Below are 50,088 nucleotides of genomic sequence, written 5' to 3'. Positions count from 1 at the left end.
AGCCGGAAAATTCAAGGCCACCAGCCAGTTGCGGATTGTCCGCGACGATCGTGAAACTCTGGCCGGCCGGGGCGGGGAGCTGTTGAAAGCGGGCGACGTCGGCCTTGAACGGCGTCGCGCAGCCAGAAAGCGCAGCCAGCGCCAGAGCGGGGGCCGCGAACATGCCGAACTTCTTGAAACGGGTCATTTTTCTGCGTCCTGTACCAGGCATGAAGCCTAATCAACTATGTGCGCGTTGCGATAGCAAAACGCAACTGAACATCATTTGAACGCACGAAGTAACCGAACGGGCGCAAAGCATGTTCTGTCAATTGAAGGACGTCGCCGACCCGCCAGACCCGTCAGCGCATCAGGCCCATCGCATCATAGGCCGCACGCAGCGTCGGCTCCGCCGCCGCCGCCGCCTTTGCCGCGCCCTTGTCCAGGATCGCGTCCAGCATCGCGTCGTCGGTCCGCAATTGCAGGAAGCGTTCGCGAATCGGGCGCAGCGTTTCGACCAGCACTTCGCCCAGCACCGGCTTGAACGCGCCAAAGCCCTTGCCGGCAAATTCGGCGCAGACCGCATCGGTCGTGCGGCCCGTCATCGTCGCCAATATGCCGACCAGATTGGTCGCTTCGGGACGCCCCGCCAGCCCTTCGGCAGTTTCAGGCAGCATGTCCTGATCGCTCTTGGCCTTCTTCACCTTGGCCATGATGGCGTCGTCATCGTCGGTCAGGTTGATGCGGCTGAGATCGCTGGGGTCGGATTTGGACATTTTCGCCGTCCCGTCGCGCAACGACATGATTCGCGCCGATTCCTTGGGGATGATCGGCGCGGGCAGGGTAAAGACGTCCCTGCCGAAATCCGTGTTGAACTTGGTCGCGATGTCGCGGCACAGTTCCAGATGCTGCTTCTGGTCCTCGCCCACCGGCACATGGCTGGCCTGATAAAGCAGAATGTCGGCGGCTTGCAGCACCGGATAGACGAACAGGCCGACCGACGCGCCTTCGCGGTCCTTGCCTGCCTTGTCCTTGAACTGGGTCATGCGGTTCAGCCAGCCGATCCGTGCGGTGCCGTTCAGCAACCAGCACAGTTCGGCATGGGCGGGCACGCGGGCCTGGTTGAACAGGACGGATCGGTCGGGGTCGATCCCGGCGGCGACCAGCGCGGCGGCCATGTCGCGCACGTTGCGGATGCGCTGTTCGCGCCCCTCATGCACGGTGATCGAATGCATGTCGGCCAGGAAGAAGAAGCACTGGCTCTCCGAATCCATCTCGTCCTGCATCTTCACCCAGTTGCGGATCGCGCCCAGATAATTGCCAAGGTGCAGATTGCCGGTGGGCTGGATGCCGGAAAGGACGCGCATGGATCGATTAACTCGCTTTGGGCGCACGGCGCAGGGCGCCACGCAATTCGCTGATACTATAGGCCCGGACGATCAGGGCCGCCGCCCCATAGACCAGACCGCCAATGCCGCACAACAGGCCAAGCGCGATGATGCGCTGCGTCACGCTGCCCGCCATATAGGGATCGACCAGCGGATTGAGCAGCAGCAGCGCCGCGCCCATGATCGCGCTGGCCAGGATGATGCGCAGCGCCTTGCCCCGGAAACGGGCATCCATGCGCAACTGGTCGCGGCGGTGGAGCAGCCAGTAGAGGACCAGCACATTGACCCAGGCGGCGATCGCGGTGGAAATCGCCACGCCGACATGACCGAAGGGCCAGATGAGGGTCAGATTGCCGACCAGATTGAACAGCATGGAAAACACCGCGACCCGCACCGGCGTTTTCGTGTCCTGCCGTGCGTAGAAGCCGGGCGTCAGCACCTTGATCAGGACATAGGCGGGGACGCCCAGGGCAAAGGCGGCAAGAGCGCCCGCCGCGCCGATCGTGTCGTTGGCCGTGAACGCGCCATGTTGCAGCAGTCCGCGAATGAGCGGCGTCGCCGACAGGCACAGCGCGACGGCGGCGGGCAGGGCCAGGAACAGCGCCAGTTCCATCGCCCGATTCTGGGTACGGCTGGCCGCCTGCTCATTGCCAGACCCGATCTGGCGCGAAAGCGCGGGCAGGATGGCGGTGCCGACCCCGATGCCGATGAGGCCGAGCGGCAGCTGGTTCAGCCGGTCGGCATAATAAAGATAGCTGACCGCGCCCTGTGGCAGGAAGCGGGCGGCAAGGCTGGTCGAGATCAGCAGATTGAACTGGATCGCCCCAGCGCCCAGCGCCGCCGGGCCGATCAACGACAGCAACCGGCGCACCTGGGGTGAGAGGCGCGGGCGCTGAAGCCGCAGCACCACACCCGCCCGGCGACAGGCCCAGGTCAGCCATAAAAGTTGCAGCACCCCCGACACCGTGACTGCAATCGCCTGCGTATGCGCGGTCTCGATCGGGGTAGCGCCGCGAAAGAACAGCACGGCGCCGATCATGCACAGGTTCAGCAGCACGGGCGCGGCGGCATTCACCCAGAAACGGTCGAGCGAATTCAATATGCCGCCCAGCAACGACACCAGGCTGATCAGCGCCAGATAGGGGAAGGTGATGCGGGTCAGCGTCACGGCCAGGTCGAACTTGGCCGGGCCGCCATCGGGAAAACCGCCGGTCATCGCCCAGACCACCGGCGCGGCCAGCACCATCATGAGGCCGGTGAACAGGACCAGCACCGGGAACAGGATCGACAATATCTGACCGGCAAAGGCGACAGCCGCCGCCTTGCCGCTGCCCGGCGCGTCCCTGTCCCCTTCCGCCATCGTCCGGTTGAACATCGGCACGAATACGGCGGCAAAGGCGCCTTCGGCAAACAGGGCGCGAAACAGGTTGGGCAGGCGCCAGGCGATCAGAAAAGCGTCCGACGCCAGCCCCGCGCCCAGAAAGCGCGCGACCAGCATGTCGCGCACCATCCCCAATATCCGGCTGATCAGCGTCAGCCCGCCGATGGTGGAGGTGGCTCTCAGCAGGCCCATGACAATATCTCCTCCACCCGTTCGCCCCCGATCGAGCGGGGGGGCAGGCTCTGAGCCTGTCGAAGGGCCGTCCTTTCTTGCGCAAAGACGGACAAGGCGTCGACAGGCTCAGCCCGAACGGAGGATGAGTTCATACAGGCTCAGGCGTGGCCAGCAGGCTCGCCTGCGGTCGTTTCCATCTGCTGCGCCTGTTGCAGGTACAGTGCGCCAAAGTCGATCGGGTCGAGCAGCAGCGGCGGGAAGCCGCCGTCGCGGATCGCATCGGCCAGCACGCGACGGGCGAAGGGGAAGATAAGGCGCGGCGCTTCGGCCAGCATGAAGGGCTGAACCTGGTCTTCGGGCACATTGCGCATGCCGAACAGCGCGGCATAAAGCAGTTCGACGGCAAAGGCGGTGCCCTGCGGTGCGACGGCCTTGACCTCGATCTTCAGCGACACTTCCAGCACCTCGTCACCCACCTTGTCGGCGCCGATGTTGAACTGGACGTCGATCTGCGGCTGGTCCTGCCATTGGTAGCAAGCGGGCGCGTTCGGATTCTCGAAAGAGAGATCCTTCACATATTGGCTGATCAGCGCGATCTGCGGTGCGGTATCGGCGCCATTCATCTGGCTGTTCACGGTGAAATTGGTGTCGACTTCGTCGGCCATTGTCTGTCCTGGCTTTCCCTGTTGTCCGGTGGGCGGCAAGCCCCCCTGTGCGATGACCCGCGCGCTTAGCAGGGGCGGAAGGGCAGGGCAATGCCGCGCCGTGCAACCCCCTATTTGAAGTTGTGCGCAAACATGCCTATGTTGTTCGGAACATTGTTCCCACACAAAGGGTATAGCCTTCCGTGTATGTGATTGTCATCCTCGCCATGATCGCCGGTTTTCTGGCGCTGCGGCTCTATTCCGTGCTCGGCAAGCGTACCGGGCATGAGCAGGAGCCTGCGCTGCGCCCGGCGGAGGACCGCGCCAAGGTGACGGTGCTGCAACCGCGCCCCGCCACCGAGATGTCGGGCGATTCGGTGCGTCTGGCCGATGGATTGATCGCGCCGGGGGCCGAAATGGGCGTCCGTGCGCTGATCGCCGCCGACCGCAGCTTCGACGTGCCGCAATTTGTCGATGGCGCAAAGAGCGCCTATCGCATGGTGCTGGAAGCCTTCTGGCGCGGCGATCGGGATGAAATCGCCTGGTTGTGCGACGACGATGTGCGTGCCTCGTTCGAGGAGGCGATCGCCGCCCGCGAGGCGGAGGGTCATGTCCTCGACAACCGGCTGGTCCGTATCGAAAAAGCCCGGATCGTCGAGGCGTCGGTCGATGGCCGGATCGCGCAGGTTGCGCTTCAATTCGAAGCGGACATCGCCGCGATCACCCGCGACAAGGACGGCAATGTCGTTGCCGGATCGATGACCGACGCGATCGGCACCAACGACATCTGGACCTTCACCCGCGACATTCGCAGCGCCGATCCCAACTGGAAGCTCAGCGAAACCGACGAGGCGTGATCGCAGCATGAATTTTCGGCATAGGGCGGGCGCGCTGATGGCGGCGCTGGCACTGTCCGCCTGCGCGGGCGGCATGATCCCGCCCTCCGCCGGCGGCCCCGCTCCGTCGCGTCCCGTGCCGTCGGGTACGGCCACGCGCCCTGCGCCTGCTGTCCCGCGTCCGACCTTGCCGGTCGAAATGCCTGCCGATCCGGCGATGGACAGCAGCACCGCCGCGGGCCTTGGCGTCACGCGCGGCCCTGACATCGCCAGCCTGATCCCGTCGGGCGAACGATCGCGGCTGGCGCTCGAGGCCTTCCGCATATCCTGCCCCACGCTGATGCGCCGCACCGACCAGAGCGGCCTGACCAAGGGGTCCGACTGGAACAATAGCTGCGCGGCGGCGGCAAGCTGGCCCGAAGCATCGGCCAGCGAATTTTTCTCCCGCTATTTCGAAGCGGTGCAGGTGGGCACCGGCACCGCCTTCGTCACTGGCTATTATGAGCCGGAAATCGCGGGATCGCGCACCCGTCAACCTGGCTATGAGGTTCCGATCTATCGCCGCCCGACCGACCTGATCGACGTCGATCTCGGCCAGTTCAGTGACGCTCTGAAAGGCCGCACGATCCGCGGCAAGGTGTCCGGCACCAAATTCATCCCCTATGACGAACGCGCCCAGATCGTGGCGGGCTCGCTTGCCGGACGCGGGCTGGAACTGGCCTGGGCGGCTGATCCGGTCGAGTTTTTCTTCCTTCAGGTGCAGGGCAGCGGGCGTCTCAACCTGCCCGACGGCAGCGTCATGCGGATCGGCTATGACGGGCAGAATGGCCGCGACTATAGCGGCATCGGCAAGCTGATGAAGGATCGCGGCCTGATCCAGGTGGGGTCGATGCAGGACATCATGGCCTATCTGCGCGCCAACCCGGTCGAGGGCGCGGCGATCATGAATGAAAACAAGAGTTTCGTCTTTTTCCGCGAACTGACCGGCGCTGGACCGATCGGCGCTCTTGGCGTGCCGGTGACGGCGGAGGCGACGGTGGCCGCCGATCCCAAATTCATTCCGCTGGGCGCGCCGGTGCTGCTTTCGCTTGATCGGGCCGAACCCAATGGCGTGTGGATCGCGCAGGATACTGGCGGCGCGATCAAGGGAGCCAATCGCTTCGACAGTTTCTGGGGCGCAGGCGCGCGGGCGCGGGGCATTGCCGGTGGCATGTCGGCGCGCGGCAGCGCGTTGGTCCTGCTGCCGATCGGTTCGGCGGCGCGCCTCGCAAGGCCCTGACCGGTCGTCCGATGGCGCGGCGGCACCTGTCCCCTGATGAAGCCGCGCTCTGGACCGCGCTGACCCGATCGGTCCGGCCGATCCGGCCGCATGGCCGCGTGATGCCAGCGCTCCCGACGCAGCCAGTGGCCGTCACGCCCAAAACAGGGTTAACGCCGCCGCTGCGGCAGACGCCGACCCCGACCCCCGTCGCGGTGCGTACCCCGGCCGCCGTGCTCGATACCGGCTGGGAAAAGCGTATTCGCGGCGGCACGATCAGCCCGGACATGAGCATCGACCTGCATGGCCACAGCCTGTCGGCGGCGCATGTCCGGCTAAATCAGGCGATTGCATCGGCGCTGGCGCGCGACGCCCGCGTCCTGCTTGTCGTCACCGGCAAGCCGCCCAAAAACGCAGCGGATGGCGCTTCGCGGCGCGGGGCCATCCGTGGCGAAATCGGTCATTGGATCGAAACCAGCCCCTATGCCGACCGTATCGCCAGCGTGCGCGTCGCTCATCCGCGTCATGGCGGCGACGGTGCGCTCTACCTTGTTTTGCGGCGCAAAAAATAACGCCATCCCCCGCTTTCGCTGATCTTTTCTTAACCACTGTCCTTCATATCCGGCGGATCATGATCCTGTTCGGGGTCGCTTGCGGGGGTAAGGAGGCAGATGCACGGCGTAACGTTGAAAAGCCGCGCCGCTGCCTTTGCCTGCGCCGCGGGCGCGCTGGTGTTCATCCTGTCGCTGGTGCTGGGCTATACGCCCGGCGCGCAGGATGACATCGTCCAGATCGGCCGCGCGCTGATCATCGCCATTCTGTGCGGTACGATGAGCTGGGCCTCGGCGCGCCGCACCATCGCCACCACCGCGACGGCCATCGACGCCGCCACCGAACGTCTGCTGGCCGCCGCCCATGGCGATCTCCAGTCGTCCGTGCCAAGGGAGATCGGGGTGGAATTGCCGGATCTGTCGGTCGCGCTGGAAAGTCTGTTCAGTCAGGTCCGCACCAATCTCGACCACGTCCAGGCGCTTGCCCTGTTCGATCAGGTGACCGGGCTGGCCAATCGCACCAGCTTCTGCCGCCAGGTCGAACGCCTGCTGGCCGAGCGGGAGGAGGGGGGCACGGCCGCCCTGTTCTTCATCGACCTGGACGGGTTCAAGGGCGTCAACGACACGCTGGGCCATGCCGCGGGCGACCAGTTGCTCGCGCGTGTTGCGGGCCGCCTGCGCGAAGTGGTGATGGCGCAGATCGGCGCAGGGATGGGGGACGCGGTCATCGGTCGCCTGGCCGGTGACGAATTCACGATGTTCTTCCCGACCCTGTCGGGCCACAACGCCGCCGCGCGCATCGCCCGCGCCATCCAGTTCGCGCTGGGTGAGCGCTTTGACCTTGGCAGCCAACATGTCGATCTGGGCGCGTCGATCGGCATCGCCTGCTATCCCGACCATGGCGATACGCTCTCCACCCTGCTGCGCGCCGCCGACATCGCCATGTATCATGCCAAGCATGAAGGGCGTGGCCGCGCGGAAATGTACAGCGACGCGCTGGCGCTGGAGGCGTCCGACCGCGCCGATCTGGAGCGTGACCTGCTTCTGGCGCTGGAGCGCGACGAATTTCTGCTGGAATTCCAGCCGCAGATCGACATTCAGACGGGCCGCGCCGTGGCCGCCGAAGCCCTGGTGCGCTGGGCGCATCCAGAGCGCGACATCGTCATGCCCGGCGTGTTCGTGCCGGTGGCGGAGGAAAGCGGCACCATCGTCGCGCTGGGGGACTGGGTGATGAGCCGGGTCTGCGAGACGGCCGCCCGCTGGTCGCGCGCAGGCATTCATCAGCGGATCGCCATCAATATTTCCACCCGCGAACTGGGTCAGGCCGATTTTTTCCTGCGCCTGCGCCACGCCATCGCCACGCATCAGGTGCCCAACGGCATGCTGGAACTGGAAATCACCGAATCGCTCGCGATGGACATGGAAGCGCGGGTGCTCGACCAACTTGCCGCCCTGCGCCGCGATGGGCTGCGTATCGCGATCGACGATTTCGGCACCGGCTATTCCAACCTGTCGCGATTGAAGGAATTGCCGGTCGACCGGGTGAAGATCGACCGCAGCCTGGTGCGCGACATTGCCACATCATCCGAAGCGCGGACCATCTGTTCGGCGGTCGTCGGCCTGATTCAAGGGCTGGGCATGGAAGTTGTGGTCGAAGGCATAGAGAATCAGGCGCAGATGGACATGCTGCGCGTCATCGGCTGCACCCTGTTCCAGGGCTATCATCTGGCGATGCCGACCGGCGAGCAGGATTATCTGGGCCGCTACACCGGGAACCCCGCCATGCTGGAACGCGACGCGGGTTAAGCGCCCACCGGCTGACCCAGCGCCCGCTCCACGATCAGCCGGTAAATCTCGACCAGATCGCGCAGATCCTGCACCGCGACGGCCTCGTCCAGCTTGTGCATGGTCGCATTGTTCAGGCCAAACTCCACCACCGGGCACAGGCGCGAGAGGAAGCGCGCGTCGGACGTGCCCCCCGTGGTGGACAGTTCCGCCTCCAGGCCTGTTACCTGCCGGATTGCGCCCGACACCAGGTTGGACAATGTGCCCGGTGCGGTCAGAAAGGGTTCGCCGCTGATCTTGGCCATCACCGTGCCGCCCTCGACTGCCGCGATCGCACTGATCCGTTCGACGAGCGAAGCGCCGCTATGCTGGTCGTTGAAGCGGATAGAGATGCGCGCGTTCGCCGCGCCGGGAATGACATTGGTGGTCGGGTTGCCAACCTCCATGTCGGTAATCTCTATATTGCTGGGCTGGAACCAGTCGGTCCCTTCGTCCAGCACCAGCGCATCGATCGCGGCCAGGATGCGGACCAGACGGGGCACGGGATTGTCGGCCAGATGCGGATACGCGACATGGCCCTGGGTTCCGGCCACGCTGATCCACATATTCACCGACCCGCGCCGCCCGATCTTGACCACATCGCCCAGCCGGGCCGACGATGTCGGTTCACCCACGACGCACAGGTCCGGGCGCAGTTCGCGCGCGGCCATCCGCTCCATCAGCGCCAGCGTGCCATAGACGGCCGGGCCTTCCTCATCCCCGGTGATGATCAGGCTGATCGTGCCGGGCAGGTCGTCGGACAGGGTGCCCAGCGCGGCGACGAAGGCAGCGATCGATCCCTTCATGTCCACCGCGCCGCGTCCGTAGAGCAGGTCGCCGCGAATCTCCGGCGCGAACGGATCGCTGGTCCAGCCGGGACCGGGTGGCACCACGTCCAGATGTCCGGCAAAGGCGAAGTGCGGCCCTGCGCCGGTAGTGCGCCATGCCAGCAGATTTTCGACCGGCCCGTCGGGCGCTTCGCCGACCACGAACCGATCCACGGTAAAGCCCAAAGGCAGCAGCATGTCCTCAAGCGCGGCGAACACCGCCCCGGTCGCTGGCGTTACGGATGGACAGGCAAGCAGCTGCCGGGCAAGCGCCACCACGTCATCATTGGCTCTGGTCATGGTCATGCCCGTGCGTTAGCGAAAGCCATGCCGCTTGACCAGCAGCAGCAGGAGAAGAGGCCGTGCCACGGATCGATCCAGAAATAGTCGCGCTGACGAACACCACCGGCTATCCGCCGCCGCATGATCAGGCCGTGGCGCATCGATGGGTGCGCCGGCTGGGACCGGCGCTTGGCCTTACCGATTTTGGTGTCAGCCATGTCATGTTGAAGCCCGGCGGCGCTTCGTCCCAGCGCCACTGGCATGAGGATGAGGATGAATTTGTCGTCATGCTGGCGGGCGAGGCGGTACTGGTGGAGAATGACGCCCGCACACTCATGCGGTCGGGCGACATGGCGGTCTTTCCCAAGGGCGAGCCCAACGGCCATCATCTGCTGAACGAAAGCGACGATGATTGCGCGTTTCTCGCCTTTGGTCGTCCGCCATCGGGGGATTGCCATTATCCCGACATAGACCTGTTGTGGACGGATGGCGGCTATCGGCGCAAGGACAGGAGCAGCTTTTGACGATCGCACTGGATCGCCGCGCGCTGATGGGCGGCATGGGAGCGCTGCTGGTCGCGGCCAAGTCTCCGCCCCTCGCGCCGCCGACGCTGGTGAAGCCGCCCCGCCTGCGGCCCGGTGACACGGTCGGGCTGATCGAACCTGCGGGCTTTACCGATGACGGGTTCGACCTTGATCTGGTGCGCGAAACCATCGTCGCCATGGGGCTGAAGCCCAAGGATTCGCCCCATCTGGCGCAGCGCCATGGCTATCTGGCGGGCAAGGATGCGGATCGGGCGGCGGATATCAACGCCTTCTACGCCGATCCGTCGGTCAAGGCGCTGTTCGCGGTGCGCGGCGGCTGGGGCTGCGCGCGCCTGCTGCCCTATCTGGATTTCGCGACGATCCGCGCCCACCCCAAGCTGCTGGTCGGCTTTTCGGACATCACCGCGCTGCATCTGGCTTTCGCGGCGAAGGCGGGCTTTGCGACCATTCATGGTCCTAATGCCGCGAGCAGCTGGGGCAAATTATCCTGGGACGCTTTTCGTGCCGTGGCGTTCGACGCGGAAACCCCGACCTTCGCCAATCCGCCGGGGACGGAGGACCGGCTGGTCCAGCGCAGCGGGCGTATCCGCACCTTTCGCCCCGGCGTGGCGCGCGGGCGGTTGCTGGGCGGCAATCTTACCGTGCTGGCGGCGCTGATGGGCACTGGCTGGCTGCCCGACTTTACCGGCGCGATCCTGTTTATCGAGGATATTGACGAAGCCCCCTACCGAATCGACCGGATGCTGACCCAGTTGGCGCTGGGCGGGGTGTTGGGAAAGCTGGCGGGCGTCATATTCGGCCAGTGCAGCAGCTGCACCGCCGCTGGCCCCTCCTATGGCGGCTTCACGCTGTCAGAAGTGCTGCAACAGCATCTGGAGCCACTCGGCGTCCCGGCGTTTCAGGGCGCGCTGTTTGGCCATGTCGCCAACCAGTTCAGCCTGCCGGAAGGGGTGCAGGCGGAAATGGACGCTGGCGCAGGTACGATCAGGTTGCTGGAGGCGGCGGTCACCTGAAGCATGATCATTTCAGGGTAAACTCCAACCTCCGTTCGTTTCGAGCGAAGTCGAGAAACCTGTGCGCGACGTTTCTCGACTTCGCTCGAAACGAACGGATGATGGGTGCTCATCGGATTTCCCCAATCACGCAATCGCCAGCACGCTGGTCAGCACGATCCGCACCAGTTCCGCCTGTCCGCGCGCGCCGGTCTTGGCATAGATTTTCTTGCTGTAATTGCGCGCGGTTTCCACCGTGATGCCCAGATTTGCCGCCGCTTCGCTGATGGGAATGCCCTGCGCGATCGCCCAGGCAAGGCGCGCCTCGCTTGGCAACAGGCCGAACAGTTCCACCAATTGTTCGCACCGGTCCGCCTGAGACCAGCGATCGCCGCTCAGATAGGCGATCGCCACCGGGGTCGATCCCGCCGATACCGACCGTCCCCGGATGGGCGAGACCAATATGTCCATCCATGGATCGCGGCTGAGGTTGATCGCGCGCGGCCGACTGTCCGGGTCGTCGGCCATCTGCTTGACCAGCGCGGTCAGTTCCCGGTCGATCAGCGGCGATTCCGGGGTCAGCCGGTCATAGCGCCCGCGCCGCAACACGCTGGTACGCTGGAATAATTGTTCGACATGGGCCGTCATGTCGATAATGCGGCAGCGCGCATCGAGCGTCAGCCAGCCGAAGTTGAGCCGCCCGAACGCTTCGGTCGTCAGCGTCGATCGCAATTTCTCCCGCTCCAGCGCAACGAAGGATCGCAACGCGATACGCAGATGCGGCGCCAGCCCGGTCAGCAGCGCGCTGACCGCCGATCCGATCGAGGCTCCTCCCGCGCAGGCCAGCCAGCCATCTACGCCGCTCGGCTCGGTTACGCGGATCGACCGCATATCCGTTATCCCCTGCGGCAGCACCGGGTCGCGGGGCAGGGCGCGATCGACCGGGGCGCTCTGTTCCAGCAATTCGGCCAGCGTATAGGCCCGCCCTTCGCGCATGTGGCGATAGGGGAAGGGGTCGCGGCCATATTTTTCGATGAACAGGCTGTGCAAATGGGTCGGCGGCGGCGGTCCGGCATGCAATTCGACGATCGCATCCTCATCCACCGGGCGAAAGACCAGCGTCGTATAGATGGCGCCGGTGCGCATTCGCAGTTTTTCAAGAAAGTCATGCCACAGCGGTTGCTGGAACATCCCTTCGTGCAGGGCCGCCAATAATCCGCCATCGTCCAGCCGCATGGGCCATGTTCATACATCCTCCCATATGGGAGGTCCAGTCCTTTGGCTTTGCTGCCATAGGGGACGCACAATCAAGCCGAGGACCGCATGGTAGACGCAAAAACCCTGACCCATCTGGAGCGACTCGAAGCCGAGAGCATCCACATCCTGCGGGAAGTGGTGTCGGAGGCGGAAAAGCCGGTCATGCTCTATTCCGTCGGCAAGGATTCAGCCGTGATGCTGCATCTGGCGCGCAAGGCCTTCTATCCTTCGCCGCCGCCCTTTCCGCTGCTGCATGTCGACACGACCTGGAAGTTTCAGGAAATGTACAAGCTGCGCGACCGGATGGCGCAGGAAAGCGGCATGGAATTGCTGGTCTATCAGAATCAGGAAGCCAAGGACCGGGGAATCAACCCGTTCGACCATGGCGCGCTCCACACCGATATGTGGAAAACCGAAGGGCTGAAGCAGGCGCTCAACCTCTACGGTTTCGACGCAGCCTTTGGCGGCGCGCGCCGCGATGAAGAAAAGAGCCGTGCCAAGGAGCGCATCTTCTCGTTCCGCACCGCTTCCCACGGCTGGGATCCCAAGAATCAGCGGCCGGAACTGTGGAACCTCTACAATGCCCGCAAGGCGAAGGGTGAGAGCATTCGCGTCTTCCCCATCTCCAACTGGACCGAGCTCGACATCTGGCAATATATCCATCTGAACGACATTCCGATCGTTCCGCTCTATTTCTCGGCCAAGCGCCCGACGGTGGAGCGCGACGGCATGTTGCTGATGGTCGATGATGACCGCTTCCCGCTCGAACCGGGCGAAGTGCCGGTCGAACGCTCGATCCGCTTCCGCACCCTGGGCTGCTATCCGCTGACCGGCGCGGTGGAGAGCGAGGCTGCGACCCTGCCTGAAGTCATTCAGGAAATGCTGCTGACCACGACGTCGGAACGGCAAGGGCGCGCGATCGACAAGGACGCCGGCGGCGCTGGCATGGAGAAGAAGAAGCAGGAGGGGTACTTTTGATGTCGGGCATCATCACCAACGATTCAGTCTATCAGACCGACGCCCTTATTGCCGAGGATATCGACGCCTATCTGGATGTGCATCAGCACAAGACGATGCTGCGCTTCATCACCTGCGGGTCGGTGGATGACGGCAAGTCGACGCTGATCGGCCGCCTGCTCTATGACAGCAAGATGATCTTCGAGGATCAGCTTGCCGCGCTGGAGGCCGACTCCAAGCGCGTCGGCACGCAGGGGCAGGAGATCGACTTCGCCCTCCTCGTCGACGGCCTTGCCGCCGAGCGGGAACAGGGCATCACGATCGACGTCGCCTATCGCTTCTTCGCTACCGAAAAGCGCAAGTTCATCGTCGCCGATACGCCCGGCCACGAACAATATACCCGCAACATGGTGACCGGCGCGTCCACCGCGGACCTGGCCGTCATCCTGATCGACGCGCGCAAGGGCATATTGACGCAAACCCGTCGCCACAGCTACCTCGCCCATCTGATCGGCATCCGCAACATCGTGCTGGCCGTCAACAAGATGGATCTGGTCGACTATGATCAGGCGGTGTTTGACAAGATCGTCGCCGATTACACCGAATTTGCGAACAGCATCGGCATCACCGCCTTCACGCCGATGCCGATTTCCGGTTTCAAGGGCGATAATATCACCGGCCCGTCGGAAAACACGCCCTGGTACACCGGCCCGGCGCTGATCGAGCATCTCGAAACCGTCGAGGTCAACAGCGCGGTCGACGCCGACAAGCCCTTCCGCATGCCGGTACAGTGGGTCAACCGCCCGAACCTCGACTTCCGTGGCTTTTCCGGCCTGATCGCCACCGGCACGGTCAAGCCCGGCGACGCCATCCGCGTCCTGCCGTCGGGCAAGACCTCGACCGTCAGCCGCATCGTCACGATGGATGGCGATCTGGATCAGGCCGTCGCTGGCCAGTCGGTCACGCTCTGCTTCGCCGATGAAATCGACTGCTCGCGCGGCGATGTCATCGCGCTCGCCGACAATCCGCCGCAGGCCGCCGATCAGTTCGAGGCGACGATCGTGTGGATGGCCGATGAGGAGATGCTGCCCAGCCGCTCCTACTGGCTCAAGATCGGCACCCAGATGGTCACCGCGACCATCCAGCAGCCCAAATATCAGGTCAACGTCAACACGATGGAGCATCTGGCGGCCAAGACGCTGGATCTCAACGCCATCGGCGTCGCCAACCTGTCTACCGACAAGCAGATCGTGTTCGAACCCTATGCCCAGAACCGGACGCTGGGCGGCTTCATCCTGATCGACAAGATCAGCAACGCCACGGTCGCCGCGGGCATGCTGCACTTCTCGCTTCGCCGGGCGCAGAATGTCCATTGGCAGGCCACCGACGTCAGCCGTGAATTCCACGCCGGGTTGAAGAATCAGAAGCCGGCGGTGCTGTGGTTCACCGGCCTGTCGGGTGCGGGCAAATCGACCATCGCCAACCTTGTCGAAAAGAAGCTGGCACGGATGAACCGCCATACCTTCCTGCTCGACGGCGACAATGTCCGCCACGGCCTTAACAAGGATCTGGGCTTCACCGACGCCGACCGGGTGGAAAATATCCGCCGCGTGGGCGAGGTCGCCAAGCTGATGACCGATGCGGGGTTGATCGTCATCACCGCCTTCATCTCGCCCTTCCGTTCGGAACGCGACATGGTGCGCCAGATGATGCAGCCGGGCGAATTTATCGAGGTGCATATCGACACGCCGCTGGCCGATGCCGAAGCGCGCGACGTCAAGGGGCTCTACAAAAAGGCAAGATCGGGTGAGCTTAAAAACTTCACCGGCATCGACAGTCCCTATGAAACCCCGCTCGACCCGGAAATTCGCGTCGATACAGTGGCAATGACGGCCGAAGAAGCCGCTGACGCCATCGTCGCGAGGCTGATCCCATGAGCGGCGGCATGACTGACGCGGAACTCGCGGTCCATCTCGCCGAAACCGCCGGGCGCATCCTGCTGGAGGTGCGCTCCAGCGGGCTTTTCAGCCCCAAGGCGCTGGGCAAGGCGGGTGACCAGACCGCCAACCAGTTCCTGTGCCACGCCCTGCGCGAGGTGCGGCCTGAGGACGGCCTGTTGTCCGAAGAGGAAAAGGACAATGAGGATCGGCTGAGCCAGTCGCGTGTCTGGATCGTCGATCCGGTCGATGGCACCCGCGAATATGGCGAAGCGCGCGCCGACTGGGCGGTGCATGTGGGTCTGGCGATCGACGGCAAGCCGGCGATCGGCGCGGTCGCGCTGCCGGGGCTGGATGGCGGCGCCGTCATTCGCACCGACCAGCCGCGCGTGGTGCCGCCCGCCCCTGCGCAACTGCGCATGGTGGTCAGTCGCACCCGTCCCGCCGCCGAAGCGGTGGCGGTTGCGGAGAAACTGGGCGCGGAACTGGTGCCGATGGGCAGTGCCGGGGCGAAGGCCATGGCGATCATCCTGGGGCAGGCGGACATCTACCTGCATTCGGGCGGGCAATATGAATGGGACAGCATGGCCCCGGCCGCCGTCGCGCTTGCCCACGGCCTGCATGCCAGCCGCATCGACGGCAGCCCGCTGATCTACAACCAGCGCGACGTGTATATGCCCGACCTGCTGATCTGCCGGAAGGAACATGCAGAACAGGTGCTCAAGCTGATCACCGAGGTGCAGGCCGCAGCGTCGAACTGACGGGAACAAGGGGTGGGCCAGCGCCAGCGTGCGCAGGCCCACCCCGCTAACCGGCCACCTTCTCCGCCGCTTCCATTACCCGCAGCACATTGCCGCCGATCAGCTTGGCCACGTCCGCGTCGCTCCACCCGCGCCGCATCAGTTCGGCCAGCAATGCCGGATAGGTCTCGACCCCGCCCAAGCCTTCAGGCAAATCACCCACTCCATCGAAATCGCTGCCGATGCCGACATGGTCGTGTCCAGCGATCTTGACGATATGCTCGATATGATCGGCCACCTGTCCGATCGTCGCTACCGGCTCCGGGTGCGCTGCTTCCCATGCCGCCAGCGCCTTTTCCGCGCCCTTGGGATCGCCGATATACAGCCCGCCAAAGGGCGGCGCATTATAGCGGGCAATCTCCGCGCTGCGGTCCGCGCCCCAGACGCGGCGGGCTTCGGACACATATTGGGCGGCGAAATTGACCATCACGACCCCGCCATTGGCCGCAACCTGCGTCAGCACCGCGTCCGATACATTGCGCGGCGTGTCGCACAGCGAGCGGGCGTTGGAGTGGGAAAAGATGACTGGGGCCTTCGTCACCCGCAATGCGTCCAGCATCGTTGCCTCGCTGACATGGCTCAGATCCACCAGCATGCCCAGGCGATTGAGTTCGCGCACCACATCCTCGCCGAACGCGGTCAGTCCGTCATGCTTCGGATTGTCGGTCGCGCTGTCGGCCCAGTCGATCGTGCGACTATGGGTCAGCGTCAGATAGGCCGCGCCCAGCCCGCGATAGGCGCGCAGTACCGCCAGGCTGCCGTCGATCTGCCCGCCACCCTCGACCCCGATCAGCGATCCGATCCGCCCGGCCTTGTGCGCGGCCCGCATCTGCGCTGCGGTCGTCACCAGCGCAAAGTCGCGCGGATAGCGTTCGGCCAGACTATGCACCATGCCGATCTGGTCCAGCGTATCCTTGACTTGGCGGTCCTGCGGCAGGTCCGCCGATACCCAGACCGACCAGAACTGCCCGCCAACGCCGCCAGCTTTCAGCCGCTTGATGTCGGTATGATATTGCTTCGGATCGAGTTGCGTCAGGTCCATCGTCCAGCGCGCGTCCTTCGCCTTTTCCGCCAGGGCTTCGGGCCAGTCATTATGGCCGTCGATCAGCGGCGTGGCTTTGAGGACGCGGGCGATCCGCGCCGCATAGGGATCGGGCGCGGCCTGCGCGGGCAGGGCGGCGAACAGCAGCGGCAGCGCCGCAAGACGAAGGTATTTCATGGAGGGCGAGGGTAGGCCTGCGTTTCCCCAAGTCAATCGCCGGCTGGCTATCCGAAGAATGTCCGCCCGGTGCGTTGGCGTTGCGCCGGGGCGGTGAAGATCGCGCCCGCCGATACGCGGCTGCCGCGCACCACCAGCAGCACCTGATCCTGCGCCTCCAGTCGCACTTCCTCACCGGGATGCTGGATGCTCTTGCCATTGGCATGGTCGATCTGGACGATAAAGAACGCGCCCCGGCCGCGTCGTTCCGCCTCTCCCACGGTCACGCCGGTCATCGCGCCCTTGTCCGGCACGACGACCATTTCCAGTTCCAGCCCGAATTCGTGCAGGCCGCGCTTCATCTGCCCCATTTCGGTCGAATCGGCGATGAACCCGGCGGTCGATGGATAGAGGATCATCTCGGCGATCCGCTCCGCGCCGAATGGGTGGGCAGCACGACCTTGTCCGCGCCTGCGTGTAGCAGCTTGCTTTCCGTGGTTGGCGCCTCGCCCCGCGCAATGATCTCCAGGTCCGGATTGATGTTGCGGGCGGACAGGGTGATGAACACATTGGCGGCGTCATCGGGCAGGACGGTGGCCAATATCTTTGCCCGGTCGATGCGGACCGCGCGCAGCGCGCTTTCCTCCGTCGCCTCGCCGCGATGGCACAGATAGCCCAGCGTCTGCGCCTCGGCGATCTTGCCACCGTCGCGCTCCAATATGACAAAGGGCGTGCCCGCCGCGTGCAGTTCCTTGGCCAGTTGCACGCCGATCCGACCAAAGCCGCAAATCACTACATGGCCATTCAGCCGTTCGATCAAAGTCTGCATGCGATCCAGTCCCAGCAATCGGCGTAGTTGAATGGCCGCGAACATCTGCACCAGCGCGCCGGTCAGCACGATCATGCCGGTGCAGCCCAGCACCATCGTGGCGATCGTCACGACGCGCAGATAGGGTGTGGCGATCGGCCGGACTTCCCCATAACCCACTGAAAATATGGTCAAAGTTACCATATAGGCGGCGTCCGCGATCGGCCATCCCGCCGCGACATAGGCCGACACCGCCGCAACAAAGACGATGGCGACGAAGATCAGCGTCCCCACTAGCAACCGCGCCGGTGAGGCAAAGAGGCTGGCGGCGTCGCTGCCCGTCCGGTCCTGTGCCATCGTTTCCGCTCCCCCCGAAGCCGGCAATGTGGTGGCGCTTTTGCGCGATCCTGTCGAGTCCGGTGATGACCGCATGGACGGATGCCGTTAGAGGGGGAGGCGATGACGATCGACCCGCTGCTCCTGCTGCAAGCCTATGCCATCGGCGTATTCCCCATGTCGGACGATCGGGAGGCAGAGGAAGTTTATTGGGTCGAACCCAAGCGCCGGGCGATTTTGCCGCTCGATGCTTTTCATATGTCGCACTCGCTGTCGAAAACGCTCCGTCGAGACCAGTTTCGCGTCACGGCCAATCGCGATTTCGCCGGGATCGTGGCGTTATGCGCGCAGGCCGCGCCGGATCGGCCATCGACCTGGATCAATGGTCCGATCGAACAATCCTACCGCCAACTCCACGCGCACGGCTTTGCCCATTCCATCGAGGTGTGGGAGGGGGAGGAGCTGGTCGGCGGGCTTTACGGGGTATCGCTGGGCCGCGCCTTCTTCGGCGAATCGATGGTGTCGCGCCGCACCGATGCCTCAAAGGTCGCGTTGGCCTGGCTGGTTGCGCGGCTGCGCTTTGCGGGCTTTACCCTGCTCGACTGCCAGTTCATGACCGAACATCTCCGCTCACTCGGCGCGGTGGAGATCGCCCAGCGTGATTATCTTCAGTTGCTGGGGGCGGCGGTCGGTGGGGTGCCGCTGGGGGCGGGATCGGGCGTGCTGTCGGCAGGCGCGGGTGTCGCTGCGGAACTGGCGTTCGCGCCGTTGGCACGGGATGCGGTGACTGGTTCGCCCTTGCCGCCAATCTTGACCGATGCGGGGCCGCTTTCAGGCCATGCCATCGCGCAGCTTCTGACCCACACATCATAGACCGGGTGCTGCACGACGTTGCGGTCCGGCCGTTCGCGGAACAGCCAGCCGGAAAAATTGCGCCGCCATTTGCCGTCCGCGCTGCTGCGCACGTCCAACTGCACGAAGGCGCCGGTTTCCTGGACATTTTCCCATGGCGCGCTGGTTTCGCAGGCCTGAAGCCGCACGATCGCATCGCCCACGCGCAAGGCTTCGCCCGGCTTCATCGTCAGGTCGCGGGTCAGGCCGTTGCGCTTGTTGAGCAGGCCGATCACGGCCACCCGGTCCGCCATCGGCGTGCCGGGCAGGGTGGCGGCGTTGCTCGACTGGATCGGCGAGCCCTCTACCTTGACCGGTCCGGTCTGGTTGGTGGTGGGCACGTCATTGCCACCACAGGCGGTCAGCGCCAACAGGGGGGCGCCAAGCAGGATCGACAGGCAAGCCCCCGCCGGACGGCGGATCATGATGCGTCGGGGCTCCATGCCTCATAATCGCCGGTCGCCTTCTGGCGCAAACCGCCCTTTTCCATCGCGCCGGACGGGCGATAGGCAAGCGCGGTGCCGGTGGCGTTGGGCGTGAATTCCCGTTCCCAGATGCGCGGCGGCGGCAGGAAGCTTTCTGGCGTCCCTTCGATCGAATGATGCAGCCAGCCGTGCCATTCGGCCGGAACCCGGCTTGCGTCATTCGTGCCGTTATAGATTACCCAGCGGCGCGGCACGCCATGGACGTCGCTGCCGCCTTCATAATAGACATTGCCCTGAATATCCTCGCCCACCTTCTGACCCTTGCGAGCGGTGAAAAGCGAGGTGCCGATGGTCGCGCCATCCCACCAGGTGAAGATCTTGCCGAGGATTCCCATGGCTCACGCGCTTAGCCGCTGCGACGGGGGATTGGCAAGGCGTTTTGGGAGTGTGCTGATGCCCATCAGCGGCAGTGCGGCTGCAAAAAATCCGCTTGTTTGCCGGGGCGTGACAATCATCCGGGGCAGAAATTCAATTCCGTCCGCAGTTTTTCCGTCGGCACGGCGCAACCGCCCCATTGCACGACGTCGCCTTCCCTGATGCCCAGCTCTGCCGCGCGCCCACCGCCTATTTCCAGCACAGCGGCCACAGGAACGCCTGCCGACACCGGCTCGCGCGAATAGGGGACGCTGTCGGCGCCGATGAAGGCGATCGTCCCATCGGTGCGGATGAAGAGCATGTCGAGCGGGATCAGCGTATTCTTCATCCAGAAACTTGCCGTGCGTGGCGGGTCCATGGGGAACAGCATCCCCCCATTATCCGCCAGTTCCTTGCGGAACATCAGTCCCGCTTCCTGCTGCTGCGGCGTCGCGGCAACCTCGACGGAGAAGCGCCGCGCGCCGTTCCTGCTCTGGATGACCAACGGCAACAGCGCGGCGGAAGGCGCAGCGCTGGCAGCCTCCTTATCGACCATATTGCCGCCTGCCGGCGGGGGCTGGCTGGAACAGGCCGCGAGCATGGCAAGAGCGATCAGGGCAGGAAAGCGCGTCATTGCGCCTGCCTAATGCGATTTGCGTGGCGAGGGGAGGGGGTTAACCTTCATTCCTCCGCTTCCGGCACTTGCCCGGGCGCGGCATCGACCCAGCGCCGGGCGATCGCATAACTATGCCCCGCGCGCAGAAAGGCGGCGATGGCTTTTTCCCGCTGCTTGGGATCGGGAGTTGCGCTGGCATAGGGGCCGATCCGTTTGCGCCGGGCATAGCGTTCCGCCGCGATCCAGCGTTCCGCATCCACCTGCGCATCGGCATCCGCGCGGTCGGCCGGGGCGATGCCCGCGGTGCGCAGGCTTTCGTCGATCCGGCGCGCACCATAGCCCCGGCGACCCAGTGCCGCGCTCTTCATCACCGCATATTGGCTGTCATCGACATAGCCGAGGCCCGCCAGCCGATCGACCAGGGCGGGCAGGTCAGCCGGATGCTCGCCGCCCCAGCCACATTCCTTGATCTTGCGTTGCAGATAGGCAAGCAGCTTGCCCCGGCTGGTCGCGAACCGGCTGACATAACGTAGCGCGGCGTCGCGCAAGCTGTCTTCGTCAAGCGGTGGGCGGGGGCGTTTGCTGGTCATATTGCGCCTTCATGCGCCGGCCGCCATCTTTATGCCACAGTCGGGCCGGAATTTCACCGTGCCTTATGCGCTAAAAGGGCGGACTGGAATCTAATATCCGGTGCATGTCGCGGTCAAAGATGATAGCGGCCGCGCCGATCACATAATTTATGACATTGGGTGAAACCAATATGACGGGTTCGCAAGAGATGATGGCACCGACGCCGACCACTGATGTTCTGCCGCGCCGTTTCTCGGACTTCGAGACGCTGGGCGAGGCGCTCGACTATGCGGCACAGGGTGTGCGCGGCCTCAATTTCCATGATGCCCGCGGCAATCTGGCGCGGCCCTATCCGTTCAGCGAGTTGCGCAGCGACGCCATCGCCTGCGCCCATCGGCTGATCGCGCATGGCGTCAAGCCGCAGGACCGGGTCGCGCTGGTTGCGGAAACCGGCGTCGATTTCGCCCAACTCTTCTTCGGCATCATCTATGCGGGCGCCTGGCCGGTGCCATTGCCGCTACCGACCAGCTTTGGCGGCAAGGAAAGTTATATCGACCAGCTTAACGTCCAGCTTTCCAGCTGCGACCCGATGCTGTTCCTGTTCCCCGCAGAACTGGCCGAGATGGCGGGTGAATCGGGCCGTCAGAAGGCGGTCGAGAGCATCGCATTTGAAGATTTCATCGCCCGCGATGCCGTTCCGGCCGACCTGCCCAGGGCGCAGGCGCAGGACATCGCCTATCTGCAATATTCGAGCGGATCGACCCGCTTCCCCCATGGCGTTGCCGTGACGCATCATGCGCTGCTCAGCAATCTGGCTGCGCATAGCCATGGCATGGAAGTGCAGGACAGCGATCGCTGCATTAGCTGGCTGCCCTGGTATCATGACATGGGGCTGGTCGGCTGCTTCCTGTCCGTCGTCGCCAACCAGGTGTCGACCGATTATATGAAGACCGAGGATTTTGCCCGCCGCCCGCTGGCCTGGCTGGACCTGATCAGCCGCAATGAAGGCACATCGATCAGCTATTCGCCAACCTTCGGCTACGATATTTGCGCGCGTCGCATGTCCAGCCAGACCAAGGCGCAGGATCGGTTCGATCTGTCCCGCTGGCGGCTGGCGGGCAATGGCGCGGACATGATCCGTCCTGACGTGATGCAGAGCTTCGTCGACGCCTTTGCCGATGCGGGCTTTTCGCCCAACGCCTTCCTGCCAAGCTACGGCCTGGCCGAAGCGACGCTGGCCGTCACCATCATGCCGCCGGGCGAAGGGATCATCGTCGAACTGGTCGAGGAAACCGACCTGTCGGGCGGCGACGCGACCGAAGGCCGCCCCCAGCGCTTCCGCTCGATCGTCAATTGCGGCAAGCCCGCGCGTGGCATGACCGTGGAAATCCGCGATGAGGATGGCGGCCCGTTGAACGAACGCCAGATCGGCAAGGTGTGGACCACCGGCCCGTCGCTGATGGTCGGCTATTTCCGGGATCAGGCCGCGACCGATGCCTGCATGGCTGACGGCTGGCTCGACACCGGCGACATGGGCTATCTGAGCGACGGCTATCTCTACATTGTCGGCCGCGCCAAGGACATGATCATCATCAACGGCAAGAATCACTGGCCGCAGGATATTGAATGGGCGGTCGAGCAGCTGCCGGGCTTCAAGCAGGGCGACATCGCCGCCTTCGCCATCACCACGCCGGGCGGGGAAGAAGCACCCGCGGTGCTGGTACATTGCCGCACCTCCGACAATGACGAACGGTCCCGCCTGCGCGACCAGATTCGCGAACGGGTCCGCGCGATCACCGGCATGAACTGTGTCGTCGAACTGGTGCCGCCGCGCACCCTGCCACGCACCAGTTCGGGGAAATTGAGCCGGTCCAAGGCGCGCAACCTCTATCTGACCGGTGAGATCCGCCCTTACGACATCGCGGCCTGAGGCTGATCGCCGCGCGATCGGCGGGCTTACCAAATCATAACGCATCGCTGCTATCGCGGGATCGTGGGCAGCAATTCGAACCATATCGTCGAGCCGGACCGTCAGGAACGCGCATCGCTGCGCGCGATGACGGGCCTGTGCCAGGTCAGTGACGATGTCGGAACGCGGGTGCTAGAAGCGCAGTTGCGCACGGCGGACAGCGTCGCCTTGTTGCGGCAGGTGATGAACCTGTGCAGCCTGGTGTTCATCTGGCAGGTTTTTACCCACTGCTGTTCGCCGGTCATGCTGGGGCTTTGGAGCACCGGGTTGATCGGCTGCACCCTGGTTGGCGTGCTGATGGACCGCGCCCGGCGCAACGCGAACAATAGTCGCCTGACGAGCCGCGATCTGCGTCGGCATGGACTTGGCGCATTGTTGCAGGGCATCATATGGGCCGCCTGCATGATGCTTGTCTCTCAATCGGGGGAGACCGAGGAACTGGTGGCGCTGTGGACGCTGATCAGTTGCATCATGGTGTGTGGCGCGATCAGCTATGCCGCGACGCCATTGTCTGCCGCCGCCTTCCTATTGCCCTGCATCGCCGGCCTGTTCGGCATGTTCCACGATGGCGGCCAGTTGCCGCTGCGCGCACTGGCGACCAGCTATGCGCTGTCGCTGCTGATCGGTTGTGTCATCTACGCCCGCACCTTCGCGCGTCAGCATAGCACCAGCGTGCAACTGGAGGAAAAGAGCGAAGTCGTCAGCCTGTTGCTGCGCGAATATGAAGGCGGCGGGTCCGACTGGTTATGGCAGACCGATTCGCTGCGCCGTATCAGCAGCGTGTCGACGCGCTTTGCCGAAACCATGGGGCTGGACCCAGCCCAGCTGGAAGGCGAACCCCTTGTCCAGATTTTGGCGGGCAGCAGTTGGGAAAGCGGCCGTTTCGCCGCCGGACTGCATAGTCTGGCCGACCATCTCAAGCGGCGCGAAAGTTTCAGCAACCTGGTCCTTCCGGTCGAGGTGAAGGGCGAGACCCGCTGGTGGGAATTGTCCGCTTCGCCCCGCCATGATGAAAACGGGCTTTTTCTGGGCTTTCGCGGGGTTGCGTCGGACGTCACGGCGCAACGCGAATCGGCGGACAAGATCGCCAGGCTTGCGCGCTTCGATCCGCTCACCGGCCTGCCCAATCGCAGCCATCTGCGCGAAGCGCTGGACAAGGCAATGGCGGCAACCCGTGGACGAACGCCGGGCTGCGGCTTCCTGATGATCGATCTGGACCGGTTCAAAGCGATCAACGACACGCTGGGGCACCAGACCGGCGACAAGCTGCTGAGTCAGGTCGCGCGCCGTCTGCGGCAAATCTGTTCAGGCCCGGAATTTTGCGGGCGTATCGGCGGCGACGAATTTGGCGTGGTCATTCCGACCGTCTCTGACAGTCACCGCATCGAACAACTTTCCTCCGCCATCATCAGCGCGCTGTCGGCGCCCTATCAGGTCGATCAGCATATGCTCTATGTGGGCGCGTCGGTCGGTTCGGCGATGTCGCCGATGGACGGGGGAGAATCGGAATCGCTGATCCGCAGCGCGGACCTGGCGCTCTATCGCGCGAAGGATGAGGGCGGCGGGCTGCATTGCGCCTATGAGCCGCAATTGCATGCCAAGGCGGAAGAAAGGCGGCTGCTCGAACTGGCCCTGCGCGAGGCGCTGGCCAAGGACCAGCTTCACGTCCTCTATCAGCCGGTGGTGGATGCGACCAGCGGCCGCGTGTTGGGGTTTGAAGCGCTGGTGCGCTGGACCCATCCGGAAATGGGCCCGATTTCGCCGGCCAAATTCGTGCCTGTCGCCGAAGAAGCCCGGCTGATCGCACCCATCGGCGAATGGGTGCTGCGCACCGCCTGCATGGAAGCGATGCGCTGGCCCGACGATGTGCGGATTGCCGTCAACGTGTCGGCTGAACAATTGACCAATCCCAGTTTCGTATCTGCGGTCGTGTCCGCATTGGCGCAGAGCGGGCTGGAAGCACGGCGCCTGGAACTGGAAGTCACCGAAAGCGTGTTCATGAACGAGGATGCTGGCGCGCTGCGGGTGCTCGATCAGTTGCTCGGCCTTGGCATCCAGCTTTCGCTCGATGATTTCGGCACCGGCTATTCATCGCTCGGCTATCTCAGCCGCACCCGCTTCAACACGATCAAGATCGACCGCAGCTTCGTGGTCGGCGCGTCGAAAAACACGCCTGAAAGCCTGGCGATCATCCGTGCCGTCGTGACGCTGGCCGACAGTCTGGGCATGACGACCACGGCTGAAGGCGTGGAAACCGAGGTCGAGCTGGAGATGGTGCGGCAACTGGGCTGCAAAAAGGTGCAGGGCTATTATTTCGGCCGTCCCATGGCCGCGCAGGACGCCATTGGCCTTTTCCCGCCGCCCCAGGAGCGGGCGCGGGCCTAATTGCCCTGCAATTGGCGCTCGACCATGGTCCAGAGCGCGGCAAAATCCTTCGCAGGGGTCGATGCCGGGGCAAAGGCGCCCAGCGGCTTGCGACGCACGGTCATCTGCTCGATCGCGCTGGCCATCGGGATGGCGGGCCAGTCGGGCTGTTCGTCCAGCGCCTTGCGATGCAATGTCCGGCGGCGATCCACCATCGAATAGACCGGCAGGATCGGCGCATGGCTGCCGCCCCGCTGCACCAGATAGCGGGCCACTTCGCCCATCGCGCGCTGCGACAAGGGGGAGGGGATCACGGGAATGACAATGATGTTTGCAGCGCGCAGCACCTGCTCGCTGGTTTCGGTCAGGCCCGGCGGACAATCGAGGATGATGCGGTCATAATCCTTGCCCAGACTTTCGATCAGCTTGGACAGCCGCTTCTTCTTGTCCATTTCGCGGAACAGATGGTCCAGGCTGCGCAATGACGTGTCGGCGGCGATCAGGTCCAGTCCCGGCACCGTCGACGGCTGGATCAGCTTGCGAACTTCGACATCCTTGCTGAATATCGCCTGTGCGGCGTCCCGGCTCTTGCTATCGGTGGAAATCAGCCAGCTCGATGCCGCCTGCGGGTCCAGATCCCACAGCAATGTCCGCCGTTTGGAAATGGTCGCCGACGCCCAGGCGAGATTGATCGCGAAGGTGGTTTTGCCCACCCCGCCCTTCAGGCTGTAAACGGCGATAGTCGCCAATGCCGGTTCCTTTGCCATGGGGGGAAGCTACGGCTTCCGCCCGCCAAAGCAAGCCCTCAATCATGGCAATGTTACGCCATGGTGACGTTACAGGACGTCGCGCGCCTTTTCCGGCGGACGGGCGATCACTGCGCCCTTGTCGGTCATGACGATCGCGCGCTCGATCAGGATCGGATGCGCGGCCATGGCATCGAGGATCGCGGCATCGTCGCTGGTGTCGAGGGCGATTTCCTTGACGACGCTCTCCCCCTTGCGCAGCGCATCGCGCGGGGTCAGTCCGGCCTTGGTCAGAACGGCCGCGATCTCGGCGCGGCTGGGCGGGGTCTTGAGATATTCCACGACCGTCACGTCGACGCCGGGCGTTTCCTGCAGGATCGCCAGCGCCGCGCGCGACTTGGAACAGCGGGGATTATGCCAGATGGTGGCCTTCATCCCTGGCCGTCCCGCGTCAGTTGGCAGGCTCGTTCGGGGGAAAGCGTCCCCCGGATGCTTTCCTTATCCCTCACGAGCCAGCCAATCTTCCAGCCATTTGATCGTATAGTCACCGTTCAGGAACTGCGGGTCCTCCAGCAATGCCTGATGCAGGGGGATCGTGGTTTTCATCCCCTCGATCACATATTCCTGCAAGGCGCGTTTCAGCCGCATGATGCAGCCTTCGCGGGTGCGGCCATAGACGATCAGCTTGCCGATCATGCTGTCATAATAAGGCGGCACCTTATAGCCCTGATACAGGCCGCTATCGACGCGGACATGCATGCCGCCGGGGACATGATAGCGGGTCACGGTGCCGGGCGATGGCGCGAAGGTGCGGGGGTCTTCGGCATTGATCCGGCATTCGATCGCATGGCCGGTAAAGCGCAGATCCTCCTGCGCGACGGACAGCGGCTTGCCTTCGGCGATGCGGATCTGTTCGCGGACCAGATCGACGCCGGTGATCATTTCGGTCACCGGATGTTCGACCTGAAGCCTGGTGTTCATTTCGATGAAGTAGAATTCGCCATCTTCCCAGAGGAATTCGATCGTGCCTGCGCCGCGATAGCCCATATCGGCCATCGCCTTTGCGCAGACGCCACCGATCCGCTCGCGGTCGGCCTGGCTCAGGATGGGGGAGGGCGCTTCTTCCAGCACCTTCTGGTGGCGGCGCTGGAGCGAACAATCGCGTTCGCCCAGATGGATGGCGTTGCCATTGCCGTCGCCGAACACCTGAATTTCGATGTGGCGCGGATTGCCCAGATATTTTTCGAGATAGACGGTCGCGTCGCCAAAGGCCGCCTTGGCTTCCGACCCGGCCTGCTGCATCAGTGTTTCCAGCTCATCGGGCGAGGTGCAGACCTTCATGCCGCGCCCGCCGCCGCCCGACGCTGCCTTGATGATGACCGGATAGCCGGCCTTTTCCGCGATCGCCTTGGCCTCCTCAAGGTCGCTGATTGCGCCGTCGGAACCGGGGACGAGCGGCAGGCCCAGCGCACCGGCGGTCCGCTTCGCCTCGATCTTGTCGCCCATGGTGCGGATATGTTCGGGCTTTGGCCCCACAAAGGCGATGCCATGGGCCTCGACGATTTCGGCGAATTTGGCGTTTTCGCTCAAAAAGCCATAGCCCGGATGGATCGCGTCCGCGCCTGATATTTCGGCGGCCGAAATGATCGCCGCGATGTTCAGGTAACTGTCGCGTGCGGCGGGCGGCCCGATGCAGATCGCTTCGTCGGCCAGCCGCACATGCATGGCGTCGGCGTCGGCTGTCGAATGGACGGCGACCGTCTTGATCCCCATTTCATGGCAGGCACGGTGAATACGCAGCGCGATCTCGCCGCGGTTGGCGATCAACAGCTTTTCGATGGTCATGGGCTGCGCGGCCTTATTCGATGACGATCAGCGGCTGGTCATATTCGACCGGCTGACCATTATCGACCAATACCGCCTTGATCGTGCCGGACGACGGCGCGGGAATGGCGTTCATCACCTTCATCGCTTCCACGATCAGGATGGTTTCGCCGGCGGCGACCTGCGCGCCGACCCGTGCGAACGGGGCGGCGCCCGGTTCTGCCGACAGATAGGCGGTGCCGACGATCGGCGACCGGACCATGGTTCCGGCGGGCGCCGCCAATTCAGCGGCAGACGCGGCCACGGGGGCGGCAGTCGGCGCAGCCGGGGTGGCGGGGGCCGGGGCGAAGGATGGCGCATAGATGGGCGCGCCGCCGCCAGCCTTGCGGGCGACGCGGATCTTGCGATCGCCATCCTCGACCTCGATCTCGGTCAGGTGGGTATCGTCGAGCAGCGCGGCCAATTCGCGCACCAGCGCGACATCCACCTGCATTGCGCCCTTTTCCTGCTTGTCGTTCATGGTTGACCCTTATTTCGTATCTAAGCCTGATAATTGCGGCCAGCGCCTATGCCGATTTGCGCCAAAGCGCAACTTTGTAGCGTCGACCCGAAGCAGTGCAACGGCTGTTACAGTTCCAGCGCGGCTTCCAGCGCCAGCATGTAGGACATTGGCCCAAATCCCGCGACCGTGCCCTTCGCCGCCATGCCGACATAGCTTTTGTGGCGGAATGCCTCGCGCTTGTGCGGGTTGGACAGATGCACTTCGATCACCGGCACGGTGATGCCCTTGATCGCGTCATGCAGGGCGACCGACGTGTGGGTCAGCCCGCCGGGATTCAGGATGACCGCATGGGCGCCTTCACCATGGGCCTCCTGCAACCAGTCGATCAGATGGCCTTCATGGTTGGACTGGCGAAAATCAATGACGACATGGGCGCGGGTGGCGGCATCCTCCATCCGTTCGGCAATATCGTCCAGCGTGTCATAGCCATATATTTCCGGCTCCCGCGTTCCCAGCATGTTGAGATTGGGGCCGTTCAGCACATAGATTTTGCGCGTATCCGCCACGACGATCCCCCTTGGTTGTTGCGAGCAGGGGACAAGCGCCCCTATATGTGGCCAAGACCTTTAGCCTTTCGTGTCGCGCCAAGTCGAGACACGTTTCCATCTTGCATGAACGGGACTGCATATTGTGAGCGTCGACGGCACTATTTCCATCCATATCAATGGCGAACATCGCCGCGTGCGCGACGGGCTGACCCTGGCCGAACTGGCAAGTGAGCTGGGTTTCGTGCCGGAAAAGGTCGCGGTCGAACGCAATCTGGAGGTCGTGCCGCGCTCTACGCTGGCGCAGGTCATGGTCGAGGATGGCGACGAGCTGGAAATCGTGCATTTTGTTGGCGGTGGCGACGTCGCTTCGGTCGCCGACGATAGTTGGAGCGTGGCGGGCCAGACTTTCCGGTCGCGCCTGATCGTCGGCACCGGCAAATATAAGAATTTCGAGCAGAATGCGGCGGCGGTCGCGGCATCAGGCGCGGAGATCGTCACCGTCGCCGTGCGCCGGGTGAACGTGTCGGACCCCAAGGCGCCGATGCTGACCGACTATATCGATCCAAAGGTCATCACCTATCTGCCCAACACGGCGGGCTGTTTTACCGGCGAGGAAGCGATCCGCACGCTGCGGCTGGCGCGGGAAGCGGGCGGCTGGGAGCTGGTGAAGCTGGAAGTGCTGGGCGAGGCGCGTACGCTCTATCCCGATATGGTCGAAACGCTGCGCGCGACCGAGATATTGGCCAAGGAAGGCTTCAAGCCGATGGTCTATTGCGTCGATGACCCGATCGCAGCCAAGCGACTGGAGGATGTGGGCGCGGTGGCGATCATGCCGCTGGGCGCGCCGATCGGTTCGGGCCTCGGTATTCAGAACCGGGTCACCATCCGCCTGATCGTCGAGGGGACCAAGCTGCCCGTGCTCGTCGATGCAGGCGTGGGCACGGCGTCCGAAGCGGCGCAGGCGATGGAACTGGGCTGCACCGGCGTCCTGATGAACACCGCGATCGCCGAAGCGAAAGACCCGGTGCTGATGGCCGCCGCGATGAAGGCAGGCGTGGAGGCGGGGCGCATGGCCTATCGCGCCGGCCGCATGGGCAAGCGCATGTATGCCGATCCGTCCAGTCCCCTGGCAGGGCTTATCTGACGCGTCTTTCGCTTGTGCAGCAAATTGACCGCCGCCTATCTTGTCGCCTATGGGCTGGGTCAGTTGAGGAGGAAATAAGCGATGGTGAACAAGCTATACCCCGATGCCGCGTCCGCGCTGGACGGGCTTCTCTTCGACGGCATGCACCTGTGCGCGGGCGGTTTTGGCCTGTGCGGTATTCCCGAACGGCTGATTGATGCGATCCGCGATTCGGGGGTGAAGGATCTGACCATCGCGTCCAACAATGCCGGTATCGATGGCGAGGGGCTGGGCAAGCTGCTGCGCACCCGGCAGGTCAAGAAAATGATCTCTTCCTATGTCGGCGAGAATAAGGAATTTGAACGCCAGTATCTGGCGGGCGAACTGGAAGTCGAATTCTGCCCGCAGGGGACACTGGCCGAACGCTGCCGCGCCGGCGGGGCAGGCATCCCCGGTTTCTACACCAAGACCGGCGTCGGCACGGCCGTGGCCGAGGGCAAGGAAGTCAAGAGCTTCGACGGGCAGGATTATATACTGGAGCGGGGCATTTTCGCCGACGTTGCGATCGTCAAGGGCTGGAAGGCTGACGAGAGCGGCAACCTGATCTTCCGCAAGACCGCGCGCAACTTCAACCAGCCAATGGCGACTGCCGCGAAAATCTGCATTGCAGAGGTCGAGGAAGTGGTGCCGACCGGCAGCCTGGACCCGGACGCGATCCACCTGCCCGGCATTTACGTCAAGCGCATGATCGTTGGCGCGCCCTATGACAAGAAGATCGAGTTCCGCACGGTAAGGCAGCGGGCGGCGGCGTGATGCGTCGCCTGACCGGCGCGCTGGCGGCGGCGGCCGCGTTGTTGGCGGCCGCGCCAGCCACGGCGCAGACGCGCCCCGACAGCGACCAGCCCTGGCGCGAGTTCCAGTGGCTCTATGGTTCGGCAGAAGGGGCTGCGACCAGCCGGCAGGCGTTCAACGCGCTGCGTGCTTTTGCGGTGATACAGGCGGAACGCTGGCGCATGGGCGAGCCGGTGGTGCAGCGGGTGCTGGCGCCCGGCGCGACGCTCGACCGGCCAGCCTTCGAAAGCTGCGGCGACAAGAAGCCCGCCGTCGTGTTCGATATTGACGAGACCCTGCTGTTGAACACCGGCGCTGAATATTGGGCGGCGGCCAAGCAGCAAAGCTATGAACAGTCGCGGGCTTTCGACAAGGATGCCTGGGCCAAGTGGGAAAAGGACGGCGCGAAGCTGGTCGATCCGGTGCCCGGCGCGGTCGAGGCGGTCGACGCGCTGCGCAAGGCGGATATTGCCGTGATCTTCAACAGCAATCGCAGCGCCGCCAGCATGCAGGAAACCGCCGAAGCGCTGGCCCATGCCGGGCTGGGCGTGGCGGAGCCGGGCAAGACGCTGTTCCTGGACAGTGCTGGCGATGGCAAGAAGGACGGGCGCCGCGCCACGATCGCCGAGACATGGTGCGTCGTGGCGATGGCTGGCGACCAACTCGGCGATTTCAGCGACCTGTTCAACGTGAAGGAAAATGGCCGCCTGCCCGTGGTGAAACGGCGGCAGGCCATGGGATCGCCCATGCTGGCGCGGATGTGGGGGCAGGGATGGTTCCTGTTGCCCAACCCCGTCTATGGCAAGGGCGCCGAAGGCGATTTTAACGAGATTTTCCCCAAGAACCGGTGGAAGCCCCATTAAGCAGAGGAGGCCATATAGTGCCCTGGACACGTGATGAAATGGCCGCGCGCGCGGCAAAGGAATTGCAGGACGGCTTCTATGTGAACCTGGGCATCGGCATCCCGACGCTGGTCGCCAACCATATTCCCGAAGGCGTGGAAGTGACGCTGCAATCGGAAAACGGGATGCTGGGGATCGGACCCTTTCCCTATGAGGGCGAGGAGGATGCCGACCTTATCAACGCGGGCAAGCAGACGATCAGCGAACTGCCGCAGACCGCCTATTTCAGTTCGGCCGACAGTTTCGCGATGATCCGCGGCGGGCATATCGACCTGACCGTGCTTGGCGCGATGGAAGTGGCGGAAAATGGCGACATCGCCAACTGGATGATCCCCGGCAAGATGATCAAGGGCATGGGCGGCGCGATGGATCTGGTCGCGGGCGTCAAGAAGATCATCGTCGTGATGGAGCACACCAGCAAGAATGGCGATCCCAAGTTCATCCCGGCCTGCACCCTGCCGCTGACCGGCAAGAATGTGGTCGACATGATCATCACCGACCTGTGCGTGTTCCAGCGTCCCGACCATGACAGTCCGTTCACACTGGTCGAAATGGCGCCGGGCGTCACGGCGGAAGAGGTCGCCGCCAAGACCACCGCGCACTATCTGGTCTGACAGCGTCATGAGCCTTGATGGTACTTATGATGAGGGCAATGTCTTTGCCCTCATCCTTGCGGGCAAAATCCCTTCGGTCCCCCTGTATGAGGATGCCCATACGTTCTGCTTTCTGGACATTCAGCCGCAGTCGAAGGGCCATGCGCTGGTCATTTCCAAATGGTCGAAGGCGCGCAACATATTGGAGATTGAGGAGGACGCGCTGGCGCAGGTGATGGCGACGACCCGCAAGGTCGCGACCGCCATCCGGGCCGCGCTCAACCCCGATGGCCTGCATATCGCCCAGTTCAACGGATCGGCGGCGGGGCAGACGGTGTTCCATCTGCATGTCCATATCGTGCCGCGCTGGGCAGGGCAGGCGACCGGCTTCGTCGCCCATGGCCAAGGCCAGTTCGCGGACGCCGATGCGCTCCAAGCGCTGGCGCAAGAGATACGCGCGCACCTCTGATGCGTTTCCATCGCTTTGCGGGGCAGACGCCCCTTTGTGTTGGCGGACGCTGACATGGTCCTGCGTCCCTTCAACGTACCCGGTGCCCGGCTGGCTTTGCGTACCAAGCGGGCCAGTCCGCTGTTCCAGGGGCAGCGGGGCGAGGGCGAGGTTGTCCTCGACCTGTCGCGCCTGCTGTCGCGTTCCTTCCACCCCGCGCCGACCGGCATCGACCGGGTGGAATATGTCTATGCCCGCGAACTGCTGGAGCGGATTCCAGACCGGCTGTCCTTTGCAGCGGTTCATCCGGCGGGCGGCTATTATGGTCGGCTCAACAGCGCGGCGGTGCGGCAATTTCTGGCCTTTACGGCGGCCAAATGGCGCAACGCCGGGGCAGCCGATGCGCGCGAGGGGCGGGCGGCGATCGTGCGGCACATGTTCGCGCTGCGCCCGCGCCCGGTGCCACGCGCCACCGGACCCCGCCTCTATCTGCAAGTGTCGCCACACCATCTGGACAATGCCGATCAGGTCGGTGCGATCCTGCGCGCGGAGGGCGCGAAATTCGTGACGCTGGTGCATGATGTGATCCCGCTCAGCCATCCCGAATATGCCCGGCCACAGGGCGCGGATGAACATCGGCGGCGGGTGCATACGATCGATCGCTTTGCCAGTGGCATCATCGGCAATAGCCAGGCGACGATCGACGCGCTGGCGCCGCATATGGCCAACGGGCTGGCCGGGCGCGTGGTCCGTGTCGCCCATTTCGGCGCGGACGCCGTGGACATATTTGGCGGCCGTGGCGAAACGCTGCCTGACCGCCCTTATTTCGTCTATATTTCGACCATCGAGCCGCGCAAGAATCACCTGCTGCTGCTCACCATCTGGCGGCGGCTGGTCGAGCAACTGGGCGATGCAGCCCCGGTGCTGGTGCTGATCGGACGGCGCGGGTGGGAGAATGAGAATGTCGTCGATCTGCTCGATCGCGCCGAAGCGTTGCGCGGCCATGTGATCGAGGCGGGCGAGGTGTCCGACACGCGGATGCAGGCGCTGGTCGCCAACGCGCGCGCGATGCTGATGCCTTCCTTCGCCGAAGGGTTCGGGATGCCGGTGGCAGAGGCGCTGGCCGCTGGCGTTCCGGTGATATGCAGCGACATCATGGCTCATCGCGAAGTGGGCGGCGACGCGCCCGACTATCTCGATCCGCTCGACGGGCTGGGCTGGATGAAGGCGATCTTGAACTATAGTCAGCCGGAGTCGCCCGATCGCGCGGCGCAGATCGCGCGGCTCTCGGTCTGGCGCGCGCCGACCTGGCGGGACTATTTCGATATCGTCATCGATTTGCTGGAAGATGTGACAAGTTCTGTTTCTTGACCTTGCATCGGCCCAAGCCCATGAACTGACTGCCATTATGATTCCCACGCCATTCCTGCGGTCCCCGCCTTTTCCCGGCATTGCTGCTTCGCTCGCCGCTGTCAGCGTGATGCGCGAAACGGGCGATGGCGCTGCGCAGGTTGGCGACGATGTGCTGGATGCGATTGTTGCGGCGCGGGTCGGCGGCGCGTTCTGGGGCGCAAGACCCGGTGAACCGGGCCGGTCGGATCGTGCTGAGAGTGATCCTTGGGCACTGGTCGCTTCCGTGCAGTCGATCCATGCGCAGGCGGACGAGGACGTGGCGCTGATCGCGGGCTTGCTGGGCGTTTCAGTGATCGGTCCCGACGGCGCGGTCATCGATCCGGGTCAGCTGCGCGCGTCCCTCAAGGCGCGGATCGCAGCCGCCCGCTATCGCGACTGTTTCACTGGTGCGCCGGTCGATGCGATGCAGGCGGTGACGCAGCTGGCTGACTGGCGACGGCATATCGACGGCAATCGCGGCATCATGGCGGCGAGCGGCATGGCGTTCTGGAAGCGTGACGCGATCCGTCATTTCCTGTGGGATGGCATTGCCTCGCCCCCATTTCTGTCCGCCGACCGGGGACTGCGCCGCGCCCGGCGGGAGCAGGGGGCGCTGGCGGTCTGGCCATCGCGCGTGCCTGTCACCCTGCCGCAGGATGCCGCTGATCAGGGTGTGGCGCTGGCGCGGGTGGAAGATGGCTTTTTGCGTTCCCGCGGGTTGGGTGCGGCGTTGCACCCGCCCGGCTCCGTCGTGGTGGATCGCACGGGCATCTATTATAATGCGCGCGCCGCCAATGATCTGGAAACGCTGCTGGCGACGCATGACTTCCCGCCCGCGCTGGTCGATCGCGCCCGCCGCCTGCGCGAACGGGTCTGCGCCACCGGCATGACCAAATATGGGCCGGAAGCCGGGCAGATGATCAATCTTCCGGCCGGCAGGCGCACGGTGTTGGCGATCGGCCAGGTCGATGACGATCTGTCGGTGCGGCTGGGCGGCGCCGGGGTCGATGGCAATCTGGATTTTCTGAAGCGGGTGCGCCGGGCCGAGCCGGACGCCTGGATCGTCTATCGCCCCCATCCCGATGTGCAGGCGGGGCATCGCAAGGGGCATTTGCCCGACTCGGTCGTCCTTGCCCATGCCGATGCGATCGACAGTGGTGCGCCGCTGATGGAACTGGTGCAGGCTGTTGATGAACTCCATGTCCTCTCTTCCCTGACGGGTTTTGAGGCGCTGATGCGTGGCCGTTCCGTAACGGTCCATGGGATGCCTTTCTACGCAGGCTGGGGCCTGACGCGCGATCTGGCGCAACCCAGTGTGCGGCGCGGGCGTCAACTCACCGTGGATCAGCTTGTCGCGGCCGCTCTCATTCTCTATCCTCGTTATCTCGATCCGGTAACGCGGTTGCCGTGCGGTCCCGAAATCATGGTGGATCGCATGGCGGATGGATCGACGCCGCCGATGACCTGGCTCATTGCGTTGCGGGCGCTACAGGGGAAGTTTCGACGTTTTATGACCTTGTCCGCTGAGTTTCTGCATGGCTAACCGCAACAAGAAGAGCTTTCTGTTTCTGCAAGGACCGCATGGTCCCTATTTCGCGATGCTGGCCGATGCCTTGCGGCAGCGCGGGCATGTGGCGTTGCGAATCAACATCAATGGCGGCGACAAGGTCGACTGGCCCGGCGATGCGACCGACTATCATGGCACCTTTCGTAACTGGCCGCTGTTTTTCGACGATTTCATCGTCGCCCATGGCGTCACTGACCTGATCCTTTATGGCGATTGCCGCCCCTATCATGCCAGCGCGCACGGCATGGCCCGGCTGCGCAACCTGCGCGTGCATGTGGTGGAGGAAGGGTATATCCGCCCCGATTTCCTGACGCTTCAGGCCGATGGCGTGAACGGCAATTCCACCTTGCCGCTGGACCCGCAATGGTATCGCGACGAAGCGATGGGCCTCCCCCCGCTGGAGGAGAATCAGCCGACTATCCCTTCGAACTTCAGCACCCGCGCGCGCAATACCATGCGCAATGGTTTTGCTGCTGCCATGCTGCGCCCGCTATTCCCCTTCTACCGGACCCACCGGCCGCACAGTTTCGTCATGGAATCGCTGTCCTGGGCGCGGAAGTTGATGATGCGCAGCCGCGACCTGGAGCAGTCGGCCCAAGCCTGGGCCAGGGTGGAAGGAAAGCGCTATTTCACCCTGCCGCTGCAGCTGAATTCCGATTATCAGCTGCGCGTCCATTCGCCCTTTGGCAACATGCGGGCGGCGTTGCGCTTCGTCATCAAAAGCTTTGCCCATCATGCCCCCGCTGACGTGCTGCTGGTGATCAAGCAGCATCCGCTCGATTCCGGGCTGGTCGCCTGGGGCCAGCTGATCCGTCGTCTGGCGAAAGATTATGGCGTGGCGGACCGTATCCATTATCTGTCGGACTGGGACATTGCCGCAGTCGTGAAAAATGCGATCGGCGTGGTCACGGTGAACAGCACGGTCGGCACGCTGGCGCTGAACAGCGGCAAGCCGGTGCTGGTTCTGGGACATGCGGTATACAAGATCCCCGGTATCGTCAGCGTGAAGGGGCTGGACGCATTCTGGACCAATCCGTCGCCACCCGACATGGCGCTCTATTCCGCCTTCAGACAGGTGCTGGCCGATCGCTGCCTGATTCGCGGCGGGTTGCTGAGCGATGAAGGCTTGCAGATGCTGGTCGAGAATGCGGCGGATCGACTGGCGCCGGTCGGACGCGGAACCCGCCGTCATCTGAAACTGGTGACGCCCCAGGTCAGCGATTTCATCGCGTCGAATAGCGCGGTCTGATCCGGCGAGTCCGCAACTGAGCGATCCCTGACGGTCAGGGCGCAGTGAAGCCGTAGCGGGCGAAGATGGCCTTGCCCGATGGCGATAACAGGAAGCGGCGGAACGCTTCGGCATCCTTGTGGCGGCTGCTGGTCAGGCGCGCGATCGGGTAACGGATCGGCGGATGACTGCTGGCCGGGAAGGCGCCGACGATCGCCACGCCGCCAGCGACCCGCGCGTCGGTGGCATAGACGATCCCCAGCGGCACTTCGCCCCGTTCCACCAGCGCCAGCGCGGCACGGACATTGTCGCCGCGCGCGATTTTGCCAGCAACGCTTGGCCATACGCCAAGGCTGGTGAGCGCTGCCTTGCCATATTTGCCCGCTGGCACGCTGTCAGGATCGGCCATGGCCAGCCGCCCGTTGCCCAGCGCCCGCGCGATCGGCATGGCGCGGCCGATCCGCAGGCGCACCGGCCTGCGCTTCGGCGTGACCAGCACCAGCCGGTTGCCGACGACATCGACGCGGGTGCCGCGTACGACGAATCCGGCCTGCTCGACATCGCGCATCCAGTCTTCATCCGCGCAGAGGAACAGGTCTGCCGGAGCGCCCGCCCGAATCTGCCGCGCCAGCGCCGAGGAGCCGGCAAACGACAGGACGGGTCGGGCATGACCGCGCCGGCCCCATGCGTCGGCGGCGGCGGTCATCGCCTCCTGCATGCTGGCGGCGGCGAGGATCAGCGGGCCGCGATCGGGTGACGCAGCCCGGGCGGTCGGGACCAGAAGCAGCAACAGGGCGATGGCGGACAGGAAGCGCAGGAACATGCCGCCTGTGTGCCGTGGGCGATTTGGCGAAGCAAGTGGCGCACGGTACTTTTGCAGCGGGGATCAATCGGCTAGAGCAGGCGGCATGTTCAGGAAACCGCGCTGACATGGCGATCGTCAGAAGCCAGTGCGGCCAGTGCGGTGTCGGCTGCGGTATCCGCGCGGTCACTGACACCGACCGTCGCGTCACGGTAGAGGGCGACCGGCTCCACCCGGCCAATGGCGGCTTGCTGTGCGATCGCGGGCAGGCGCTGGGCGACGACGCCATATCGCTGGAAGGACGGTTGCTGCGGCCATTGGTGGATGGACGACAGACTGGCTGGGACCGCGCGATCGCGCAGGTGGCGCGGCGGCTGTCGACCATAATGGCGCGCCATGGGCCTGGCAGCATTGCGCTGCATATAGGCGGCGGTCTGCTGACCGAGGATTATTATGTCGCGAACAAGCTGATGAAGGGCTTTTTCGGGTCGGCGCATGTCCATGCGCCGTGGCGCGACGGGAGCAGCGCGGCGCACGTCCGGGCGTTCGGCGAGGATGTCATGCCCGCGGCCTATGAGGATATTGATCGCGCCGCGACGATCCTGCTGGTGGGGGGCGGCATCATGGCGCAGCCGGTGCTGCTGGACCGGGTGAAAACGGCGCGGGAGGCGGGCGCGCGGCTGGTGTTGCTGACCGATGCGGGGGTGGCGATAGACGCTGATCTGCGTTTGACGCTGAAGCCCGGCAGCGCGGCGCGGTTGCTGACCGGCGCGCTGTTGCATGGCCATGACAAGGGCAGGCACGACACGGCTTTTCTGGCGCGGAGCGTGGCGGTGTCGGCCGATTTCTGGGAACGGTTGCGACCGGGGCATGACATCTGGTCGATTGCCCGCGCGACCGGGCTGACGCCAGCGGCGATCCGCGCCTTTTACGACGAGTGGATCGCCACCGACCGCGTCGTCACCCTGTTCGCCGGGAGCGAGTGCGCCGATCTGGCCGCGGCGGTCATCAACCTTCACCTTGCCAGCGGACGGATTGGGCGGCCCGGCGCGACCCCGTTCGCCATCACGGGTGCGGCCAATGGCATGGGCGCGCGCGAGGTTGGTTGCGTGGCGGACAGCCTGGCCGCTCATCGCGATTTCGCGCCTGACGCGCGCGCCAGCGTCGCCCGCTTCTGGGGCGCGCGGCTGCTGGTCGAAGGGCCGGGGCTGGAGGGGGAGGCGCTGTTGCGGGCGATGCGCGACGGACAGGTCAGGGCGCTGTGGAGCATTGGCGCGGACCCGGCGGCGGAAGCATGGCTGGGCGAGGCGAGGGCGCTGGTCCCGCTGGCGGTTCGATCGACCGACAGTCTGGCGGAGCAGGGCGATGGCTGGTCGATGCTGCTGCCGTCTGCGACATGGGTGGAGAAGGACGGGACGCTGACCGGCATGGACCGGCTGGTCAGTCGCCAGCGTCGATTATTGCCCCTGCCGGGGGAGGCGCGGCCAGACTGGTGGATGCTGACCAAGGTGGCGCAGGCAATGGGCTGGGGCGATGCTTTCCATTATGAGCGGCCAGCCGACATTTATCGCGAACATGGGCGGCTGACCGCTTATGGCAATGATGGCGGGCGGCTGCTCAACCTGCGGCGGCACGCGCCGATTTCCAACCCGGCCTATGACGAACTGACCCCCTGGCGCTGGGGCGAAGTGCCGTTCGATGGCGGGCATTTTCCGACGCCGGACGGACGGGCGAGATTCGCTTAACTTCGCACTTTTCCCGGCAAATGCGATATATTGTTGCGCGGCGCTGATCCTATCGCAAAGTCGGCTGCGTCGTGCCCGCATGGTAGAGCAGCGGGCCGATGTAGGACAGGCGGAACCGCTTATCGAGCGGTGGCGGCAATGCCTTGCAGATGCGCGAGCAGGGCGTCGCCATTGGCCGCCCAGGTGAAGCGCAGCGCGGCGGCGCGCACGGCTTCGCCATCGGGCGGGTTGTCCAATATCGCCTGAATGGCCGTGGCGATGGCCTGTGGATCGCGATCGACAATCTGTCCCGCTTCCGGCCGGTCGAGCAGTTCGCGCGCGCCGCCGACATCGCTGATCACGATCGGGGTGCCGCAGGCCAGCGCCTCTACCCAGGCATTGGCGAGGCCTTCGGAGGCCGAGGGCAGGGCCATCACATCGGCAGCAGCGAAGATGCGCGGCAATTTATGGTGGGGGACGGAGCCGAGAAAGCCGATCCGCCGTTCGACCCCCAATTCCTCCGCCAGATTTTCAAGGGTTCGCCGATATTGCCCCTGTCCCGCCAGCAGCAAGGTGACATCGGGCAGCATCGGCAGGGCGCGGACCAGCAGATCCTGTCCCTTGCGCGGGATCAATGCGCCCACGCACAGCACGACCGGACCGTTGAAATCGAGCGTGGCCTTGGCCTCCGCCCGATCGGCCAGTTCGAATGTGTCGAGATCAACCCCGGTATAGTGGACGCGGATCTTGCCTTCATCCATGCCCATGCGGACCATGGAGCGGCGCATGGCGTCCGACACGGCGAGAAGCCCTGCCGCGCCTTCACCCGCGCGCAGCACCATCTTGCGCGTGCCGCGCTGACTGCCCCAATGATGGATGTCCGCGCCGCGCGCCTTGACCGAATAGGGGATGCCGAGCGCGCGCGACAGGCGCTGCGCCACCGGACCGTCGGGAAAGAAGAAGCTGGCGTCGATCACGTCGAACGGCTTTTGCGTGTGCAATTGCCTGACCAGAGGCAGGATCGCGCGGGTCATCGTCCAGACATTGGTGCGCCCGCCAAATTTGGGGATGATCGGGAAGGTCGGGCGATAGACCGTCAGTTCGCGCCATTTTTCCCGGCGCGGCAGCGCGCGTAGAGGGGCGTAGCGCGGCGCAAGTGAAAGCGGCCATGGCGGCAGGCCGACCGGCGCGATGACGGTGACGTTCGCTTCCGGGCGGCTGGCCAGTTCGCGCGCCTGCCGTTCCACGAACACGCCGAAATTGGGACGGCTGATGTCGGGAAAGAGGGTCGATAGCATGAGGACGTTGAGCGTCATGGTCTCTCTTTCGCGCAGCAGCCTTTGCAATTGGGTTAAGAGGCTGGTGACTTTTTGGCTAGAGCCGTCGGACGAGCTGTTCCGCGACTGCGGCCCATGGCGGGTCGGTCAGCACCAGCTGGCGTGCGCCCGAACCCAGCGGCAGCAGTTGCAGCCGGTCGCCTTCCCGCCCGATCAGGCGCCCGAACAGGAAGCGGCCCGCCGGGCGCGGGAACAGAATGTCGCGGTTGAGCGCGCTGGCGAAATCCTGCGGGGCGATGCGGCGGCACCAGATGGCGTCGCCGCTGCGATAATCGCCGATGCTGGCGCTGACATGGACGCCGACCATGCCATCCGTCGCAATCGGGGAGGGGAAGGTGAGCGGGCGGGTCGGCGCGCGGGCACCGTCCGGTCCCAGCAGCGCCGCCACCGGCACCTCGCTCTGCCCCGGCAGGGCGACCAGTTCGGCGCTGGCGACGCCAAGCGCCAGCGCGATGCGGTTGAGCCATTTGATCGATACGGTACGGGTGCCGGTTTCCAGTCGGCCGATCGTCTGCGCGGTCGTGGGCGGATCGCATAGCGCGCCGACCTGTTCCAGCGTCAGCCCCTTCGCCTTGCGGACCTCGCGGATGCGGGTGATCATCTTTGCCTCGCTGAATAACCTATTTGGTTTCCTCTTTCCTACAAACTATCCGCCGTGGCAAGGCTGATTCCCCACCCATCGTCCAAGGAGAAGGCCGCATGACCGCCACCCATGTCGAACAGACGATCGAAGACCCGCAGGGCCGCCATCAGACCGTGCTGGTCCATATCGGGGAATCGCCGCTCGCCTGGCTCCATGCGCGCGGCCATTTGAGCGAACGGCATTATGTCGCGGGTGATCGGCTGCGTGCAGATTGGGAGAAGGCCGGGCTGGGTGCGCGCGTCACGATGCGTTGGGACGCGGCGCCGCGCACAGGGGGGCGGGCCGTGCCCGCGCGCCAGCCGGACCCGACGCTGATGCAATTGTCCGCGCGCGAACGCTTCGATGGCGCGATCCGCGCGGCGGGGCCGGGGCTGGCGGACATATTATGGCGGGTGGTATGCGCGGGCGAAGGGCTGGTCGCGGCGGAACGGGCGCTGGGCTGGCCCAGCCGCGCGGGTAAGCTGGTGCTGACGCTGGCGCTCGATCGGGTGGCGGGATGGTATCGGGTTGCTTGACCCGTCAGCCGATCATCGCCGCGCCCAGCAGCAACAGCAGCTTGACGTCCATGGCATAGCCCTCCGCGCGCCAGGCGGCGATCTGCGCCGTCAGCCCCGCAAGGGGCACGCGGTGGACGTGAATATCCTCCCCCTCCACGCCGCCGCCTTCGCCGGTCTTTTCCAGATCATGGGCGCGGAACAGGGTGAAGCTTTCCGAGACCATGCCGGGCGAGCTGAAAAATTCGCCGACGGATTCCAGGCGCGCGGCGCGATAGCCGGTTTCCTCCTCCAGTTCGCGACTGGCGGCGATGCCGGCATCCTCGTCCGCGTCATGATCGCCGACAAGGCCTGCGGGCAATTCGATGCAGCGCCGTCCCAGCGGCACGCGATATTGATCGACCAGCAGGACATGCCCGTCATCGATGGCCAGAATGACAGCCGCCCTGATGCCCCGCGCGCGGCCGACATATTCCCATTTGCCGCGTCGCTTCGCCGTGATGAAGCGCCCGGCCCACATCACTTCTTCAGGCGCAGACGCATCCGGGTCACTCATAATTCGATCAGCCTGTCGGGAAGTTCGTTGATGTCGTCATCGGCGCGCGGGAAATGGGTGGCGAGCACCAGCCCGACCTGACGCACCGCCTGCGCCAGCCCTTCGCCCGCGCGACCCGCACGGATCGCGTCGATCAGCGCCGCCATCGCCGCGCCCCATTCTTCCGGTGCGACCTTGTCATTGATCGCGGCGTCGGCGACGATTTCGGCGCGATGTTCGTCCAGCGAGAGGTAGATCAAGACGCCGGTGCGGCCCTGTGTGCGGGCTTCGGCAGCGGTGCGGAACAGCAGGATCGCGCGTCGCCGCACGCGCCGCGCCCGCGTGGCGCGCGGGGTCATCCACATGCGCAGCGCCGGGATGGCCAGCAGATAGCGGACAGCCAGAAATTTGAGGATCAGCAGGCCCAGCAGCCCGGTCAGCAATTTCCAGTCCGCCAGTTCATGGTCCCAGTCGCGCAGCAGGGCGGACAGGAAATTTCGCAATTGCTCCGGAAAGGCGGCCGCCACCGATAGCGCGATGAACACCGCCGCGATCGCCCAGTGCAGCCCGACATCATGATAGGCATCGGACCGGCGCGTCACGATCGTCACGATTTCCCCGGACGTATGGGCCTCTGCCTCCGCCACGGCGGCGGACACGAGGGCGTGGTCGGCGGCTGAAAGATGAAGCTGCATCACCAGTCCCCCGACGCGCCGCCGCCACCGAAGCTGCCGCCGCCGCCCGAAAAGCTGCCACCACCGCCAAAGCCGCCGCCGCCCCAGCCGGAACCGCCACCACCGCCCCAGCCGCCACCGCCCCAGCCGGAATCCCCCGGACCCCACAGGATGATCGGCACGCCCGAACGGCTGCGATAGCGTTTGCCCTTACCGCGCCGCCGCGATGCCAGCGCGATGAAGGCGACGACCATGACGATGACCCAGATGATCGCCATGCCGCTGACATGACCGCCCGATCCCTTGCGCGCAGCCGCTTCCGCCGCCGCCGCGCGGGCCTTCGCCTCTTCGGGCGGCAGGGTCATGATCGCGCCGATCTGGTCCACGCCCGCGTCGATGCCGCCGACCATGTCGCCCGCCTTGAAGCGCGGGGCGATGGCGTCGCGGATGATCTGGGCCGATTGCGCGTCGGTCAGCAGCCCTTCCAGGCCATAGCCGACTTCTACCCGTATCTTGCGTTCGTTGGGCGCGACGATCAGCAATGCGCCGTCATTCTTCGCCTTGTCGCCGATCCCCCAGGCGCGGCCCAGGCGATAGCCATAATCGGCAATGTCATAACCCTGAAGGTCGGGAATGGTCGCGACCACCAGTTGCCGCCCGCTTTGCGTTTCGAGCGCAGCGAGCTTGCCGGTCAGCGCCTGTTCCTGCGCCGGGGAGAGCAGCCCGGCGTCATCGACCACACGGCCCGTCAGCTTGGGAAAAGACTGGGCCTGCGCTGCGGGCACGAAGGCCAGCAGCGCGAGGAGGATAAGAAAGCGGCGGATCACGCGATCAATTGCCGAAATCGACCTTCGGCGCTTCTTCCGCGCCGGGCGTCGTCGCCTGGAACGGGGTCATGGGCTTGGCGCCGTGGATGATCTTGGCACCGATTGCGTCGGGGAAGGTGCGGATGCGGGTGTTATAGGCGCGCACCGCTTCATTATAGTCGCGGATGGCGACGGCGATCCGGTTTTCGGTGCCTTCCAGTTGCGATTGCAGGTTCAGGAAGTTGGCGTTGGTCTTGAGGTCGGGATAGGCTTCGACCGAGGCAAGCAGGCGGCCAAGCCCCTGGCTCAGTTGGGCCTGTGCAGCCTGAAATTGGGCGACCTTTGCCGGGTCGGACAGATCGTCGGCATTGACCTGAACCGAGGTTGCCTTGGCGCGGGCTTCGGTGACGCGGACCAGCGTGTCCTGTTCCTGCTTGCCCGCCGCCTTGACCGTGGCGACGAGGTTGCCGATCAGGTTGGCGCGGCGCTGATATTGCGCCTGGACGTCGGCCCATTTGGCCTTGGCCTCTTCCTCGGCGGCGGGAACGCTGTTGATGCCGCAGGCGGACAGGGCGAAAGCGCCCAGCAGCGGCAGAAGGAAAGGGGCAAAGCGGCGCAGGAAGGTCATAGAAGATCCTCAGCAATTATCTGCGTCACGAAATAGGCGGTTGTCCTGTCGCACGCAACGGGCCATCCAGTGAATATCTTTGCAAGGGAGAGCGGTAGCGATGGGACTGATCAGCGAATTCAAGACCTTCATCAATCGCGGCAATGTGATGGACCTGGCGGTCGGCGTCATCATCGGCGGCGCGTTTGCGACCATCACCAAGTCGCTGACCGATGACCTTATCATGCCGGTGGTGGGCTATATTTTCGGCGGCGCGGATTTTTCCGAATATTTCATCCGGCTGGGCGACCTGCCTGCCGATTATAAGGGCAACCCGCAAAGCTATGCGGACCTGAAGGCGGCGGGCGTCGCGATGTTCGGTTGGGGCCAGTTCCTGACCGTGCTGGTCAATTTCATCATCCTGGCCTTCATCATCTTTCTGCTGGTGAGAGCGGTCAACCGGCTGACGGCCAAGCCCGAACCGGAGGCCGCCGCGCCCGCGCCAGCGCCCACGCCGGAGGACATCGTCCTGCTGCGTGAAATTCGCGATTCGCTGCGAAAATAATCGTCTATGCGACGAACGGAGCGGTCGGCGGGAACCATTGGGGGCGTGGCCGGTTGATCGCGGTCAGGGTTGGGACGGCGTAAGGCCGTTCCGCCCGGTGAGCCATACGGTCTGCCCTTGGGGGCGCAACAGGAGAATACGCCGTGAAAACCTTCGTCAAAATCCTTGGCCTTGCCAGCCTTGTGGCCCTCGCCGCGTGCGATTCGGCTAAGGAAAACCAGGTCGAGAATGCGTACGAAAACAAGGCGGATGCGATCGACAATCAGGCTGACAATATGGAAGCCATGGCAGACAACCTGACCGGCAGCGCCGAAAATGCGGCTGAGAACGCTGCCGACGCGCTGGAAAACAAGGCCGACGCGACCCGCGAAGCGGGCGACAAGGCCGAGGATGCGGTCGAAAAGCACCAGTAAGCGCTTTTTTACCGATCAAGATTGGAAGGGGCGTCGCGATTGGATCGCGGCGCCCCTTTTATTTGCGCTTTAACCCGCTCTTAACCACGTCCCGCCATGGTGCCCGTTGCGCGCATCCGTGGGACCATGGGCATGGACGAACTGTTACAAGAATTCATATCCGAGACCCAGGAAACGCTGGAGGCGCTGGCGGGGGAAGTCGTCGCCTGGGAAGCCGATCCGTCGGACCGGGACCGGCTCGATGCGATTTTCCGCTTCTTCCATACGGTCAAGGGTAGCTGCGGCTTCCTGAACCTGCCCCGGTTCGAGCGGTTGAGTCATGCGGCCGAAGATGTGCTGTCGGACATCCGCGCGGGCAAGCGCGTTGCCGATCCTGCGACGGTGAGCGCGGTGCTGGGCCTGATGGACCGGATCGGCGAACTGGCCGAAGCGGTGGCGACAGGGGCGGCGCTGCCCAATGAGAATGACGAATTTCTGATCGCTGCGCTGACCACCCCGGCCGAGACATTGCCGACGGGCGGGGAGGAGCATCACAATGCGGCCGCGCCGGTCGCGGTTGCGCGGCAAGGCGGCCAGTCTGGCCCCCGCACCATTCGCCTGCCACTCAGCCTGATCGACCAGTTGATGAACGGCGTGTCGGACATGGTGCTGGCGCGCAACGAATTGTCGCGCAAGCTGCGCGAGCGATCGGTCGACACTGAACTGGACACAGTGTTCGAGCGGCTGTCGACATGCGTGGCCGACATGCGCGACGTGATTTCCAAGACGCGGATGCAGCGGGTCGAGCGGCTGTTTGCCGCGATCCCGCGCATGGTGCGCGATCTGGGCCGGGATCTGGACAAGCGGATCGAGTTGACGCTGGAGGGCGGCGACGTCGAGATGGACCGCGATATGGTGGAGATGGTCGTCGACCCGCTCACCCATATCGTGCGCAACAGCATCGACCATGGCATCGAAACGCCAGAAAAGCGGCGCGCGGCGGGCAAGCCGGAAGTCGGGTCATTGCGGCTGGAGGCGCGGCAGTCGGGCAACCAGATCGTGATCGTTATCAGCGACGATGGCGCGGGGATCGATACTGCGCGGTTGGTGGAAAAGGCGATTGCCGCTGGCCGCCTGACCCCTGAAGCGGCTGCCCGCATGAGCGAGGCGGACAGGCTGGAGCTGATTTTCCAGGCCGGGCTGTCCACCGCCAATCAGGTGACGGCGATTTCCGGACGCGGCGTGGGCATGGACGTGGTGCGCGCCAATGTGGAGCGGATCGGCGGCCTGATCGCGCTGGACAATCATCCGGGGCGCGGATTGTGCATCACCCTGCGCGTACCGCTGACGCTGACCATCATTCCGGGCCTGATCATCCGCGCAGGCGGCCTGCATTTCGCGATCCCGCGCGCCGCGGTGGTGGAAATTCTGCACGACAATAACGACACGCTCCAGATCAGCGAAGTGGGCGGGGCCAAGATCGCGACGATCCGGTCGGTCCGTCATTCGATGATCGATCTGGAAGATGTGCTGGGCATGGAAAAGCCGGTCGAGGCCGAGCCGCGCGCCATCATGGTGGTGCGGTCTGCCACGGGCGTACCCTTTGCCATGGGCGTGTCGGCGGTCGACAATCATGAGGAACTGGTGATCCGTCCGGCGTCGCCGCTGGTGATGGCGTCGGGCGTCTATGCGGGCATGACCCTGCCCGACAATGGCAAGCCGATGCTGCTGCTCGACGCGGCGGGTATCGCCAGCGCGGCCAGATTGCCCACGATGATCGACGACCGCACCCTGCGCCAGTCCGAGCAGGAGACAAAGGCGCAGGCCGGGATCGAGATGATCGCCGCGCTGCGGTTCGAGGAATGTTCGGGCCAGCGCCGCCTGTTGCAACTGTCGCTGATCGAGCGGGTCGAGGATATTGACGCATCGCTGTTCGGCCGGTCGGGCGGCGACGCCTTTGTCCGGCTGGATGGCCGGCTAGTGCCGGTGGCCAACGGCCTGACCGAATTCGGGCGCAACAAGATCTCCGCGCTGCGCCTGCGCGATGGTTCGATCGAAGCCTGCTATCCTGTCGCTGCCGTGCTGGACATCGTGCAGATGCCGATGGTGCCGGACATGGTGGCGATGCACGGCCATATCAGCGGCGTCGCGGTGATCGACGGCGAACATCTGGAAGTGATCAATCCCTTCGCGCTGTTCGGCAGCCTGCCCGACCGTGCGATCGTGGAGCGGACGCGCGGCCGTTGCCTGCTGGCCGACGCCGACGATGGCTGGACCCGCGAGATTTTGGCGCCGCTGCTGCGGCAGGCAGGGCAAGAGGTCGTACTGGGCCTGCCCGATGATGCGGCGGTCGATCCGCGCGACGTGCTGTTGCTGACCGGCGCCGATGCCGCGCAGACGGCGGGCGTCATGGCCGGGATGATCGGATGCCGCATCGTTCATCTGCGCGCTTCGCCGCGTGCGGCCGGACCACAGGATGACAGCATCTATCGCTATGATCAGGATGCGCTGATGGCGGCGATCGCCGGGGGCCAGATGGCCGGAGGAAACGGGTAAGGCCATGGACAGACTCTTTCTTTTCGCCACGCTGGCAGGCACGCGGATCGCGGTGGAGACGAGCGAGGTCGAGGCGGTCGTCCGCCTGAACGACGTGTCGCCCGTGCCGGGCATGGGCGCGCACATCGCCGGGCTGTCGGCATTGCGCAGCCGGGTGCTAACGATCATCGACGTCGCTGCGCTGATCCATGGCGTCGCCAGTCCGCGGGTGGAACGGGGACTGGCCATCATCGCCGACATCAGCGGCCACAGCTATGGCCTGATGGTCGACGGCGTCACGGACATTTGCCGCGTGCCGGAAGGCGAATTGCCCCTGCGCGGCCAGATCGACCCGGCCTGGACCCCCTATGCGCGCGCCATCGTGGAGCATGAAGGGCATCCCTGGCTGCTGGTGTCGCTGGCCGCCTTCATCGAGGGCGGGGCGCTAGCGCAGGCGGCGTGACCGGAAGATGCGCCCGGATTTGCGACCAACCGAATAATCCTGCCTGCCTCGTTTACCAATTGCTTGGCTTTGGTGGTTAAACCTTCAGCCGTTACGCGAAAACCAAAGGGACGCCTCATGAAGAATTGCCTGGTCGTTGACGATTCGAAGGTCATCCGCAAGGTGGCGCGCCACATACTGGAATCGCTGGACCTGACCGTCAGCGAAGCCGTGGATGGTCAGGACGCCCTGACCCAGTGCGAAGCCTCTGCGCCCGATGTCGTCCTGCTCGACTGGAACATGCCGGTGATGAGCGGCATGGAGTTTCTTCAGGCGCTGTCGAGCGCGAAGATGACGGCCCGGCCCAAGATCATCTTTTGCACCACCGAAAATGGCATCGGCCATATCAAGGCGGCCGTCGAGGCCGGGGCCGACGAATATGTGATGAAGCCGTTTGACCGGGAAACGCTGGAAAGCAAGCTGGTCATCGTCGGGGTGATTTAGCGGGCGGGACGCACGTCCTTTTCCTTGGGAGATTTCCGACCTTTTCTTCATCCTTCGTGCAGAAAGCCCCGTGATGACCTTCATCGCGCCGATCATGACCAGTCAGAGGAGCGAACCCCAGGTGGTTCGCACGCTGGTCGTTGACGATTCGGTTGTTGTCCGCACCGTTATCGAACGCATTTTGAATGCGGACCCGGCCTATGCCGTCGTTCACAAGACGAACAGTGCCGAACAGGCGCTGGGCTATCTGGCGGAGCACGACATCGACCTGGTGCTGCTGGACATCGAATTGCCGGGGCAGAGCGGGCTTGCCGCGCTGCCCGCCATCCTGCGCGCCAATCCCGGCGTCAAGGTCGCCATCCTGTCGGGCAAGTGCGAGGAGGGCAGCGCGGCCGCCATCGAAGCGCTGGCGCTGGGCGCGAGCGACATTGTGTCGAAGCCGGGCAGCGGCAGTTTTGGCGAGCATTTCCCCCAGACGTTGATCGAGCGGCTCAATCGCCTGTTCACCGATCGTCCCGCGCCATCCCCGCCGCAGCGCCCGCTGGCGCCACCCGTCGTCCAGCCTGCCGCGCAACCGATCGCCTGCCTTGGCATCGGCGCGTCGACCGGGGGCATTCATGCGCTGGGGCAGCTGTTTGAAGGTCTGGCCGCGCCGCTGGGCGTGCCGGTGCTGCTGACCCAGCATCTGCCCGCCAGCTTCACCATCTATTTCGCGCAGCAATTGTCGCGTATGACCAGCCTGCGGGTCAAAGTCGCCGAAACCGGCGATCTGTTGATGGCCGACACAGTCTATGTCGCCCCCGGAGACGCCAATCTGCAACTGAGGCGCGGCCTGCATGGGCGGGTGACGATAACGCTGAACCCGGAACGCACGCCCGCCGGCAACCTGCCCGGCGTGGATCCGATGTTTGCCAGCATGGCGGAAGTCTATGGCGCTGGCGCGGTGGGTATCGTGCTGACCGGCATGGGCCGCGACGGCACGGTTGGCGCGCGCGATATTGTCGCGGCTGGCGGCTGGATCGTCGCGCAGGATGAAGCCAGCAGTGTCGTTTGGGGCATGCCCGGATCGGTCGCGGGCGCGGGGCTGACCTGCGCGGGGCT

At 64.6% G+C, this 50,088-nt stretch carries 49 protein-coding genes and 3 pseudogenes; 28 read left to right on the top strand and 24 right to left on the bottom strand.

From position 1 onward, the window contains the following. The 4 genes and pseudogenes from SX1_RS15740 to secB form a co-directional block, all read right to left on the bottom strand. Positions 1 to 187, bottom strand: a pseudogene (locus SX1_RS15740) (DUF4136 domain-containing protein); the annotation flags it as partial. 154 nt (positions 188 to 341) lie between these two features. Next, on the bottom strand, positions 342 to 1,346 hold the full coding sequence (trpS, locus tag SX1_RS15735) for a tryptophan--tRNA ligase (protein ID WP_019053762.1): 1,005 nt from the start codon (positions 1,344 to 1,346) through the stop codon (positions 342 to 344). Positions 1,347 to 1,353: 7 nt separating this feature from the next. Next, on the bottom strand, positions 1,354 to 2,940 hold the full coding sequence (gene murJ, locus SX1_RS15730; protein ID WP_019053761.1) for a murein biosynthesis integral membrane protein MurJ: 1,587 nt from the start codon (positions 2,938 to 2,940) through the stop codon (positions 1,354 to 1,356). 140 nt (positions 2,941 to 3,080) lie between these two features. Further along, positions 3,081 to 3,587: a protein-export chaperone SecB gene (gene secB, locus SX1_RS15725; protein WP_017181000.1), complete on the bottom strand. Its 507-nt coding sequence runs from the start codon at positions 3,585 to 3,587 to the stop codon at positions 3,081 to 3,083. Between the two features lie 182 nt (positions 3,588 to 3,769). Between secB and SX1_RS15720 the strand changes: the two genes are divergently transcribed. The 4 genes from SX1_RS15720 to SX1_RS15705 all read left to right on the top strand — a co-directional run bounded on the left by SX1_RS15720 (position 3,770) and on the right by SX1_RS15705 (position 8,017). Next, positions 3,770 to 4,423, top strand: a complete 654-nt coding sequence (locus SX1_RS15720) for a Tim44/TimA family putative adaptor protein (RefSeq protein WP_017181001.1) — start codon at positions 3,770 to 3,772, stop codon at positions 4,421 to 4,423. A gap of 7 nt (positions 4,424 to 4,430) precedes the next feature. After that, positions 4,431 to 5,681, top strand: coding sequence for a murein transglycosylase A (mltA, locus tag SX1_RS15715; protein ID WP_019053760.1), 1,251 nt, complete (start codon positions 4,431 to 4,433; stop codon positions 5,679 to 5,681). Between the two features lie 11 nt (positions 5,682 to 5,692). Then, a complete protein-coding gene (locus tag SX1_RS15710) occupies positions 5,693 to 6,232 on the top strand; it encodes a Smr/MutS family protein (protein WP_019053759.1) in 540 nt (179 codons plus the stop codon). Positions 6,233 to 6,331: 99 nt separating this feature from the next. Next, the gene (locus tag SX1_RS15705; protein WP_019053758.1) at positions 6,332 to 8,017 is read left to right on the top strand and encodes a putative bifunctional diguanylate cyclase/phosphodiesterase; all 1,686 of its coding nucleotides are present in this window, start codon (positions 6,332 to 6,334) and stop codon (positions 8,015 to 8,017) included. Here the strand turns inward: SX1_RS15705 and dapE are convergent. After that, positions 8,014 to 9,168, bottom strand: a complete 1,155-nt coding sequence (dapE, locus tag SX1_RS15700; protein WP_019053757.1) for a succinyl-diaminopimelate desuccinylase — start codon at positions 9,166 to 9,168, stop codon at positions 8,014 to 8,016. The two genes, SX1_RS15705 and dapE, sit on opposite strands and share 4 nt — an antisense overlap. 56 nt (positions 9,169 to 9,224) lie before the next feature. On the opposite strand from dapE, the gene SX1_RS15695 reads away from it, so the two are divergent. Further along, positions 9,225 to 9,668, top strand: a complete 444-nt coding sequence (locus tag SX1_RS15695) for a cupin domain-containing protein (protein ID WP_019053756.1) — start codon at positions 9,225 to 9,227, stop codon at positions 9,666 to 9,668. Between the two features lie 26 nt (positions 9,669 to 9,694). Next, entirely contained in the window at positions 9,695 to 10,702 is a 1,008-nt protein-coding gene (locus SX1_RS15690; RefSeq protein ID WP_174302241.1) for a S66 peptidase family protein, read from the top strand. Between the two features lie 126 nt (positions 10,703 to 10,828). On the opposite strand, the gene SX1_RS15685 is transcribed toward SX1_RS15690, so the two are convergent. Continuing rightward, positions 10,829 to 11,917, bottom strand: coding sequence for a helix-turn-helix transcriptional regulator (locus SX1_RS15685; protein WP_017181008.1), 1,089 nt, complete (start codon positions 11,915 to 11,917; stop codon positions 10,829 to 10,831). 87 nt (positions 11,918 to 12,004) lie between these two features. Here SX1_RS15685 and cysD point away from each other — a divergent pair, with 87 nt between their 5' ends. Genes cysD through SX1_RS15670 form a run of 3 tightly spaced genes read left to right on the top strand, consistent with a single transcriptional unit; the run spans position 12,005 to position 15,593 of the window. Further along, positions 12,005 to 12,916, top strand: coding sequence for a sulfate adenylyltransferase subunit CysD (gene cysD, locus SX1_RS15680; RefSeq protein WP_019053754.1), 912 nt, complete (start codon positions 12,005 to 12,007; stop codon positions 12,914 to 12,916). After that, the gene (cysN, locus tag SX1_RS15675) at positions 12,916 to 14,832 is read left to right on the top strand and encodes a sulfate adenylyltransferase subunit CysN (protein WP_019053753.1); all 1,917 of its coding nucleotides are present in this window, start codon (positions 12,916 to 12,918) and stop codon (positions 14,830 to 14,832) included. Before cysD ends, cysN begins: the two co-directional genes overlap by 1 nt. 8 nt (positions 14,833 to 14,840) lie before the next feature. After that, on the top strand, positions 14,841 to 15,593 hold the full coding sequence (locus tag SX1_RS15670; protein WP_303620898.1) for a 3'(2'),5'-bisphosphate nucleotidase CysQ: 753 nt from the start codon (positions 14,841 to 14,843) through the stop codon (positions 15,591 to 15,593). A gap of 46 nt (positions 15,594 to 15,639) precedes the next feature. Here the strand turns inward: SX1_RS15670 and SX1_RS15665 are convergent, their stop codons facing one another. Beyond that, a complete protein-coding gene (locus SX1_RS15665; RefSeq protein WP_019053751.1) occupies positions 15,640 to 16,851 on the bottom strand; it encodes a dipeptidase in 1,212 nt (403 codons plus the stop codon). A 47-nt stretch (positions 16,852 to 16,898) separates the two neighbouring features. Next, positions 16,899 to 17,995, bottom strand: a pseudogene (locus SX1_RS22745) (potassium channel family protein). Positions 17,996 to 18,097: 102 nt separating this feature from the next. Here SX1_RS22745 and aat point away from each other — a divergent pair. Further along, positions 18,098 to 18,847, top strand: coding sequence for a leucyl/phenylalanyl-tRNA--protein transferase (aat, locus tag SX1_RS23845; protein WP_019053750.1), 750 nt, complete (start codon positions 18,098 to 18,100; stop codon positions 18,845 to 18,847). Between the two features lie 35 nt (positions 18,848 to 18,882). On the opposite strand, the pseudogene SX1_RS25040 reads toward aat, so the two are convergent. From SX1_RS25040 to SX1_RS15635, 4 genes and pseudogenes are all read right to left on the bottom strand, one after another. Continuing rightward, positions 18,883 to 19,053, bottom strand: a pseudogene (locus tag SX1_RS25040) (DUF2155 domain-containing protein); the annotation flags it as partial. A gap of 233 nt (positions 19,054 to 19,286) precedes the next feature. Beyond that, positions 19,287 to 19,685: an NADH:ubiquinone oxidoreductase subunit NDUFA12 gene (locus tag SX1_RS15645; protein ID WP_017181015.1), complete on the bottom strand. Its 399-nt coding sequence runs from the start codon at positions 19,683 to 19,685 to the stop codon at positions 19,287 to 19,289. A 116-nt stretch (positions 19,686 to 19,801) separates the two neighbouring features. Next, positions 19,802 to 20,338 (bottom strand): DUF192 domain-containing protein, encoded by a 537-nt coding sequence (locus tag SX1_RS15640; RefSeq protein WP_019053748.1) that lies wholly within the window; start codon positions 20,336 to 20,338, stop codon positions 19,802 to 19,804. 47 nt (positions 20,339 to 20,385) lie between these two features. Further along, positions 20,386 to 20,910: a regulatory protein RecX gene (locus tag SX1_RS15635; RefSeq protein WP_019053747.1), complete on the bottom strand. Its 525-nt coding sequence runs from the start codon at positions 20,908 to 20,910 to the stop codon at positions 20,386 to 20,388. Positions 20,911 to 21,059: 149 nt separating this feature from the next. Here SX1_RS15635 and SX1_RS15630 point away from each other — a divergent pair, with 149 nt between their 5' ends. Both SX1_RS15630 and SX1_RS15625 read left to right on the top strand, forming a co-directional pair. Continuing rightward, positions 21,060 to 22,820 carry a fatty acyl-AMP ligase gene (locus SX1_RS15630; RefSeq protein WP_017181018.1) on the top strand — a complete coding sequence of 587 codons (1,761 nt, stop codon included), beginning with the start codon at positions 21,060 to 21,062 and terminating at the stop codon, positions 22,818 to 22,820. Between the two features lie 63 nt (positions 22,821 to 22,883). Next, on the top strand, positions 22,884 to 25,244 hold the full coding sequence (locus SX1_RS15625; protein WP_019053746.1) for a putative bifunctional diguanylate cyclase/phosphodiesterase: 2,361 nt from the start codon (positions 22,884 to 22,886) through the stop codon (positions 25,242 to 25,244). On the opposite strand, the gene SX1_RS15620 is transcribed toward SX1_RS15625, so the two are convergent. The 5 genes from SX1_RS15620 to aroQ all read right to left on the bottom strand — a co-directional run bounded on the left by SX1_RS15620 (position 25,241) and on the right by aroQ (position 28,861). Further along, the gene (locus SX1_RS15620; RefSeq protein ID WP_019053745.1) at positions 25,241 to 25,990 is read right to left on the bottom strand and encodes a ParA family protein; all 750 of its coding nucleotides are present in this window, start codon (positions 25,988 to 25,990) and stop codon (positions 25,241 to 25,243) included. The two genes, SX1_RS15625 and SX1_RS15620, sit on opposite strands and share 4 nt — an antisense overlap. 69 nt (positions 25,991 to 26,059) lie before the next feature. Continuing rightward, complete coding sequence (gene arsC, locus SX1_RS15615; protein ID WP_019053744.1) at positions 26,060 to 26,404, bottom strand: arsenate reductase (glutaredoxin); 345 nt, start codon at positions 26,402 to 26,404, stop codon at positions 26,060 to 26,062. Between the two features lie 63 nt (positions 26,405 to 26,467). Next, entirely contained in the window at positions 26,468 to 27,814 is a 1,347-nt protein-coding gene (gene accC, locus SX1_RS15610; RefSeq protein ID WP_017181022.1) for an acetyl-CoA carboxylase biotin carboxylase subunit, read from the bottom strand. Positions 27,815 to 27,827: 13 nt separating this feature from the next. Next, positions 27,828 to 28,313, bottom strand: coding sequence for an acetyl-CoA carboxylase biotin carboxyl carrier protein (gene accB, locus SX1_RS15605; RefSeq protein WP_019053743.1), 486 nt, complete (start codon positions 28,311 to 28,313; stop codon positions 27,828 to 27,830). A 107-nt stretch (positions 28,314 to 28,420) separates the two neighbouring features. Further along, positions 28,421 to 28,861: a type II 3-dehydroquinate dehydratase gene (aroQ, locus tag SX1_RS15600; RefSeq protein WP_019053742.1), complete on the bottom strand. Its 441-nt coding sequence runs from the start codon at positions 28,859 to 28,861 to the stop codon at positions 28,421 to 28,423. 124 nt (positions 28,862 to 28,985) lie between these two features. On the opposite strand from aroQ, the gene thiS reads away from it, so the two are divergent. The 8 genes from thiS to SX1_RS15560 all read left to right on the top strand — a co-directional run bounded on the left by thiS (position 28,986) and on the right by SX1_RS15560 (position 36,948). Continuing rightward, positions 28,986 to 29,987, top strand: a complete 1,002-nt coding sequence (thiS, locus tag SX1_RS22735; protein WP_017181025.1) for a sulfur carrier protein ThiS — start codon at positions 28,986 to 28,988, stop codon at positions 29,985 to 29,987. Between the two features lie 81 nt (positions 29,988 to 30,068). Then, positions 30,069 to 30,779: a CoA transferase subunit A gene (locus SX1_RS15590; RefSeq protein WP_017181026.1), complete on the top strand. Its 711-nt coding sequence runs from the start codon at positions 30,069 to 30,071 to the stop codon at positions 30,777 to 30,779. Then, positions 30,779 to 31,660, top strand: coding sequence for an HAD family acid phosphatase (locus SX1_RS15585; RefSeq protein WP_019053741.1), 882 nt, complete (start codon positions 30,779 to 30,781; stop codon positions 31,658 to 31,660). The genes SX1_RS15590 and SX1_RS15585 overlap by 1 nt, the downstream gene beginning before the upstream one ends. A gap of 17 nt (positions 31,661 to 31,677) precedes the next feature. Then, a complete protein-coding gene (locus SX1_RS15580; RefSeq protein WP_026002045.1) occupies positions 31,678 to 32,313 on the top strand; it encodes a CoA transferase subunit B in 636 nt (211 codons plus the stop codon). A gap of 7 nt (positions 32,314 to 32,320) precedes the next feature. After that, a complete protein-coding gene (locus SX1_RS15575; RefSeq protein ID WP_017181029.1) occupies positions 32,321 to 32,761 on the top strand; it encodes an HIT family protein in 441 nt (146 codons plus the stop codon). Positions 32,762 to 32,815: 54 nt separating this feature from the next. After that, positions 32,816 to 34,111, top strand: a complete 1,296-nt coding sequence (locus tag SX1_RS15570) for a glycosyltransferase family 4 protein (RefSeq protein WP_019053740.1) — start codon at positions 32,816 to 32,818, stop codon at positions 34,109 to 34,111. A 37-nt stretch (positions 34,112 to 34,148) separates the two neighbouring features. After that, a complete protein-coding gene (locus SX1_RS15565; RefSeq protein ID WP_019053739.1) occupies positions 34,149 to 35,675 on the top strand; it encodes a capsular polysaccharide export protein, LipB/KpsS family in 1,527 nt (508 codons plus the stop codon). Then, positions 35,668 to 36,948 carry a capsule polysaccharide biogenesis protein gene (locus SX1_RS15560; protein ID WP_019053738.1) on the top strand — a complete coding sequence of 427 codons (1,281 nt, stop codon included), beginning with the start codon at positions 35,668 to 35,670 and terminating at the stop codon, positions 36,946 to 36,948. Before SX1_RS15565 ends, SX1_RS15560 begins: the two co-directional genes overlap by 8 nt. Before the next feature lie 34 nt (positions 36,949 to 36,982). Here SX1_RS15560 and modA read toward each other — a convergent pair whose 3' ends face one another. Next, positions 36,983 to 37,750, bottom strand: coding sequence for a molybdate ABC transporter substrate-binding protein (modA, locus tag SX1_RS15555; RefSeq protein ID WP_019053737.1), 768 nt, complete (start codon positions 37,748 to 37,750; stop codon positions 36,983 to 36,985). Between the two features lie 107 nt (positions 37,751 to 37,857). Between modA and SX1_RS15550 the strand changes: the two genes are divergently transcribed. Continuing rightward, a complete protein-coding gene (locus SX1_RS15550) occupies positions 37,858 to 39,474 on the top strand; it encodes a molybdopterin oxidoreductase family protein (protein ID WP_019053736.1) in 1,617 nt (538 codons plus the stop codon). Between the two features lie 119 nt (positions 39,475 to 39,593). On the opposite strand, the gene SX1_RS15545 is transcribed toward SX1_RS15550, so the two are convergent. Both SX1_RS15545 and SX1_RS15540 read right to left on the bottom strand, forming a co-directional pair. Next, on the bottom strand, positions 39,594 to 40,769 hold the full coding sequence (locus tag SX1_RS15545; protein ID WP_019053735.1) for a glycosyltransferase: 1,176 nt from the start codon (positions 40,767 to 40,769) through the stop codon (positions 39,594 to 39,596). Positions 40,770 to 40,827: 58 nt separating this feature from the next. Continuing rightward, a complete protein-coding gene (locus SX1_RS15540) occupies positions 40,828 to 41,391 on the bottom strand; it encodes a helix-turn-helix domain-containing protein (protein WP_019053734.1) in 564 nt (187 codons plus the stop codon). 98 nt (positions 41,392 to 41,489) lie between these two features. On the opposite strand from SX1_RS15540, the gene SX1_RS15535 reads away from it, so the two are divergent. Then, positions 41,490 to 41,948, top strand: a complete 459-nt coding sequence (locus SX1_RS15535; protein WP_019053733.1) for a DUF6456 domain-containing protein — start codon at positions 41,490 to 41,492, stop codon at positions 41,946 to 41,948. A 4-nt stretch (positions 41,949 to 41,952) separates the two neighbouring features. Here SX1_RS15535 and SX1_RS15530 read toward each other — a convergent pair whose 3' ends face one another. The 4 genes from SX1_RS15530 to SX1_RS15515 are packed head-to-tail and all read right to left on the bottom strand — an operon-like array spanning position 41,953 to position 44,570. Next, a complete protein-coding gene (locus SX1_RS15530) occupies positions 41,953 to 42,483 on the bottom strand; it encodes an NUDIX hydrolase (RefSeq protein ID WP_017181038.1) in 531 nt (176 codons plus the stop codon). After that, a complete protein-coding gene (locus SX1_RS15525; RefSeq protein WP_017181039.1) occupies positions 42,480 to 43,157 on the bottom strand; it encodes a TPM domain-containing protein in 678 nt (225 codons plus the stop codon). Before SX1_RS15525 ends, SX1_RS15530 begins: the two co-directional genes overlap by 4 nt. Then, the gene (locus SX1_RS15520; protein ID WP_019053731.1) at positions 43,157 to 43,963 is read right to left on the bottom strand and encodes a TPM domain-containing protein; all 807 of its coding nucleotides are present in this window, start codon (positions 43,961 to 43,963) and stop codon (positions 43,157 to 43,159) included. The genes SX1_RS15525 and SX1_RS15520 overlap by 1 nt, the downstream gene beginning before the upstream one ends. 4 nt (positions 43,964 to 43,967) lie before the next feature. Then, positions 43,968 to 44,570 carry a LemA family protein gene (locus tag SX1_RS15515; RefSeq protein ID WP_019053730.1) on the bottom strand — a complete coding sequence of 201 codons (603 nt, stop codon included), beginning with the start codon at positions 44,568 to 44,570 and terminating at the stop codon, positions 43,968 to 43,970. Positions 44,571 to 44,670: 100 nt separating this feature from the next. Between SX1_RS15515 and mscL the strand changes: the two genes are divergently transcribed. The 6 genes from mscL to SX1_RS15485 all read left to right on the top strand — a co-directional run. Next, positions 44,671 to 45,114, top strand: a complete 444-nt coding sequence (mscL, locus tag SX1_RS15510; protein ID WP_019053729.1) for a large conductance mechanosensitive channel protein MscL — start codon at positions 44,671 to 44,673, stop codon at positions 45,112 to 45,114. Between the two features lie 143 nt (positions 45,115 to 45,257). Next, positions 45,258 to 45,527: a hypothetical protein gene (locus tag SX1_RS15505; protein ID WP_019053728.1), complete on the top strand. Its 270-nt coding sequence runs from the start codon at positions 45,258 to 45,260 to the stop codon at positions 45,525 to 45,527. A gap of 132 nt (positions 45,528 to 45,659) precedes the next feature. Beyond that, positions 45,660 to 48,062: a chemotaxis protein CheA gene (locus SX1_RS15500; protein ID WP_026149814.1), complete on the top strand. Its 2,403-nt coding sequence runs from the start codon at positions 45,660 to 45,662 to the stop codon at positions 48,060 to 48,062. Positions 48,063 to 48,066: 4 nt separating this feature from the next. Then, positions 48,067 to 48,504, top strand: a complete 438-nt coding sequence (locus tag SX1_RS15495; protein ID WP_017181045.1) for a chemotaxis protein CheW — start codon at positions 48,067 to 48,069, stop codon at positions 48,502 to 48,504. A gap of 117 nt (positions 48,505 to 48,621) precedes the next feature. Further along, positions 48,622 to 48,987: a response regulator gene (locus SX1_RS15490; protein WP_006958812.1), complete on the top strand. Its 366-nt coding sequence runs from the start codon at positions 48,622 to 48,624 to the stop codon at positions 48,985 to 48,987. A gap of 73 nt (positions 48,988 to 49,060) precedes the next feature. Further along, positions 49,061 to 50,088 (top strand): chemotaxis protein CheB (locus SX1_RS15485; protein ID WP_019053726.1); only part of this gene is annotated, 1,028 nt, incomplete at its 3' end.

Origin of the sequence: Sphingobium xenophagum NBRC 107872 (assembly GCF_000367345.1) — a bacterium.
Lineage (GTDB): Bacteria > Pseudomonadota > Alphaproteobacteria > Sphingomonadales > Sphingomonadaceae > Sphingobium > Sphingobium xenophagum.
Note: the sequence above shows the minus strand (reverse complement) of the source record. Positions and strands in the feature narration are given on the sequence as shown.

What these genes read in the sequence shown, in the direction of transcription:
- SX1_RS15540 (WP_019053734.1), bottom strand. Translation starts at nt 41,391, where the DNA reads ATGATCACCCGCATCCGCGAGGTCCGCAAGGCGAAGGGGCTGACGCTG.
- accC (WP_017181022.1), bottom strand. Translation starts at nt 27,814, where the DNA reads ATGACCATCGAAAAGCTGTTGATCGCCAACCGCGGCGAGATCGCGCTG.
- SX1_RS15530 (WP_017181038.1), bottom strand. Translation starts at nt 42,483, where the DNA reads ATGAGTGACCCGGATGCGTCTGCGCCTGAAGAAGTGATGTGGGCCGGG.
- arsC (WP_019053744.1), bottom strand. Translation starts at nt 26,404, where the DNA reads ATGAAGGCCACCATCTGGCATAATCCCCGCTGTTCCAAGTCGCGCGCG.
- aat (WP_019053750.1), top strand. Translation starts at nt 18,098, where the DNA reads ATGACGATCGACCCGCTGCTCCTGCTGCAAGCCTATGCCATCGGCGTA.
- SX1_RS15635 (WP_019053747.1), bottom strand. Translation starts at nt 20,910, where the DNA reads ATGACCAGCAAACGCCCCCGCCCACCGCTTGACGAAGACAGCTTGCGC.
- SX1_RS15570 (WP_019053740.1), top strand. Translation starts at nt 32,816, where the DNA reads ATGGTCCTGCGTCCCTTCAACGTACCCGGTGCCCGGCTGGCTTTGCGT.
- SX1_RS15590 (WP_017181026.1), top strand. Translation starts at nt 30,069, where the DNA reads ATGGTGAACAAGCTATACCCCGATGCCGCGTCCGCGCTGGACGGGCTT.
- SX1_RS15670 (WP_303620898.1), top strand. Translation starts at nt 14,841, where the DNA reads ATGACTGACGCGGAACTCGCGGTCCATCTCGCCGAAACCGCCGGGCGC.
- SX1_RS15575 (WP_017181029.1), top strand. Translation starts at nt 32,321, where the DNA reads ATGAGCCTTGATGGTACTTATGATGAGGGCAATGTCTTTGCCCTCATC.
- trpS (WP_019053762.1), bottom strand. Translation starts at nt 1,346, where the DNA reads ATGCGCGTCCTTTCCGGCATCCAGCCCACCGGCAATCTGCACCTTGGC.
- SX1_RS15545 (WP_019053735.1), bottom strand. Translation starts at nt 40,769, where the DNA reads ATGACGCTCAACGTCCTCATGCTATCGACCCTCTTTCCCGACATCAGC.
- dapE (WP_019053757.1), bottom strand. Translation starts at nt 9,168, where the DNA reads ATGACCATGACCAGAGCCAATGATGACGTGGTGGCGCTTGCCCGGCAG.
- SX1_RS15515 (WP_019053730.1), bottom strand. Translation starts at nt 44,570, where the DNA reads ATGACCTTCCTGCGCCGCTTTGCCCCTTTCCTTCTGCCGCTGCTGGGC.
- SX1_RS15550 (WP_019053736.1), top strand. Translation starts at nt 37,858, where the DNA reads ATGGCGATCGTCAGAAGCCAGTGCGGCCAGTGCGGTGTCGGCTGCGGT.
- cysN (WP_019053753.1), top strand. Translation starts at nt 12,916, where the DNA reads ATGTCGGGCATCATCACCAACGATTCAGTCTATCAGACCGACGCCCTT.
- SX1_RS15685 (WP_017181008.1), bottom strand. Translation starts at nt 11,917, where the DNA reads ATGCGGCTGGACGATGGCGGATTATTGGCGGCCCTGCACGAAGGGATG.
- SX1_RS15500 (WP_026149814.1), top strand. Translation starts at nt 45,660, where the DNA reads ATGGACGAACTGTTACAAGAATTCATATCCGAGACCCAGGAAACGCTG.
- murJ (WP_019053761.1), bottom strand. Translation starts at nt 2,940, where the DNA reads ATGGGCCTGCTGAGAGCCACCTCCACCATCGGCGGGCTGACGCTGATC.
- SX1_RS15560 (WP_019053738.1), top strand. Translation starts at nt 35,668, where the DNA reads ATGGCTAACCGCAACAAGAAGAGCTTTCTGTTTCTGCAAGGACCGCAT.
- SX1_RS15495 (WP_017181045.1), top strand. Translation starts at nt 48,067, where the DNA reads ATGGACAGACTCTTTCTTTTCGCCACGCTGGCAGGCACGCGGATCGCG.
- SX1_RS15565 (WP_019053739.1), top strand. Translation starts at nt 34,149, where the DNA reads ATGATTCCCACGCCATTCCTGCGGTCCCCGCCTTTTCCCGGCATTGCT.
- modA (WP_019053737.1), bottom strand. Translation starts at nt 37,750, where the DNA reads ATGTTCCTGCGCTTCCTGTCCGCCATCGCCCTGTTGCTGCTTCTGGTC.
- SX1_RS15645 (WP_017181015.1), bottom strand. Translation starts at nt 19,685, where the DNA reads ATGGGAATCCTCGGCAAGATCTTCACCTGGTGGGATGGCGCGACCATC.
- SX1_RS15630 (WP_017181018.1), top strand. Translation starts at nt 21,060, where the DNA reads ATGACATTGGGTGAAACCAATATGACGGGTTCGCAAGAGATGATGGCA.
- secB (WP_017181000.1), bottom strand. Translation starts at nt 3,587, where the DNA reads ATGGCCGACGAAGTCGACACCAATTTCACCGTGAACAGCCAGATGAAT.
- SX1_RS15620 (WP_019053745.1), bottom strand. Translation starts at nt 25,990, where the DNA reads ATGGCAAAGGAACCGGCATTGGCGACTATCGCCGTTTACAGCCTGAAG.
- mscL (WP_019053729.1), top strand. Translation starts at nt 44,671, where the DNA reads ATGGGACTGATCAGCGAATTCAAGACCTTCATCAATCGCGGCAATGTG.
- SX1_RS15535 (WP_019053733.1), top strand. Translation starts at nt 41,490, where the DNA reads ATGACCGCCACCCATGTCGAACAGACGATCGAAGACCCGCAGGGCCGC.
- SX1_RS15585 (WP_019053741.1), top strand. Translation starts at nt 30,779, where the DNA reads ATGCGTCGCCTGACCGGCGCGCTGGCGGCGGCGGCCGCGTTGTTGGCG.
- cysD (WP_019053754.1), top strand. Translation starts at nt 12,005, where the DNA reads ATGGTAGACGCAAAAACCCTGACCCATCTGGAGCGACTCGAAGCCGAG.
- SX1_RS15690 (WP_174302241.1), top strand. Translation starts at nt 9,695, where the DNA reads ATGGGCGGCATGGGAGCGCTGCTGGTCGCGGCCAAGTCTCCGCCCCTC.
- mltA (WP_019053760.1), top strand. Translation starts at nt 4,431, where the DNA reads ATGAATTTTCGGCATAGGGCGGGCGCGCTGATGGCGGCGCTGGCACTG.
- SX1_RS15705 (WP_019053758.1), top strand. Translation starts at nt 6,332, where the DNA reads ATGCACGGCGTAACGTTGAAAAGCCGCGCCGCTGCCTTTGCCTGCGCC.
- SX1_RS15665 (WP_019053751.1), bottom strand. Translation starts at nt 16,851, where the DNA reads ATGAAATACCTTCGTCTTGCGGCGCTGCCGCTGCTGTTCGCCGCCCTG.
- SX1_RS15490 (WP_006958812.1), top strand. Translation starts at nt 48,622, where the DNA reads ATGAAGAATTGCCTGGTCGTTGACGATTCGAAGGTCATCCGCAAGGTG.
- SX1_RS15710 (WP_019053759.1), top strand. Translation starts at nt 5,693, where the DNA reads ATGGCGCGGCGGCACCTGTCCCCTGATGAAGCCGCGCTCTGGACCGCG.
- accB (WP_019053743.1), bottom strand. Translation starts at nt 28,313, where the DNA reads ATGAACGACAAGCAGGAAAAGGGCGCAATGCAGGTGGATGTCGCGCTG.
- SX1_RS15640 (WP_019053748.1), bottom strand. Translation starts at nt 20,338, where the DNA reads ATGACGCGCTTTCCTGCCCTGATCGCTCTTGCCATGCTCGCGGCCTGT.
- SX1_RS15525 (WP_017181039.1), bottom strand. Translation starts at nt 43,157, where the DNA reads ATGCAGCTTCATCTTTCAGCCGCCGACCACGCCCTCGTGTCCGCCGCC.